Annotated in this window: 48 protein-coding genes (2 of these 48 running past the window's edge); 33 read left to right on the top strand and 15 right to left on the bottom strand. The window is 74.7% G+C overall.

Annotation, left to right across the window (positions count from 1 at the left end; genetic code table 11):
• The 9 genes from ABD353_RS05430 to ABD353_RS05390 all read left to right on the top strand — a co-directional run.
• Positions 1-2,073, top strand: partial view of a cation-translocating P-type ATPase gene (locus ABD353_RS05430; RefSeq protein WP_344622313.1) — the 3' portion only. It extends 489 nt beyond the left edge of the window; the window shows 2,073 of its 2,562 coding nt (coding positions 490-2,562); the start codon falls outside the window, past its left edge; it ends in the stop codon at positions 2,071-2,073.
• Positions 2,074-2,146: 73 nt separating this feature from the next.
• On the top strand, positions 2,147-3,430 hold the full coding sequence (locus tag ABD353_RS05425) for a DnaJ C-terminal domain-containing protein (protein WP_344622312.1): 1,284 nt from the start codon (positions 2,147-2,149) through the stop codon (positions 3,428-3,430).
• A gap of 272 nt (positions 3,431-3,702) precedes the next feature.
• Positions 3,703-4,164, top strand: a complete 462-nt coding sequence (locus tag ABD353_RS05420) for a universal stress protein (RefSeq protein ID WP_344622311.1) — start codon at positions 3,703-3,705, stop codon at positions 4,162-4,164.
• Complete coding sequence (locus ABD353_RS05415; protein WP_344622310.1) at positions 4,161-5,375, top strand: PP2C family protein-serine/threonine phosphatase; 1,215 nt, start codon at positions 4,161-4,163, stop codon at positions 5,373-5,375. The genes ABD353_RS05420 and ABD353_RS05415 overlap by 4 nt, the downstream gene beginning before the upstream one ends.
• 136 nt (positions 5,376-5,511) lie before the next feature.
• Positions 5,512-7,290: an acetate--CoA ligase gene (gene acsA / locus ABD353_RS05410; protein WP_344622309.1), complete on the top strand. Its 1,779-nt coding sequence runs from the start codon at positions 5,512-5,514 to the stop codon at positions 7,288-7,290.
• Positions 7,287-8,306: a pyruvate dehydrogenase (acetyl-transferring) E1 component subunit alpha gene (gene pdhA / locus ABD353_RS05405; protein ID WP_344622308.1), complete on the top strand. Its 1,020-nt coding sequence runs from the start codon at positions 7,287-7,289 to the stop codon at positions 8,304-8,306. The genes acsA and pdhA overlap by 4 nt, the downstream gene beginning before the upstream one ends.
• Positions 8,303-9,298 (top strand): alpha-ketoacid dehydrogenase subunit beta, encoded by a 996-nt coding sequence (locus tag ABD353_RS05400; protein WP_344622307.1) that lies wholly within the window; start codon positions 8,303-8,305, stop codon positions 9,296-9,298. Before pdhA ends, ABD353_RS05400 begins: the two co-directional genes overlap by 4 nt.
• Position 9,299: 1 nt before the next feature.
• Entirely contained in the window at positions 9,300-10,727 is a 1,428-nt protein-coding gene (locus ABD353_RS05395) for a 2-oxo acid dehydrogenase subunit E2 (RefSeq protein ID WP_344622306.1), read from the top strand.
• The gene (locus tag ABD353_RS05390) at positions 10,724-10,966 is read left to right on the top strand and encodes an acyl carrier protein (RefSeq protein WP_344622305.1); all 243 of its coding nucleotides are present in this window, start codon (positions 10,724-10,726) and stop codon (positions 10,964-10,966) included. Before ABD353_RS05395 ends, ABD353_RS05390 begins: the two co-directional genes overlap by 4 nt.
• Positions 10,967-11,063: 97 nt before the next feature.
• Here the strand turns inward: ABD353_RS05390 and ABD353_RS05385 are convergent, their stop codons facing one another.
• Together ABD353_RS05385 and ABD353_RS05380 are read right to left on the bottom strand one after the other, a co-directional pair.
• A complete protein-coding gene (locus tag ABD353_RS05385) occupies positions 11,064-11,600 on the bottom strand; it encodes a flavodoxin family protein (protein WP_344622304.1) in 537 nt (178 codons plus the stop codon).
• Between the two features lie 547 nt (positions 11,601-12,147).
• Positions 12,148-13,008 carry a universal stress protein gene (locus ABD353_RS05380; protein WP_344622303.1) on the bottom strand — a complete coding sequence of 287 codons (861 nt, stop codon included), beginning with the start codon at positions 13,006-13,008 and terminating at the stop codon, positions 12,148-12,150.
• A 480-nt stretch (positions 13,009-13,488) separates the two neighbouring features.
• On the opposite strand from ABD353_RS05380, the gene ABD353_RS05375 reads away from it, so the two are divergent.
• Positions 13,489-14,160, top strand: coding sequence for a DUF4389 domain-containing protein (locus ABD353_RS05375; RefSeq protein ID WP_344622302.1), 672 nt, complete (start codon positions 13,489-13,491; stop codon positions 14,158-14,160).
• A 213-nt stretch (positions 14,161-14,373) separates the two neighbouring features.
• Here the strand turns inward: ABD353_RS05375 and ABD353_RS05370 are convergent, their stop codons facing one another.
• Positions 14,374-15,024, bottom strand: a complete 651-nt coding sequence (locus tag ABD353_RS05370) for an Rv1733c family protein (RefSeq protein WP_344622301.1) — start codon at positions 15,022-15,024, stop codon at positions 14,374-14,376.
• A gap of 513 nt (positions 15,025-15,537) precedes the next feature.
• Here ABD353_RS05370 and ABD353_RS05365 point away from each other — a divergent pair.
• The 7 genes from ABD353_RS05365 (at position 15,538) to ABD353_RS05335 (ending at position 24,874) form a co-directional block, all read left to right on the top strand.
• Complete coding sequence (locus tag ABD353_RS05365; protein ID WP_425555079.1) at positions 15,538-16,965, top strand: APC family permease; 1,428 nt, start codon at positions 15,538-15,540, stop codon at positions 16,963-16,965.
• A 20-nt stretch (positions 16,966-16,985) separates the two neighbouring features.
• Complete coding sequence (locus ABD353_RS05360; RefSeq protein ID WP_344622299.1) at positions 16,986-18,209, top strand: arginine deiminase; 1,224 nt, start codon at positions 16,986-16,988, stop codon at positions 18,207-18,209.
• A gap of 23 nt (positions 18,210-18,232) precedes the next feature.
• Positions 18,233-19,237 (top strand): ornithine carbamoyltransferase, encoded by a 1,005-nt coding sequence (gene argF / locus ABD353_RS05355; RefSeq protein WP_344622298.1) that lies wholly within the window; start codon positions 18,233-18,235, stop codon positions 19,235-19,237.
• 2 nt (positions 19,238-19,239) lie between these two features.
• Entirely contained in the window at positions 19,240-20,235 is a 996-nt protein-coding gene (locus ABD353_RS05350) for a carbamate kinase (protein WP_344622297.1), read from the top strand.
• Positions 20,236-20,257: 22 nt separating this feature from the next.
• Positions 20,258-21,043 carry a ribosome hibernation promotion factor gene (locus ABD353_RS05345; RefSeq protein WP_344622296.1) on the top strand — a complete coding sequence of 262 codons (786 nt, stop codon included), beginning with the start codon at positions 20,258-20,260 and terminating at the stop codon, positions 21,041-21,043.
• Positions 21,044-21,466: 423 nt separating this feature from the next.
• Positions 21,467-23,851 (top strand): phosphoketolase family protein, encoded by a 2,385-nt coding sequence (locus tag ABD353_RS05340; protein WP_344622295.1) that lies wholly within the window; start codon positions 21,467-21,469, stop codon positions 23,849-23,851.
• A gap of 165 nt (positions 23,852-24,016) precedes the next feature.
• Positions 24,017-24,874: a universal stress protein gene (locus ABD353_RS05335; RefSeq protein ID WP_344622294.1), complete on the top strand. Its 858-nt coding sequence runs from the start codon at positions 24,017-24,019 to the stop codon at positions 24,872-24,874.
• A 173-nt stretch (positions 24,875-25,047) separates the two neighbouring features.
• Here ABD353_RS05335 and ABD353_RS05330 read toward each other — a convergent pair whose 3' ends face one another.
• Positions 25,048-25,287, bottom strand: a complete 240-nt coding sequence (locus ABD353_RS05330; RefSeq protein ID WP_344622293.1) for a DUF1918 domain-containing protein — start codon at positions 25,285-25,287, stop codon at positions 25,048-25,050.
• Between the two features lie 232 nt (positions 25,288-25,519).
• Here ABD353_RS05330 and ABD353_RS05325 point away from each other — a divergent pair, with 232 nt between their 5' ends.
• Positions 25,520-26,251, top strand: coding sequence for an ABC transporter ATP-binding protein (locus ABD353_RS05325; RefSeq protein WP_344622292.1), 732 nt, complete (start codon positions 25,520-25,522; stop codon positions 26,249-26,251).
• Positions 26,252-26,253: 2 nt separating this feature from the next.
• Positions 26,254-29,181: an ABC transporter permease gene (locus ABD353_RS05320; protein WP_344622291.1), complete on the top strand. Its 2,928-nt coding sequence runs from the start codon at positions 26,254-26,256 to the stop codon at positions 29,179-29,181.
• A 20-nt stretch (positions 29,182-29,201) separates the two neighbouring features.
• On the opposite strand, the gene ABD353_RS05315 is transcribed toward ABD353_RS05320, so the two are convergent.
• Positions 29,202-29,744, bottom strand: coding sequence for a flavodoxin domain-containing protein (locus tag ABD353_RS05315; RefSeq protein ID WP_344622290.1), 543 nt, complete (start codon positions 29,742-29,744; stop codon positions 29,202-29,204).
• 184 nt (positions 29,745-29,928) lie between these two features.
• Between ABD353_RS05315 and ABD353_RS05310 the strand changes: the two genes are divergently transcribed.
• The 3 genes from ABD353_RS05310 to ABD353_RS05300 all read left to right on the top strand — a co-directional run bounded on the left by ABD353_RS05310 (position 29,929) and on the right by ABD353_RS05300 (position 34,178).
• A complete protein-coding gene (locus tag ABD353_RS05310; RefSeq protein WP_344622289.1) occupies positions 29,929-30,450 on the top strand; it encodes a flavodoxin domain-containing protein in 522 nt (173 codons plus the stop codon).
• Positions 30,451-30,497: 47 nt separating this feature from the next.
• Positions 30,498-31,139: an Rv1733c family protein gene (locus tag ABD353_RS05305; protein WP_344622288.1), complete on the top strand. Its 642-nt coding sequence runs from the start codon at positions 30,498-30,500 to the stop codon at positions 31,137-31,139.
• A 267-nt stretch (positions 31,140-31,406) separates the two neighbouring features.
• Positions 31,407-34,178 (top strand): bifunctional acetate--CoA ligase family protein/GNAT family N-acetyltransferase, encoded by a 2,772-nt coding sequence (locus tag ABD353_RS05300; RefSeq protein WP_344622287.1) that lies wholly within the window; start codon positions 31,407-31,409, stop codon positions 34,176-34,178.
• A 16-nt stretch (positions 34,179-34,194) separates the two neighbouring features.
• Here ABD353_RS05300 and ABD353_RS05295 read toward each other — a convergent pair whose 3' ends face one another.
• From ABD353_RS05295 to ABD353_RS05280, 4 genes are all read right to left on the bottom strand, one after another.
• Positions 34,195-35,613: an MBL fold metallo-hydrolase RNA specificity domain-containing protein gene (locus tag ABD353_RS05295; RefSeq protein WP_344622286.1), complete on the bottom strand. Its 1,419-nt coding sequence runs from the start codon at positions 35,611-35,613 to the stop codon at positions 34,195-34,197.
• A gap of 8 nt (positions 35,614-35,621) precedes the next feature.
• Positions 35,622-37,997, bottom strand: a complete 2,376-nt coding sequence (gene ppsA / locus ABD353_RS05290; protein WP_344622285.1) for a phosphoenolpyruvate synthase — start codon at positions 37,995-37,997, stop codon at positions 35,622-35,624.
• Between the two features lie 239 nt (positions 37,998-38,236).
• Complete coding sequence (locus ABD353_RS05285) at positions 38,237-41,152, bottom strand: cation-translocating P-type ATPase (RefSeq protein ID WP_344622284.1); 2,916 nt, start codon at positions 41,150-41,152, stop codon at positions 38,237-38,239.
• A gap of 40 nt (positions 41,153-41,192) precedes the next feature.
• The gene (locus tag ABD353_RS05280; RefSeq protein WP_344622283.1) at positions 41,193-42,071 is read right to left on the bottom strand and encodes a universal stress protein; all 879 of its coding nucleotides are present in this window, start codon (positions 42,069-42,071) and stop codon (positions 41,193-41,195) included.
• 367 nt (positions 42,072-42,438) lie between these two features.
• On the opposite strand from ABD353_RS05280, the gene ABD353_RS05275 reads away from it, so the two are divergent.
• From ABD353_RS05275 to ABD353_RS05255, 5 genes are all read left to right on the top strand, one after another.
• Positions 42,439-43,056: an OsmC family protein gene (locus tag ABD353_RS05275; RefSeq protein WP_344622282.1), complete on the top strand. Its 618-nt coding sequence runs from the start codon at positions 42,439-42,441 to the stop codon at positions 43,054-43,056.
• On the top strand, positions 43,035-43,487 hold the full coding sequence (locus ABD353_RS05270) for a CBS domain-containing protein (protein WP_344622281.1): 453 nt from the start codon (positions 43,035-43,037) through the stop codon (positions 43,485-43,487). The genes ABD353_RS05275 and ABD353_RS05270 overlap by 22 nt, the downstream gene beginning before the upstream one ends.
• Positions 43,484-44,086 (top strand): CBS domain-containing protein, encoded by a 603-nt coding sequence (locus tag ABD353_RS05265; RefSeq protein ID WP_344622280.1) that lies wholly within the window; start codon positions 43,484-43,486, stop codon positions 44,084-44,086. Before ABD353_RS05270 ends, ABD353_RS05265 begins: the two co-directional genes overlap by 4 nt.
• 62 nt (positions 44,087-44,148) lie before the next feature.
• Positions 44,149-44,841, top strand: a complete 693-nt coding sequence (locus ABD353_RS05260) for a response regulator (RefSeq protein ID WP_344622279.1) — start codon at positions 44,149-44,151, stop codon at positions 44,839-44,841.
• 256 nt (positions 44,842-45,097) lie between these two features.
• A complete protein-coding gene (locus tag ABD353_RS05255; protein ID WP_344622278.1) occupies positions 45,098-46,093 on the top strand; it encodes an Acg family FMN-binding oxidoreductase in 996 nt (331 codons plus the stop codon).
• 2 nt (positions 46,094-46,095) lie between these two features.
• On the opposite strand, the gene ABD353_RS05250 is transcribed toward ABD353_RS05255, so the two are convergent.
• A complete protein-coding gene (locus ABD353_RS05250; RefSeq protein WP_344622277.1) occupies positions 46,096-47,814 on the bottom strand; it encodes a GAF domain-containing sensor histidine kinase in 1,719 nt (572 codons plus the stop codon).
• 192 nt (positions 47,815-48,006) lie between these two features.
• On the opposite strand from ABD353_RS05250, the gene ABD353_RS05245 reads away from it, so the two are divergent.
• The 3 genes from ABD353_RS05245 (at position 48,007) to ABD353_RS05235 (ending at position 50,609) form a co-directional block, all read left to right on the top strand.
• The gene (locus ABD353_RS05245) at positions 48,007-49,050 is read left to right on the top strand and encodes an alcohol dehydrogenase catalytic domain-containing protein (RefSeq protein ID WP_344622276.1); all 1,044 of its coding nucleotides are present in this window, start codon (positions 48,007-48,009) and stop codon (positions 49,048-49,050) included.
• 118 nt (positions 49,051-49,168) lie between these two features.
• On the top strand, positions 49,169-49,795 hold the full coding sequence (locus ABD353_RS05240) for a CBS domain-containing protein (protein WP_344622275.1): 627 nt from the start codon (positions 49,169-49,171) through the stop codon (positions 49,793-49,795).
• A 118-nt stretch (positions 49,796-49,913) separates the two neighbouring features.
• The gene (locus tag ABD353_RS05235) at positions 49,914-50,609 is read left to right on the top strand and encodes a CBS domain-containing protein (RefSeq protein WP_344622274.1); all 696 of its coding nucleotides are present in this window, start codon (positions 49,914-49,916) and stop codon (positions 50,607-50,609) included.
• A 145-nt stretch (positions 50,610-50,754) separates the two neighbouring features.
• On the opposite strand, the gene ABD353_RS05230 is transcribed toward ABD353_RS05235, so the two are convergent.
• From ABD353_RS05230 to ABD353_RS05215, 4 genes are all read right to left on the bottom strand, one after another.
• Positions 50,755-51,384: a helix-turn-helix domain-containing protein gene (locus tag ABD353_RS05230; RefSeq protein WP_344622273.1), complete on the bottom strand. Its 630-nt coding sequence runs from the start codon at positions 51,382-51,384 to the stop codon at positions 50,755-50,757.
• A gap of 411 nt (positions 51,385-51,795) precedes the next feature.
• Complete coding sequence (locus ABD353_RS05225; RefSeq protein WP_344622272.1) at positions 51,796-52,077, bottom strand: dsRBD fold-containing protein; 282 nt, start codon at positions 52,075-52,077, stop codon at positions 51,796-51,798.
• A 184-nt stretch (positions 52,078-52,261) separates the two neighbouring features.
• Complete coding sequence (locus ABD353_RS05220) at positions 52,262-52,828, bottom strand: rhodanese-like domain-containing protein (RefSeq protein ID WP_344622271.1); 567 nt, start codon at positions 52,826-52,828, stop codon at positions 52,262-52,264.
• A gap of 74 nt (positions 52,829-52,902) precedes the next feature.
• Positions 52,903-53,688 (bottom strand): sulfite exporter TauE/SafE family protein, encoded by a 786-nt coding sequence (locus ABD353_RS05215; protein WP_344622270.1) that lies wholly within the window; start codon positions 53,686-53,688, stop codon positions 52,903-52,905.
• 304 nt (positions 53,689-53,992) lie between these two features.
• On the opposite strand from ABD353_RS05215, the gene ABD353_RS05210 reads away from it, so the two are divergent.
• Positions 53,993-55,375: a rhodanese-like domain-containing protein gene (locus tag ABD353_RS05210; RefSeq protein WP_344622269.1), complete on the top strand. Its 1,383-nt coding sequence runs from the start codon at positions 53,993-53,995 to the stop codon at positions 55,373-55,375.
• 38 nt (positions 55,376-55,413) lie between these two features.
• On the opposite strand, the gene ABD353_RS05205 is transcribed toward ABD353_RS05210, so the two are convergent.
• Complete coding sequence (locus ABD353_RS05205; RefSeq protein ID WP_344622268.1) at positions 55,414-56,643, bottom strand: GNAT family N-acetyltransferase; 1,230 nt, start codon at positions 56,641-56,643, stop codon at positions 55,414-55,416.
• Positions 56,644-56,857: 214 nt separating this feature from the next.
• On the opposite strand from ABD353_RS05205, the gene ABD353_RS05200 reads away from it, so the two are divergent.
• Both ABD353_RS05200 and ABD353_RS05195 read left to right on the top strand, forming a co-directional pair.
• The gene (locus ABD353_RS05200) at positions 56,858-57,124 is read left to right on the top strand and encodes a metal-sensitive transcriptional regulator (protein ID WP_263107000.1); all 267 of its coding nucleotides are present in this window, start codon (positions 56,858-56,860) and stop codon (positions 57,122-57,124) included.
• A 76-nt stretch (positions 57,125-57,200) separates the two neighbouring features.
• Positions 57,201-57,671: the 5' portion of a hypothetical protein gene (locus tag ABD353_RS05195; RefSeq protein WP_344622267.1), read on the top strand. Its footprint extends 264 nt past the window's final position; only the first 471 of its 735 coding nucleotides appear in the window; its start codon is at positions 57,201-57,203; its stop codon lies off the right edge, out of view.

The raw sequence follows: 57,671 nt of genomic DNA, 5'->3' as shown, positions 1-57,671 counted from the left end.
GTGACACACGATCCCGGCCTCAGCGCCGGAACGGTGGTGGTCCGCGGCCGGGCCGTCGCCACCGTCACCGCCACCGGCGCGGACAGCACCCTCGGCCGGATCGCCGCCTCGCTGCATCCGCGTCCGCAGCGCACACCGCTGCAGCGCAGGCTGGCCGGGTTGGGCCGGGTGCTCGCGGCCGTGACACTGGTCCTCTGCGCCGTGGTGTTCGCGGTGGGCCTGGTGCGCGGCCAGGGCCTGGAGACGATGGCCGTCACCGCGATCAGCCTGGCGGTCGCCGCCGTTCCCGAATCGCTGCCGGCCGTCGTCACCCTGGCGCTGGCCATCGGCGCGCGCCGGATGGCCGCCCGGCACGCCGTCGTCCGCAGGCTTCCCGCCGTCGAGACCCTCGGCTCGGTCACCGTCCTCGCGACGGACAAGACCGGCACCCTGACGGAGGGCCGCATGGTCGTCGAGCGGTTGTGGGGCCCGGGATGGGCGGCGACGATCACCGGGACGGGCTACCGGCCCACGGGCGGGATCCGGGTGACCGGCCCCCGGGGCCAGGACAGGGCGGTGGCCCTGCTGAGAGCCGCCGCCCTGTGCAACGACGCCTCCCTGCAGGCGCCCGCCGACGGTGCCTCCGAGTGGACCGCCCTCGGCGACCCGACCGAGGCCGCCCTCCTGGCCGCGGCCACCAAGGCCGGACTCGACCTCGCGGAACTCGCGGTGGAGCGCCCCAGGATCGGCGAACTCCCCTTCGACAGCGTCCGCAAACGGATGACCACCGTCCACCGGGCGCCGGACGGCGGGGTGGAGGTGTGCCTGAAGGGCGCCCCCGAAGCCGTGTTGACACCCGACGTCCTCCTGGACGGCCCGGACCTCCTCGACCGGGCCCGCGGCGCGGCCGCCCGGCTTGCCGCCGACGGGTACCGGGTGCTCGCCGTGGCCGCCGCCACGCGCGAGGGCACGGAGACCGCCACCGAGGCGGGACTGCACCTGCTGGGGCTCGCCGCGCTCAGCGACCCGCCCAAGCCGGCCGCCGCCGCCACGATCAGGGCCTGCCGCCGGGCCGGCATCACCCCCGTACTCATCACCGGAGACCATCCGGCCACCGCCCGGGCGCTCGCCGCGCGCGTCGGACTGACCTCCCCCGAGCCGGGTGGCGCGGCGGACGTCGTCACCGGCGCCGACCTCGCCGCCGGTGTCCACCCCGACCTCACCGCGGTCCGCGTCTTCGCCCGCACCGACCCGCAGCAGAAGCTCGACATCGTCGACGCCTGGCGCGAGAACGGCGCCGTCACGGCGATGACCGGCGACGGCGTCAACGACGGCCCGGCCCTGCAACAGGCGGACATCGGCGTCGCCATGGGCCGCCGCGGCAGCGAGGTGGCACGGCAGGCCGCGGACCTGGTGCTGGCGGACGACGAACTGGCCACCGTGGTCTCCGCGATCGAGGAGGGCCGCCGGGTCTACGACAACATCCGCCGCTTCCTGCTGTTCGCGATGTCGGGCGGCGCGGCCGAGATCCTCGTCATGCTGCTCGGCCCCGCCGTGGGACTCCCGCTGCCGCTGCGGGCCGGCCAGATCCTCTGGATCAACCTGCTGACCCACGGCCTGACCGGTGTGGCCGTGGGCGCCGAGCCGGTCGCCGCGCGGACCATGAGCCGCCCGCCGAGGCCCCCGGGCGAGCACGTCCTGGGCGCCGGGCTGTGGCAGGGCGTGCTGCGCCTCGGCGTCCTGGTGACGGCGCTCAGCCTCGCGGTCGGGGTCTGGTCGCAGGACCACGGCGGTGCGTGGCAGAGCCTCCTCTTCCTGACCCTGCTCGCCGCGCAGCTCGGGGTGGTCCTCGGCCTGCGGGAGCGGCTGTTCACCCGGGCCAATCCCTTCCTGCCGCTGGCCGTCGCCGCCTCGGCCCTGCTCGGTCTCGCGGCCTTGTACCTGCCGGCCCTGCAGGACGTCCTGGGAACGGCGCCCGTCTCGTGGCCCGGCCTCGGTGCGGCCGCCGTCGCGGGCCTGGTGGCCTTCACCGCCGCCCGGTTCGATCCGACCACACGGCGGGGTAGCGGGGCGTCGGCGGCCCGCGCCCGGTGAGGGGGTCCGCCCGCCGGGCCGGATGGGCCGGTCGGCCCTCACGGCCCAACGACGGGGGAGCGAGGCTGGAACCATGGCGACGACCGGTGGCAGGGACTACTACGACATCCTCGGCGTGCCCCGCGATGCCGACCCGAAGACGCTGAAGCGGGCCTTCCGGGAGCTCGCCCGCCGCTACCACCCCGACCTCAGCACCGAACCGGGCGCGCAGGACCGGTTCAAGGAGGTCGCCGAGGCATACGGCGTGCTGTCGGACCCGGAGCGGCGGGCCGAGTACGACGAGCGGGGCGCGGCGCGGCCGACGACGGTGTCGGTCGAGGACCTGCTGGCGGGGCTCGACCTCGGCGACGTGTTCGGCGGTGACGTGTTCGGGGGCAGCGGCGGCGGCGGGGGCCGGGCCTTCGGCCGGGGCGGCGGCTTCTTCGGCAACCTGTTCGACGGCCCGTTCGGGGCGCCGCCGGGCGGCGCCGGACCTGCCCCCGAACGGGGCGCGGACATCGAACTCGAACTGACCGTGCCGCTCTCGGCCGTGATGACCGGATCCACCGGGGCGGTGACCGTCCGCCGTCCTGCCGCCTGCCCGGACTGTGGCGGGACGGGTGCCGCCGACGGTGTCCCGCAGCAGTGCCCCCGCTGCCGCGGCAGCGGTCAGCAGGCCACCGAGCGCCGCCGCGGCAGCACCGTCCTGCAGCAGGTGACGACCTGCCGGACGTGCGGCGGCCGCGGCACCGTGGTCCGGGACCCCTGCAGCAGCTGCGCCGGTTCCGGGAGGGCGGTCGTCGACGACCCGGTCAGCTTCCGGATCCCGGCCGGCATCGCGGAGGGCACGATCTTCCGGCTGCCCGGCAGGGGCATGCCGCCGCCGGGCCCGCGGGGGCGGCCGGGCGACGTGTACGTGACCGTGCGGACCGCAGCCGATCCGCGCTTCACCCGCCAGGGGGCGGACCTGTGGCACCGGCTGGAGATCCCCGTGTACCAGGCCGTTCTCGGCGCGACGCCGACCGTCCCCGGGCCGGACGGCCCCGTCCCGCTCACCGTTCCGCCCGGTACCCAGCCGGGGGCCGTGCTCGACCTGCCCGGCCTGGGCCTGCCGCGCGCCGACGGCCGGGGCCGCGGCAGCCTCCGGGTATCGGTCGCGGTCCGCATACCGGAACACCCCGGCGAGGAGGAGCAGGAGCTCTACCGCAGACTGGCCGCCCTCCACGCTCCGCACCCGCCCGCCACCCGTGGCGTGCCCTCGCAGACGGAGACCGGCACCCTGATTCCGGAGCCGCCCGGTGCGGACCGGACCGTCCGGCACCACTGGTGGCACCGGTGGTGGAGGCGACGGGGCGGTGGACCGCACGGCGGGACGTGAGGCGTTCTCGAACCGGTCGGCCGGATCGACCGCCCGCGCGGGTGGTGCTGCCGGGCCGCATGGTCCGGATGGCGGAGCCTCCGGCGAGGAGCGGGGCCGCCGGTGTGCGTAGCGTGGAAGACGGCCTGCGCCGCCGGACCGGCGGACGGTGGCGGTGCGGCCGGGAGGTGCGGCCCGCGTCCGGACCGCTCCGCCACCGGTGGAGCCCGACGGGCGACCTGGTGCGGCCCGCGGACGGCGGCCGCGAACACGGGTGAACACGGAGGTGCGGAGTGGACGACGGAACCGGCAGGGCGCCGCGGATCGTGGTCGGCGTGGACGGCTCGCCGGCCGCTGAGGAGGCCCTGCGCTGGGCCGTCCGCCAGGCCGGCCTGGTCGGCGGCACGGTCGACGCGCTGATCGCTTGGGACTATCCCACCAGCTACGGCTGGCCGTCGCCGATCCTGGAGGGCGTCGACCTGGAGGGCGATGCGCGTCGCTGCCTGGCCGAGGCCGTCGGCAAGGTCACCGGCGGCGACGGTCAGGTCCGACAGCTCGTCGTGCAGGGCCACCCCGCCGCCGCCCTGCTGAACGCCGCCGACGGAGCCGACCTCCTGGTCGTCGGCAACCGCGGCCACGGCGGCTTCGCCGAGGCGTTGCTGGGCTCCGTCGGTCAGCACTGCGTGCACCACGGCCGCTGCCCCGTGGTCGTCGTCCGCGATCCCTCCGACCGAGAGCCGGCGAAGGACAGGTGATCGACTACGCGGCGGTCTTCCGCGCCCTGCCGGGCATGGTCGCCCTGCTCACCCCGGACCTGGTGTACGCGGACGCGAACGAGGAGTTCCTTCAGCTCTCCGGGCGGACGCGAGACCAACTCGTCGGCCGGTACCTGTTCGACGTGTTCCCGGACAACCCGAACGACCCCGAGGCCAGCGGTGCCCGCAACCTGGGGGCGTCCCTGCGCAGGGTCCTGGAGACCGGCGAACGCGACAGCATGGCGATGCAGCGGTACGACGTCGAGAGCCTCGACCGGCCGGGCGAGTGGCAGGAACGCTACTGGAGCCCCGTCAACGCCCCGGTGCTCGGGCCCGACGGCAGGGTGGTGCTCCTGGTGCACCGGGTCGAGGAGATCACCGAGCTCATCGCGGCCCACGGCCTGCCCGAAGGGAGCCGTGCCCGCGTCCTCGAGGCCGAGCTCTACACGAGGGCGCGCGAACTGCAGGAGGTGAACGAGCGCCTGCGCGAGGCCCACGCCCGCGAACGCGAGGTCGCCCTCGCCCTGCAGGCGGCGATGCTGCCGGCTCCCGCACCGCTCGAACAGCTGCGAGCGGCCGTGCGGTACCGGCCGGCCGTCGGCACGTTGAACGTGTGCGGCGACTGGTACGACCTCGTTGCCCTGCCCCGGCACCGGACGGCGGTCGCCGTCGGCGACGTCGTCGGACACGGGCTCTCCGCGGCCGGTGTCATGGGCCAGCTCCGCAGCGCCCTCAGCGCCGCATCACGGGTCACCGAGGGCCCGGCCCAGTCGCTGGAGGTACTCGGCCTCTACTCCCGCTCCGTCGACGGCGCGGAGAACACCACGGCCGCCACCGCCTTCATCGACCACGACGTCGGAACGATCACCTACAGCAGCGCGGGCCACCTGCCGCCGGTGCTGCTGCACGCCGACGGCGCCTTCGAGTTCCTCGACCGGGCCACCGACCCGCCGCTCGGTGCCCGGCCGGAACACGTGTCGCGCCCCCAGGCCACCGTGGCCTTCGAGGAGGGCGACACCCTCGTCCTGTACACCGACGGTCTGGTCGAGCGGCGCCGCGAGGACATCGACGTCGGTCTCGACCGTCTCGCCCGCGCCCTGGCCGCCCGCGCGACGGACCCGCCCGACGCCCTGGCCGACAGCGTGCTGGCCGACCTGCTGCCACCCGGCGGCGCCACCGACGACACGGTGCTCGTCGTCGCCCGGCTGTGAACCGCTCCCGTGCGCGGGCCGCGAGTCCGTCGCGCGACGGCTGCCCGTTCATCGCACGATGGAAGTGCGGGTCCGGACACTACGTGGAGCCCCCGTCCGGACCGGACGGGGAGGGCCTTGGTCGGGAGGAGCGAACATGCACTCTGACGGCCCGGAACGGGCCACGGACGCAGCCGCTGCCGGCACCCCGGAGGTACGCGCGGACCACTGGCGCCGCGCCCGGGAGCGGCTCGACGGTCTGCCCGGCGGACGTGGACTGAACATCGCTCACGAGGCCGTCGACCGGCATGTCGCCGCCGGCCGGGGAGACAGGCCGGCACTGCGCTGCATCGCCGCCGACGGCACCGTCACCGAGATCACCTACGGCCGACTCGCCCGGCTCAGCAACCGGTTCGCCGGCGGACTGCAGGCACTCGGAGTCGGTCCCGGCGACCGGGTCGCCTCGCTGCTCCACCGCTGCCCCGAGCTGTACGCGTCGGTGCTCGGCACGCTGAAGAACACCTCGGTGTTCTGCCCGCTGTTCCCCGCCTTCGGGCCGGTGCCGGTCGAGGAGCGGCTGCGGCTGGGCGACGTGCGGGTGCTGGTCACCACCGGGGACCTCTACCGCCGCAAGGTGGCCGGCCGTCGGGAACACCTGCCGCGCCTCGAACACGTCCTGATCGTCGGCCCGACCACCGAGGCCTTCCCGGGCACCCTTCCCTTCGACGCGCTGACGGCCGACGCATCCGACGACTTCACCATCCCGGACACCGACCCGCAGGACATGGCGCTGCTCCACTTCACCAGCGGGACCACCGGCACGCCCAAGGGCGCCGTCCACGTCCACGAAGCCGTGGTCGCCCACCACGCCACGGCCGCGCTCGCCCTCGACCTCCGACCGGACGACGTGTTCTGGTGCACCGCCGACCCCGGGTGGGTCACCGGTACGTCCTACGGGATCATCGCCCCGCTCACCCACGGGGTCACCGCCGTCGTCGACGCCGGCGAGTACGAGGCCCGGCGCTGGTACGGCATCCTCTCCCGCGAGCGGGTGAACGTCTGGTACACCGCGCCCACGGCCATCCGGATGCTGATGCGGGTCTCACCCCGCGGAGCCCCGCCCGAACTCCCGCGCTCCTTCGACCTGTCGGCGCTGCGCTTCATCGCGAGCGTGGGCGAGCCGCTCAATCCCGAGGCCGTCCGCTGGGGAGAGGAGATCCTCGGCATGCCCATCCACGACAACTGGTGGCAGACCGAGACCGGCTGCATCATGATCGCCAACGTTGCGGGCGGCGAGGTACGGCCCGGGTCGATGGGACGGCCGCTCCCGGGCGTCGAGGCGGGGGTGCTGGAACGCGGGCCCGACGGCCGGGCGGTCGTACGGAACGGTCGGGTGACCGTCCTGCAGGAGCCGGGCGGCGAGGGCGAGCTCGCGCTGCGCCCCGGGTGGCCGTCGATGTTCCGCGGCTACCTGAACGCCGACGACCGCTACCGGGCCTGCTTCGCCGACGGCTGGTACCTCACCGGCGACGTGGCCCGGCGGGACAGCGACGGCTGGTACTGGTTCGTCGGCCGGGCCGACGACGTCATCAAGTCCGCGGGCCATCTCATCGGGCCCTTCGAGGTCGAGAGCACGCTGATGGAACACCCGGCCGTGGCCGAGGCCGGAGTGATCGGGCGCCCCGACCCGGTCGCGGGGGAGGTCGTGAAGGCCTTCGTCTCGCTCAAGCCGGGATTCGAGCCGGGAACCCCGCTCGTCCGCGACATCACGGCCTTCGCCCGGCGGCGGCTCGGCCCCGCCATCGCCCCGCGCGAGATCGCCTTCGACCAGCACCTGCCGAAGACCCGCAGCGGGAAGGTGATGCGTCGGCTCCTGCGGGCCCGTGAACTCGGCCTCCCGGAGGGCGACCTCTCCACCCTGGAGGAGACGCGATGACCGCCCGCAAACGCGCGCACGCCCGCCGCTCCGCGGATCACGCCGGTGAGCGGACCGGGCACCGGCACGAGCTGCTGCGCGAGATGGTGCGGATCCGCCGCTTCGAAGAGCTCTGCGTGGAGCTGTACAGCGCTGGGGAGATCCGCGGGTTCGTCCACCTGTGCATCGGCGAGGAGGCCGTCTCCGTCGGCGTCCTCGGCGCTCTGACGCAGGACGACGCCGTGGTGACCACCTACCGGGAGCACGGCCACGCCCTGGCGCGCGGCATTCCGGCCGAGGCCGTGCTCGCCGAGATGCTCGGCAGGATCACCGGGTGCAGCCGGGGGCGGGGCGGGTCGATGCACCTGTTCGACACCGGCCGGCGGTTCTACGGAGGCCACGGCATCGTCGCCGGCGGCCTGCCGGTGGCGGCCGGGCTGGCCCTCGCCGACCGGCTCCGCCACGACGGGCAACTGGCCTGCTGCCTCTTCGGAGACGGCGCCTTCGCCGAGGGCGAGTTCCACGAGACCGCCAACCTGGCCGCCCTGTGGGAGCTGCCCCTGCTGCTCGTCTGCGAGAACAACCTCTATGCCATGGGCACCCCGCTGGCCAGGGAACACGCCCAGATCGACCTCGCCGCCCGCGCCGCCTCCTACGGCATGGTCGCCTGGGCGGTGGACGGCATGGACGTCCTCGCCGTCGAGCGGGCGACGCGCCGGGCGGCCGCGCTCGTCCGCGAGGGCCACGGCCCCTGCTTCCTCGAACTGCGCACCTACCGCTTCCGCGCCCACTCGATGTACGACCCCGACCTCTACCGTGACAAGGCCGAGGTCGAACGGTGGAAGCACCGCGACCCGATCACCGCCCTCGTCCGCCGGATGCAGACCGAGGACGGCTACGACGACGACGCGCTCGCACTCCTCGAGAAAGGCGTCGCCGACGAACTCGACCGGGCCCTGGAAAAGGCCCGCGAAGGCGCCCCGGAACCGGTGGAGGACCTCCTGCGCTTCGTGCACAGCCACCGGGAGGCGCCGTGACACCGGCCGGGACCGCCGCCAAGGGCGTCACGTACCGTGAGGCGCTCCGCGAGGCCATGCGCGAGGCGCTGGCCGCCGACGACCGGGTCTTCCTCATGGGCGAGGACGTCGGACGCTACGGCGGCGCGTTCGGCGTGAGCCTGGGCCTGCTCGACGAGTTCGGACCGGACCGCATCCGGGACACGCCGCTGTCGGAGTCCGCGTTCGTCGGCGCGGGCATCGGCGCCGCCATCGCGGGGATGCGTCCGATCGTCGAGATCATGACCGTCAACTTCAGCCTGCTGGCTCTGGACCAGATCCTCAACAACGCCGCCACGCTGCTCCACATGTCCGGAGGCCAGGTGGCCGTGCCCCTGGTGATCCGCATGACCACCGGTGCCGGACGCCAGCTCGCCGCCCAGCACTCTCACAGCCTGGAGGGCTGGTACGCGCACATCCCCGGCATCCGCGTCCTCGCCCCCGCGACGGTCGCCGACGCCCGCCACATGCTGGCACCGGCACTGGCCGACCCCGACCCCGTGGTGATCTTCGAACACGGCTCGCTCTACAACGCCTCCGGCTCCCCGGATCCCGACGGCGGACCGGTTGACCTGGCAACGGCGGCCGTCCGGCGCCCCGGCACGGCCGTCAGCCTCGTCACGTACGGGGGTTCCCTCGGCAAGGCGCTGGATGCTGCCGAGCGGCTCGCCGAGGACGGGACGGACGCCGAGGTCGTCGACCTGCGCACGCTCCGGCCGCTGGACGACGACACCGTCATGGGCTCCGTCCGCCGGACGCACCGGGCCGTGGTCGTCGACGAGGGCTGGCGGACCGGCGGCCTCTCCGCCGAGATCGCGGCCAGGATCACCGAGCAGGCCTTCTACGACCTGGACGCACCGGTCGAGCGGGTCTGCGCGGCCGAGGTCCCGGTGCCCTACGCCCACCAGCTGGAGGAGGCGGCACTGCCCCAGACCGCGGACGTCATGGCGGCCGTCCGACGGGCGGTCGGCTGACATGGCCGAGTTCACCATGCCCTCCCTGGGGGCCGACATGACCGAGGGCACCCTCCTGGAATGGCTCGTCCGCCCCGGGGACAGGGTCGACCGCGGTGACATCGTGGCCGTGGTGGACACCGCCAAGGCCGCCATCGAAGTGGAGTGCTTCGAGACCGGCACCGTCGAAGAGCTCCTGGTCGAACCCGGGACCGTGGTGCCGGTCGGCGCGCCGCTGGCCGTCATCGCCGCGGACACCGGCACGGACTCGGGTACGGGCACGGGCACGGGTACGCCGGCCGGGGCGCCGTCCGCCGTGGCGGACGAGCGGCCGGCGGAACAGCACGCGCAGCCGGTCGCCACCCCGTTGGTCCGACGGCTGGCCGAGGCGGGCGGTGTCGACCTGGCCGACGTCCACGGGACGGGGCCCGGCGGGCGGATCACCAGGGCGGACGTGGAAGCCGCACCACACGCGTCCGCCGAGCACCCGGCAGAACCGGCGGCCGCAGGCCCGTCGAGAACCCGTTCCCGCGACCAAGGCCCGTCGGAGCCGGGCCCGCCCACCGCGGTGGAAGCGGCCGGTGCGCGGATCCGGGCCACACCGATGGCCCGGCGGATCGCCGAGGAGGCGGGGCTGGACCTGGCCCTGGTACGGGGGAGCGGTGCCGACGGAGCCGTCCGCGCGGCCGACGTCCGCGCCGCGCTGCGCCCGGCGGAGACGGAGGGAGCGCGGGCGGGCGCCGAATCGCCGCGGACGGCTCCCGAGTCGGCACGGACGGCCGGCGCACGGGCCGAGGCGATGCGGCAGGCCGTCGGCGCCCTGATGGACCGCTCCAAGCGGGAGATCCCCCACTACTACCTGTCGACCACGGTCGACCTCGCGGCCGCCGTGCGGTGGCTGCGCGAGCGGAACCGGCAACTGCCGGTCTCCGAACGGCTGGTGCCGGCCGCCCTGATGCTCAAGGCCGCGGCGCTCGCCGCCCGCGAGGTACCACAGCTCAACGGCTGGTGGACCGACGGATTCACCCCCGCACCCGCCGTCCACCTCGGCGTTGCCGTCGCCCTGCGCGGCGGCGGGCTGATCGCGCCCGCCATCCGCGACGCCGCCGATCTGCCGCTGCCCGAGCTCATGGCACGCCTGCGCGACCTGGTCGCACGCGCCAGGGCCGGCCGACTGCGCCGGTCCGAGACGTCCGACCCGTCGATCACCGTGACCAGCCTCGGTGATCAGGGGGTGGAGGCGGTGTTCGGGGTGATCTATCCGCCCCAGGTCGCCCTGGTCGGCCTGGGCAAGGTCGTCGAGCGCCCCTGGGCCGCGGACGGCATGCTCGGGGTCCGGCCCGTGGTCACCGCCACCCTGTCGGCCGACCACCGGGCCAGCGACGGCGCCACCGGCGCCCGCTACCTGTCGGCGCTCGACCGACTGCTCCAGCAACCGGAGGAACTGTGAACCAGGACCAGGCCGAGGAACTCGTCAAGGAGGTGCTCCTCGACATCGTGCCCGACGCCGACTTCACCGAGACGGACGCGCAGGCCGACCTCAGGCAGGAACTCGAACTCGACTCCATGGACTTCCTGACGCTGGTGGAACGGCTGTCCGCGCGAGCGGGCTGCCGGATCGACGAGGACGACTACCCGCGCATGGCCACGCTCGCCGGGAGCGCCGCCCTCCTGGCCGAACGCACCTGAACGGGCCTGCGGTGCTCGAAGTGGTGCGGTCGGGTGCCCGGACCGGGAAATCCCGGAGCGGCGGACGGTCGGGACGGAGCGCCCCCGGCGGGTGGGATCAGACCAGCCCGGCCCCCCAGGTCCTGGCCCGGTCGAGTTCCCCGGCCCGCAGCGGGCCTTCGGCGTCCTCGACGATGAACCCCTCGGGCTCGGCCAGCACGTCGTAGTGGTGGTGGGCCAGCCGCCGGGCGATCCCGTCCGCCGCGCCGCCGCTCATGCGGGAGTCGGCGCGGGTGTCGAACGCGGCGGCGTGCGTGCCGTTCTCGGTGTCCGGCAGGTGGTGGAACCAGGTCCGCAGGCCCGGGTTCTCGTCCGGCTCGTCGCCGGCCACCAGCGCCCCGCTCTCCCGTGCCGCCTTCTGCGCCTTCGTGCCGCGGGCCAGGCCGCGACTGAGACCGGAGGACATTCCGTGCATGTGGGTGGGGCCGCCGACCACCAGAAGGTCGGCCGACCGGGTGACGTCGGCGGTCGCCCCGCCGACCGGCAGGCAACTGACCTGCGCGTCCGGCGCGGCCTCGTGGACGCCCTCGGCGATGGCCTCGGCGATCTGCCGGGTGTTGCCGTACATGCTCTCGTAGACGATCACTGCCTGCATGGCTCGGTCACCTCGCTGTGCGTCCGGATGTGCGGAGCGCGGTGCCGCCCGGGTGCCGTCCGCAGTACTCATGAACACGGCGGCCTCCGGTGCGACAGGGCTTGACCACCCACCGCCATGCTCAACCCGGGAGCCGGCGGCCGGAAGGGCCGGCCGGACCTGATGCGGCGGGCCGGCCGGGTCGTCGTGGCCGGACGCGTGGGTCGACGGGCCGGACCGAGGGGAGCGGCCGTGTCCGTCACCGTGCCGACGGGCTCGCGCGGGTCGGCAGCCGTCCGCCCGTCCGCGCAGGGACGCACGACCCGCCGCGGACCGACGGAAGTCAGCCGCGGAGACCGGGCGACGTGGCGTCCGCGCCGTGCAGCCCTGCCCTGATCCATTCGTCGTCCGTCGCCCGACCCCCTCCGGCGCCGACCGGCCCCATCGTCCCGGCGCAGGCCCGGGGACGGGGAGATCGGCCCCTCGCCGGCGCGGAAGAACCATCGGCCGGTCCCGGACGTCGCATCCGCACGGACGTCGCGTCCGCCGGATCGGCCGGCGCCGGGGCTCATTCGGTGTCGGGAGCGGGCACGGTGGTGACCGGGCAGTGGGCGCGGTGCAGCAGGCCGTGGGGGACGGAGCCGAGCCGCATCCCGGTGAACCCGCCGCGGCCGCGCCGTCCGACGACGAGCGCCAGCGCCTTCTCGGAGGCCTCGGCCAGTTCTTCCACCGGATGGCCGCGTACGACCTGGCGGGTCACGGTGGTGTCCGGGAAGTTCTCCGCCTGCTCGGCCACCGCATCGTGAAGCAGCCGACGGCACTTCTGGAGCACGACGACTTCGTCCGTGGACTCCAGCAGCGACGGCTGCCACACCCAGAGCGTCCGCAGGTCCGCGCCGCGGGCCGCGGCGGCAGCGAAGGCGTACGCCAGAGCGGCGCGGGAGGCCGGGCTGCCGTCGACACCGGCGACGAGGTACGGCGGTTGTTCGGTGCTGTTCTCGGGCTCCAGCACCACGACCACCGGGCAGGCTGCCTGGGAACTGACCGGGACGGCGACCGAGTTCGTACTGAGGAACTCCTCCAGACGGCTCAGCCGCCGCGAGCCGAGGACGATCAGGCACGCGTCGTGCGACTCGTGGCACAGCACCTGGGCCGGGGGACCTTCGGCAAGCACGGTCACGAGGTCGAGGTCGGGGTGCCCGTCCGAGACGAGGGCGGCGGCCTCCTCGAGCACCCGACGCCCGGCCTTCCGGCGCCCCGAGCCAACGGCACGGTGCGGTCTGTGGTGGCTCGGTGCGGTGGCGTGCGCCAGCCGCAGCTGCACTCCGCGACGCTCGGCTTCGTCGGCCGCCCAGACCAGGGCCGGCTGAGCGCCGTCCCTGTGGTCCACGCCGACGACGACCGGGCGGGACTGCCGAGAGCCGGTCATTGCTCCTCCAACCCGAGTCGTTTCCCGCCCCATGGGAACCGTAAGGGCCGAGGTGCCGCCGTGGGCAGGGCCGAGCGGTCCCTGTCGGGTGGGCCGGGTGCATCCGACCACTCCGCCACGAGCCGGCCGGACCTGCGGCTCCGCTTCGGTCCCGCGGGCGATCCGGCAGGCGGGGCGGCGGGCCGTGGCGAGGTCGACGGGGCCGCATTCATTGCCGCACCGCGGCGGTGGCCGGCCGTTCACGACCGGACCGGGACGCTGTCGGGCTCCGGCAGAGACGGTGCGCGGCCACGCACCGCACCACGGACGGCGACGTCCCCCTGCGGGCCGATCCCGGCCCCGCGGCCCTCGGGTCGGGGCCGGTCGGCCCTGCCGCCGGCCGTCGCGGCCGTTCGACCATGGGGGTGTCCGGAGCGTGTCGCAGGTACGGCGGGTCCCGGCCGTACCGAAACGCCCGGCCTTGCGCCGACCTTCCAGGAGGTGATCGCCGTGACCGGCGTAAAGGCGACTCCCGTACGGCTCGAAGCCAGATTGGACCTACCGGTCTCACGCTGGCTCTGGCTGATCAAGTGGCTTCTGGCGATACCCCACTGGATCGTCCTCTGCTTCCTCTGGGCGGCCTTCTTCCTGCTGACGGTGGTCGTGTTCTTCGCGGTCCTCTTCACGGGCGCCTATCCGCGGTGGATCTTCGACTTCAACCTCGGGGTGCTGCGCTGGACATGGCGGGTCTCGTACTACTCCTACGGCGGCCTCGGCACCGACCGCTACCCGCCGTTCAGCCTCGGGGAGGAGCCCGACTACCCCGCCACACTCGCCGTCGCCCGCCCGGAACGGCTGTCCCGAGGGCTGGTGCTGGTCAAGTGGTGGCTGCTGGCGATCCCGCACTACGCCGTCCTCGGCTTCTTCCTCGGCGGCGCGGGGGACAGGGGCGGCGGCGGTCTGATCGGTCTGCTCGCCCTCTTCGCCGGTGTGTCGCTGGCCTTCACCGCCCGTTATCCGGCGGGCATCTTCGACCTGATCGTCGGGCTGAACCGCTGGGTCTTCCGCGTCGTCGCGTACGCGGCGCTGATGACCGACGTGTACCCGCCCTTCCGCCTCGACCAGGGCGCCACCGACCTGGTCGGCGAACCGATGCCTGCACCGGGTCGGTGACCCGACCCGCGAACCGCGCACGACGGCGGGTCGCGGACGGCGCTCGGTGACCCGGGCGGCACTGCCGGCCGCGGCTGACAAGCAGGGCACGACGATCCGGCCCGGGATGCGGCTGCGTGCTTCGCGGTCACGGGGGCGGACGCCCAGGATCGCCCTGTCCGGACGGCGCGCCGGGACGCGGGCATGGGCCCGAGCCTCCGGGGGCGGTCCGGTTCAGCCGCGGCGGGCCTCGCCGTTGCCGGGCTCGCGGGCGGCTCGTCCGCTCCAGACGGGTTCGAGCTCGGCCCACGAGCGCTGCCAGGCCGCGTCCGCCCGGCGGTTCAGACCGGTCAGGCGGAGACCGAGGACGCAGGCGGTGAGGAGGGACAGGCAGCCGAAGACGAACAGGCCGAGACTCACCGCGTCGGAGACGAGATCGGCGGTGCTGGGCGGCGCGGGGACGAACTGCCCGGAGTCGCCCACCCAGACGGTCGTCGTGGCGCCCGTCGGGGTCGGCCGGCCCAGCTGGACCGTGCCGGTGTTGTGCTGTCCGGCGGGGTAGGTCCAGGCCGCGGCGGCACGGTAGCGGCCGGCCACGGCATCGGCCGTGCCACCGGAGTTCCGGGTCGGCGTGAGCAGGACCGCGTCGATGCGGTGCAGGTGGGGCGTCGCCGCCTCGGCACGCCGTTCGGCCGAGCCGAGGTCGGCTCGGGCAGCCACGGCGCCGAGCAGTGCCGCCACGACGACCGCGAGCACGGCGAGGACGAGCGAGCGGCTGCGGGAGCGGTCCGCGGCCCGGGCCAGGGCGTTGTGCTCGGTGCCGAGAGCCCGGCGCAGGTGGCGCTGCCATGGGCGGGTGACGCGGGTGCCGTGGGTGCCGGCCATCGGGAACTCCTTTGCGGACGGGGGTGCACGGTCGGGAGCGGACCGCCGCCACCCGTCGCCTTCCGGCAGCCGGGTGGTGCAGGGCCGGGGGCTCCTGCGGGTCGCGTTCGAGAAGAACTCTGCGGGCGACGGTCCGGGCAGGAACAGGGACCGACCGGGCCGACCGGAGGGCCGGTGGTCCCTGACCGGCGACGGCTCCCGCGCGGGGGACGGCCTGTCCGGTCCGGCGACGAACCGTCAGCCCGACCGCCCCGGCCGGGACCATCGGGGCACGGGCGACGGGACTGCCGGCGAGGAGGACAGGGCCGTCGGTCCCTGGGAAGGCACCCGGCCCCTCTCCGAGGATCTTCACCGTGGGTCACGGGCACAGCAGTGTCCGCCCGCTTCCCCGAGCACACCGCAAAGGAGCGCGTGATGTCCCTACACGGCCGCGGAAAGGCCCTGCAGAGAAACCCGGATGACGGTCCGTCCGGCACGGCCGGCGGCTTCGGCCTGCCGGCGGCGACCGCACTGGTGGTCGGCAGCGTCATCGGCACCGGCGTCTTCGCGCTGCCGTCCGCACTCGCCCCGTACGGGCCGATCGCCCTGGTGGCGTTCGCCCTGGTGACGATCGGGGCCCTGGCCCTGGCGGTGACCTTCGGCCGGCTGTCGGAGCGGGTGCCGGGAAGCGGCGGACCGTACGTCTACGCCCGGGAGGCGTTCGGGGAGTTCGCCGGGTTCCTCACCGCGTGGTCGTACTGGATCACCGCCTGGGCGGGCAACGCGGCCATCGCGGTGGCCTGGGTCGGCTACGTCGAGGTGTTCGTCAACCGGGGACACCACACCGGTGGCTCGATCGCGATCGCGCTCGCGGGCCTGTGGGTGCCGGCCGTCGTCAACCTGACGGGCGTCCGGGCCGTCGGCGCGTTCCAGGTCGTCACCACGGTGCTGAAGTTCCTGCCGCTGGCCTTCATGGGCACGGTCGGCCTGCTGTTCGTGAAGTCCGGGAACTTCGGTGCCTTCAACGCCAGTGGGACGTCGGCGCTCGGGGCGGTGTCGGCGGCGGGGGCGATCGCCCTGTTCAGCTACATCGGCCTGGAGACCGCCTCGGTGGCCGCCGGACGGGTCCGCGATCCCAGGCGCAACGTCCCGCGTGCCACGGTGTACGGCACGCTGGCGTGCGCCGCGATCTACCTGCTGGGCACGCTGGCCGTCTTCGGGACCGTGCCGCACGCCCGACTCGGTTCCTCCACGGCGCCGTTCACGGACGCGGTGAACACCGTCGCGGGCGGCCACTGGGCCGGTGACCTGGTCGCGGCGGCGGCGATCGTCTCCGGCATCGGCGCACTCAACGGGTGGACGCTGATCTGCGCCGAGATGCCGATGGCCGCCGCCCGCGACGGACTCTTCCCGGCCGCCTTCACCAAGGTCCGAGGGCGCGCCGGCGTGCCGGCCTTCGGCATCGTCTCGGCGACCGTCCTCGCCTCGGTGCTCACCGTGGTCAGCTACACCCGCTTCACCCAGGTCTTCACCGGGATCGTGCTGCTGAGCGTGCTCACCGCAGCCGTCCCCTACCTGGTCGCGGCCGCGGCCCAGGTGCTCTGGCTGGTGCAGCACGGCCGTGAGGAGCTCGACCGGCGCCGCCTGCTCCGGGACACCACCGTCGCCGTCGCGGCCCTGGCGTTCTCCTACTGGTCCATCCAGGGCAGCGGCTACCAGACCGTCTACTACGGCCTGTTCACCATCCTGCTCGGCATTCCCGCGTACATCTGGCTGAAGCGCCCGCGCACCCGCACGGCCGGGACCGGTGTCCTCACCGAAGCCCCGTCCACCTGGACCGCGCAGGCCGGGTCCGCGCAGGCCGGGCGCGAGGAATCGCGGCCCGCGGCGGCCCGCGGCGCACGCCGTGCGGGCCTGCCCACCCTCCTCCGTCGCGCGCTGACGCCGCGCCACCAGCACTGACAACCAAGGAGCACACCGGCATGTCCACTCTGCGTGTCGACTCGGAAGCCGGCCGGCTGCGTCAGGTGATCCTGCACCGCCCCGGCCTGGAACTCTCCCGGCTCACCCCGCGCAACGTCGACGAGCTGCTCTTCGACGACATCCTGTGGGCCAAGCGGGCCCGCGAGGAGCACGACGCCTTCGCCCAGGTGCTGCGCGACCACGGCGTGCGCGTCCACCACTACGCCGACCTGCTCGCCGAGACCCTCGACCTGGCACCCGCCCGTGCCTGGCTGCTCGGCCAGGTCGTCACTCCGGCCGCCGTCGGCCCGGCCCTGGTGGAGCCGGTGCGGGAACTGTGCGAGCAGCTCGACGGCACGACGCTCGCCGAGTACCTGATCGGCGGCGTCCTCAAGAACGACCTGCCGATCCGCAGGCCCCACAGCCTGCTCTGGAACACGCTGGGCGAGCAGGACTTCGCCCTCCCACCCCTGCCCAACCACCTCTTCCCGCGCGACAACTCCTGTTGGATCGGCGCCCGCTACAGCCTCAATCCGATGGCCAGGCCCGCCCGCCGCCGGGAGACCCTGCACACGGCGGCGATCTACCGCTTCCACCCGCTGTTCGCCGAGACCGCGCCGCCGCTGCTGGACGGCACCGCGATCGGCCCCGGTCCGAGCCTGGAGGGAGGCGACGTGCACGTCCTCGCCCCCGGGGTGGTCATGGTCGGCATGGGTGAGCGCACCACCGCGCAGGCGGTCGAACTGCTGGCCCAGAACCTCTTCCTGTTCGGCGCCGCCCACCGGGTGATCGCCGTGCGGCTGCCGGAGAGCCGGGCGTTCATGCACCTCGACACCGTTCTGACGATGATCGACCGGGACACCTTCGCGGTCCACCCCGGCCTGGCCGACCGGCTGCGCTCGTGGACCCTCACCCCCGCCCCCGAACGGCCCAGCGGCCTCGAGGTCACCCCGGACGCCGACCTGGCGGCCTCCCTCGCCGAGTCGCTCGGCGTGGACAAGGTCCGCCTCCTCTCCGCCGAGCAGGACGCCCGGGCCGCCGAGCGCGAGCAGTGGGACGACGGCAGCAACTTCCTCGCCCTCGAGCCCGGCGTCGTCGTCGGCTACGAGCGCAACACCACCACCAACACCCACCTGCGCAGGCAGGGCATCGAGATCGTCACCATCGCCGGTTCCGAGCTCGGCCGCGGCCGCGGCGGCCCCCGCTGCATGAGCTGCCCGATCCAGCGCGATCCCGTCGACTGACCCACACGGAGGACGAACCCGCCATGACCGTCAACCTGAACGGCCGCCACTACCTGACCGACTTCGACTTCACCGCGGCCGAGATCCACCACCTGCTCGACCTCGCCGCCGAGCTGAAGGCCGCCAAGCGGGCCGGCACGGAGGTCCCGCGGCTGACCGGCCGCCGTCTCGCGCTGATCTTCGAGAAGAGCTCCACCCGGACCCGCTGCGCCTTCGAGGTGGCCGCGGCCGACCAGGGCGCCACCACCACCTACCTCGGCCCCGACAGCGCGCACATCGGCCACAAGGAATCCGTCGCCGACACCGCCCGCGTGCTCGGCCGGATGTACGACGGCATCGAGTACCGCGGCTACGCCCAGGCCACCGTGACCGAACTCGCCGAGCACGCCGGCGTCCCCGTCTACAACGGCCTGACCGACGAGCGCCACCCCACCCAGAGCCTGTGCGACGTCTTCACCATGCGTGAGCACAGCGGCAGGCCGCTGGAGCAGATCTCCTTCTGCTACCTGGGCGATGCCCGCAACAACACCGCCAACTCGCTGATGGCGATGGGCAGCCTGCTCGGCATGGACGTCCGCGTCGCGGCACCGCGCGAGCTGTGGCCGGACCCGTCCCTGGTGCAGGAGTGCCTGCTGCGCGGCGGGGACAGCGGCGCCCGGCTCACCCTCACCGAAGAGGTCGGCGAGGCCGTGAGCGGCGCGGACTACCTGTACACCGACGTCTGGGTCTCGATGGGCGAGGACCACAGCCGGTGGAAGGAGCGCATCGACCTGCTGCTGCCGTACCAGGTCAACGCAGGGGTCATGGCCGCGACCGGAAACCCCGGCACCGCGTTCCTGCACTGCCTGCCCGCCCTGCACGACCGCCGCACCGAACTCGGCGCCGAACTCGCCGAGCAGCACGGACTCGACGGCCTCGAAGTCACCGACGAGGTGTTCGAGTCGCCCGCGTCACTGGTCTTCGAGCAGGCCGAGAACCGCATGCACACCATCAAGGCGATCCTCGTCGCCACCCTCGGGAGGGACTGACCATGCGCATCGTCGTCGCCGTCGGCGGCAACGCCCTGCTCCGGCGCGGGGAGCACCCGGACGCCGCCGTCCAGCAACACCACGTCCACGACGCCGCCCGATCACTCGCCGAACTCGTCCTCGCCGGGCACGAGGTGGTGATCACCCACGGTAACGGTCCGCAGGTCGGCCTGCTCGCCGCCGAGAGCGAGACCGACCCGGCACTGACCGTGTCCTACCCGCTGGACGTCGTCGGCGCCGAGACCCAGGGCATGATCGGTACGCTGCTCGTCCGCGAGCTGACGGCCCGCCTGCCGGGGCGGAGCGTGACCGCACTGGTCACCCACACCGAGGTCGATCCGCAGGACCCGGCGTTCCGCCGGCCGAGCAAGTTCATCGGCGGTCAGCTGACCGACCGCCAGGCCAGGCTGATGGGAGCCGAACGCGGCTGGACCACCGCCCGCGACGGTGCCCGGCTGCGCCGCACCGTTCCCTCGCCCCGACCCGGGGCGATCACGGAACTGCCCGCGATCCGTGCCCTGCTGGCCGCCGGAACCGTGGTCGTCGCCGCCGGAGGCGGCGGTGTCCCGGTCGTCCGCGACCCCGACACCGGGCGCGTCCGCGGCGTCGAGGCCGTGGTCGACAAGGACCTCACCGCCGCCCTGCTCGCCGAGCAGCTCGACGCGGACGCCCTGCTGATCCTCACCGACGTCACCCATGTGTTCACCCGCTTCGGCGCTTCCCGCCCCGGCCCGCTCACCACGGCCACCCCCGGTGAACTGCGCGCACTCGACCTGCCCGAGGGCTCCATGCGTCCCAAGGCCGAGGCCGCGGCCGCCTTCGCCGAACGGACCGGCCACCTCGCCGTCATCGGCCCGCTGGACGACGCCCTCGGCGCGCTCCTCGGCACCACCGGCACCACCGTCCGCGCGCTGTCGCCGGCCGGGGACACGGGACGGAGGTCCGCGCCGACGGGACCTTCGGCCCTCGGCCCGGCAGTGTCCCGCACGGCTGTCTGAACCCACCCGGAAAGGAACTCTGATGAACCGTCTGCAGACCCGGCCCGCCCCCGGCGTCCTGGTGGAGACCCGCGGCGAGGTCACCCTGGCCGCGCCCGACTACGCGCGTACGAAGCTGCTCGCCGTGCTGGAGCGGCTCGACGAGCCCGTCCTCGCCGCCCGGGTGAAGCTCACCCAGGAGCCCAACCACGCGGTCTCCGAGCCCTCCCTCGCCCAGGCCGTGGTCGACCTCAACGGCAGGCCCGTACGGGCCCACGTGGCGGCCGCCACCATGCAGGAGGCGATCGACCTGCTCCAGGACCGGCTGAACGCGCGGATCGCCCGCGTGCGCAGGCACCACGACCACCACCGCCGGCACGGGACGGCCCCGGACGCCGGGGGCGACGGCAGCGGCCACGGGCACCGCCCGCAGCGGTCCGCCCGGGGCACCGGGGACCGCCGGATCGTGCGGCACAGGTCCTACAGCCCGGCACGGCAGACCGCCTGGGAGGCGGTGCTCGAACTGGAGGCGATGGACTACGACTTCCACCTGTTCACGGACACGGCGGGCGGTGGCGACAGCGTGGTGCACCGGGACGCCGACGACGGCGGGTACCGGCTGGCCACGAGCGGTCCCCGGGCCGAGCAGGTCCCGGGCCTGCCGGTGAGCACCGTCGGCGCGCCGGAACTCACCGTCGCCGACGCGGTCGAGCGCCTCGACCTGAGCGGTCTGCCCTTCGTGTTCTTCACCGACGCCGAGACCGGTCGCGGCAATGTGCTCCACCACCGGCACGACGGCCACTACGGCCTGATCACTCCCGTGTCGTAGCGACACGGAGCCGACCCGGCGGGCGTGGGGGCCGGCCGGGAACGGAACGCGGAACCGGGGGCGGCGTGGGGGCCGGCCCCGGCTCCTGCACGCCGCCGCGGTGCGGTCCCGGCCGGGCCGCTCCCGCGCAGCCACCGCCGCGGAGCTCGCCGCCGACCGAACGGGCCTTCCGGAAGGGACTTCGCGTCCACCGTCGATGACGCCCCCTCCCGGTCGTCGTCGGGTCGGCCCGCGGCCTTCGGCAGGTACCTGCAGGCGCCCGGATCGTGCCGTGCAGCAGCCGGGCTCCCCGGGGCCACAGGTCCCGGCCCGGATCCGGTTCCGGGGACCGATCGGCCCTGTGCCCGGGCGGTCGCAGCGGGTGACGATGGCCCGGGCCGCCGCGCGGCGGCCGTCCGGACCGATGCCGAGGAGGCAGCCGACATGCCCGCTACCCCAAGCACGCAGCCCGGCACCCCGTCCGAGGAGGAGCTGCGGTCGCTCGACGCCCACTGGCGGGCCGCCAACTACCTCGCGGTGGGACAGATCTACCTGATGGCCAATCCGCTGCTGCGCGAGCCGCTGCGCCCCGAGCACATCAAGCCGCGGCTGCTGGGGCACTGGGGCACCTCGCCGGGACTGAACCTCGTGCACACCCACCTCAACCGGGTCGTCAGGAACCGCGGCCTGGACGCGATCTGCGTCTGGGGCCCCGGACACGGCGGCCCGGCCGTGCTGGCGAACTCGTGGCTGGACGGCAGCTACTCGGAGACGTACCCGGACGTGAGCCGGGACGAGGCGGGCATGGCCCGGTTGTTCCGTCAGTTCTCCTTCCCCGGCGGAGTGCCGAGCCACGTCGCGCCGGAGACCCCGGGCTCGATCCACGAGGGCGGCGAGCTCGGCTACGCGCTCTCGCACGCGTACGGCGCGGCCTTCGACAACCCCGGTCTGCTGGTCGCCTGCGTGATCGGCGACGGAGAGGCCGAGACCGGCCCGCTGGCCGCCTCCTGGCACGGCAACAAGTTCCTCGACCCGGTGCACGACGGCGCGGTGCTGCCGATCCTGCACCTGAACGGGTACAAGATCGCCAACCCGACGGTGCTGTCACGCCTGCCCGAGGGCGAACTCGACGCCCTGCTGCGCGGCTACGGCCACCTCCCGCTGTACGTCACCGGCGCCGACCCGGCGGCCGTCCACCGGGCGATGGCGGAGGCCATGGACACCGCCCTGGACCGGATCGCCGCGATCCAGTACGAGGCCCGCACCGACGGGTCCACCCGGCGCCCGCACTGGCCGCTGCTCGTGCTGCGCACCCCGAAGGGATGGACCGGCCCGGCCGAGGTCGACGGCCTGCCGGTGGAGGGCACCTGGCGGGCCCACCAGGTGCCGCTCGACCACGTCCGGGACGACCCCGGGCACCTCGCCCAGCTGGAGGCCTGGCTGCGCTCCTACCGTCCCCGGGAACTCTTCGACGAGCACGGCGGGCCCGCGGCCGACGTGCTGGCGTGCATACCCGACGGCATCCGCCGGCTCGGGGCCAACCCGCACGCCAACGGCGGCCTGCTGCTGCGCGACCTGCCGCTGCCGGACCTGGACCGTTACGCGGTTCCGGTGGACAAGCCGGGCACCACCCGGCACGAACCGACCCAGGTCCTGGGCGGTCTGCTCGCCGACCTGATGGCCGCCACCGCCGACCGCCGGGACTTCCGCCTGGTCGGCCCGGACGAGACCGCCTCCAACCGGCTCCAGGCCGTCTACGCCGCCACCGGCAAGGCCTGGCAGGCCGACACGCTGCCCGTCGACGAACACCTCGCCCGGGACGGCCGGGTCATGGAGATCCTCTCCGAACACACCTGCCAGGGCTGGCTGGAGGGCTACCTGCTCACCGGGCGCCACGGCCTGTTCTCCTGCTACGAGGCGTTCGTCCACATCGTCGACTCGATGGTGAACCAGCACATCAAGTGGCTGCGCACCACGCGCGCCCTGCCCTGGCGGGCACCGATCGCCTCGCTCAACTACCTGCTCACCTCGCACGTCTGGCGCCAGGACCACAACGGCTTCTCCCACCAGGACCCGGGCTTCGTCGACCACGTCCTCAACAAGAGCCCCGAGGCCGTCCGGGTCTACTTCCCGCCGGACGCCAACACCCTGCTCGCCACCGCCGACCACGTGCTGCGCAGCCGCGACTACGTCAACGTCGTCGTCGCCGGAAAGCAGCCCTGCTCCGACTGGCTCACGCTGGACGAGGCCCGCACCCACTGCGCCCGGGGCGCCGGAATCTGGGAGTGGGCGGGCACGGACGACGGCGGCCGCGAACCCGACGTGGTCCTGGCCTGTGCCGGCGACGTCCCCACCCAGGAGGTCCTGGCCGCGGCCGACCTGCTGCGCCGCCACCTGCCCGACCTGGCCGTACGGGTGGTCAACGTGGTCGACCTGGCCCGGCTGATGCCCGCCGAGGAGCACCCGCACGGCATGCCGGACGCCGAGTTCGACGCCCTGTTCACCCGCGACAAGCCGGTGCTCTTCGCGTACCACGGCTACCCCTGGCTGATCCACCGCCTCGCCTACCGCCGGGCCGTCCACCCGCACCTGCACGTGCGCGGATACAAGGAGTCCGGCACCACCACCACGCCCTTCGACATGGTCGTCCGCAACGACCTCGACCGCTACCGGCTGGTCATGGACGTCATCGACCGCGTCCCCGGCCTCGCCGTCCGCGCCGCCGCCGTGCGACAGGAGATGGCCGACCGGCGAACCCGCCACCACGACTGGATCCGCGAACACGGCACCGACCTGCCCGAGGTCGCCGACTGGAGCTGGAGCGGCTGACCCGCGACATCAACACCCTCGGCGCCGCCCTGGACCGGGACCTTCGGGCCCGGTCCAGGCCTGCCCGGCCCCTGTCTCCGGCGGGCGCGCGCCGAGAACCTGTCCTGCAGGGACGAGGTTGCGCGCACCGGTGCCGCGCGACACCGAACGAAGGAGGATGTGACCATGACTCAGTCCGTGGTGGTGGGGGTCGACGGCTCCGCCGAGAGCACGGCGGCGGCCGAGTGGGCGGCCGGGCAGGCCCGGCGCAGCGGCCGGACGCTGCGGATGGTCCACGCCGGGGGACCGCAGGCCCCGCTGTCGGAGCAGCCCGGCGACCCGGCCGAGCCGCTGCCGGAGGAGGTGCGCGCGCTCCGCAACCGTCTCGTGGACGCACTGCCCGATCTGGAGATCCACTGCGAGCACGTGCCCGGGAACCCGGCCCACGCGCTCGCCGCCGCAGGGGAGCGGGAGGGGATGCTGGTGCTCGGTTCGCGCGGGCGGGGCGGGGCCGCGGGGCTGGTCCTCGGGTCGGTGGCGCTGCAGGCGGCGGCGCACGCCGCGTGCCCGGTGGTCCTGGTCCGGTCGGGCGCGGACGACGGCGGTACGGGCGGTGACGTGGTGGTCGGTGTGGAGGGCAGCAGGCCCTGCGACGAGGTCCTGGCCTTCGCCTTCGCGCGGGCGGCCGAGTACGGCACCGGTCTGCGGGCGCTGGAGAGCGTGACCCTGCCCGCCGGGCCCTACGTGACGGACGCTCCGATGGCCCGGCCGGAGATCAGGGAGTCGATGGCCGCGTCCGAGACGGTGCGGCTCCAGGACGCGCTCGCGCGCTGGCGGGAGAAGTACCCCGAGGTCAGGGCCGAGGCCGAGGTCACCGGGTGGCCGGCCGGGCGTGCCCTGGTCGAGGCGTCACGCTCGGCCGCCCTGGTGGTGCTGGGCCGCCGGACACCCCGGCTGCTCCCCACGGCCCCGCGGCTCGGCGGTACCGCGTACACGGTGCTGCACCACGCCCACGGCCCGGTCGCCGTCGTGCCGCACGAGTGAGCACGCCCGTACGCCTGTCTCCGGTGGCCCTGCATCTGTCTCCCGTGGCCCGGACCCCGGCGGTCCGGGCCGCGTCCGCGGGGCGCAGCGCAGGTGGGCCCTGGAGTCGGGGCCGCGCACGGCCGCGCTCACCGGAAGCGCCCGCCGGCCGCGCACCCGACGCGGCGCAGGCCTCAGTCGGCGAAGGTGTGGAGCACACCGGCCGGCCGCAGGTCCTGCCCCGGGTGCTCGAAGTGGTGCACCTGGGTGTCCGGACCGGGGAAGAACATCGACACCCGGTCGGTCTCAGACCACCGCACGTCCCACGGCGGGCTGCCGTCCGGGTGGTGCAGTGCCACGACCTCCCCGTCACGGCGCGCGGCGCCGGGCCGGGTGGCGTTCACGATGACCCGGTCTCCGATGTCGGCCTTCATGGCGGTCCTCCGTCCTCGAACCGTCCCGGGCGCTCCGGGCCTCCCCCCGGCTCCAGACCAGCAGGAGCCCGCCCGTGACGCCAGGGCCGGGCGGGCCCCGTGCCCGGGCCGAACGGCCTTGCCGGGCGGCGGGCCCGTCCGACCCGGGCATCGGGGCCGGTCGGCACTTGGGGCCGGCCGGCCCGCCGGACGAGGCTGAGAGTCGGGGACCGCCCGCACCGAGGAGACGGCCATGTCCACCCCGACGAGCGACGCACCGCGGCCGCTGCTGGCCGCCACCGGCGTCCGCAAGGTCTACCGGACCGGCACCGTCGAGGTGACCGCGCTGCGGGACCTCGACCTCACCGTCCTGCCCGGTGAGCTCGTCGGCGTGATGGGCCCGTCGGGATCGGGCAAGACCACCCTGCTCAACTGCCTGTCCGGGCTGGACGACATCGACGCGGGACGGGTCGAGGTCGAGGGCCGCGACCTGTTCGCCATGTCGGACGCCGAACGCACCGAGCACCGCGCCCGCGCGATGGGCTTCGTCTTCCAGGCCTTCAACCTGATCCCGGTCTTCTCCGCCGCCGAGAACGTCGAACTCCCGCTGCTGCTCACCGGCACCGCACCGCGCGAGGCCCGTGCCCGGGCCGAAGCCATGCTGGAACGCGTCGGCCTCGGCCACCGGACGACCCACCGGCCCAACGAACTCTCCGGCGGCGAACAGCAACGCGTGACCATCGCCCGTGCCCTGGTCGCCCGGCCCGCCGTGGTCTGGGCGGACGAACCCACCGGCAACCTGGACAGCACCATGGCCGCCCAGGTGATGGACCTGCTGCACACCCTCAACCGCGACGAGGGCCAGACCATCGTGCTGGTCACCCACGACGAGACCATCGGCGCCCGGCTGCCCCGCGTCATCCGGATGCGCGACGGGCGGCTCGTCTCCGACACCCGCCAACCCGAGCTGCAGACGGCGGGCTGACCATGTACCCGAACCTCCTCCTCCCGCTCCTCGGGGTCCTCGGGGCCGCCCTGCTGACGCTGCTGCTCGTCGCCGTCCGCAAGCCCGTGGTGCGGCGCCTGGCGCTGCGGCAGGTCGCCCGGCGCCGGACGGAGGCGGCCCTGGTCGTCACCGGCTCCGTCCTCGGTACCGCGATCATCGTCGGTGCCCTCGTCGTCGGGGACACCCTGAACTTCTCGGTCCGCCAGGAGGCCTACCGCACCCTCGGCCCGGTGGACGAACGGATCGTCAGCACCGACCCGGCGGCGGGGCGCGCGATCGCCGACCGGCTGCAGCCACTGGCCGCCGATCCCCACGTCGACGGTGTGCTCACCGCCGAGGTCGCGCAGGCCGCAGCGGTCAACACCCACGCCGCACAGCCCGTTGCCGAACCCCGGGTGCTCGCCTGGCAGCTCGACTTCGACGCCGCCGGACGGTTCGGCGCCGCCGGCGGACCCTCCGGGCTCGCCGGACCGGCACCGGCCCCCGGCCAGGTCGTCCTCAACGAACCCCTCGCCCGCTCGCTGAAGACCGGCCCCGGCCGTCCCGTCACGCTGTACCTGAGCGGGCACGCCGTCGAGTTCACGGTGGCCCGGGTCGTCCCGCAGCAGGGCCTCGCGGGCGCCGGACTCGGCGGTCGGGTCAACCGCAACGCCTTCCTGCCGCCCGGCACGCTGGACGCGCCCGGTGCCGGCCGGACGTACTCGGTGACCCTGGTGTCCAACCGCGGCGGCGTCGAGACGGGCGAGAGGCTCACCGGCCCCGTCACCGCCGAGATCCGCAGTGCGCTCGGTCCGGACGCCGGCCGGGCCGCCGTCGACACCCCCAAGCACACCGTCCTCGACCAGGCCGCCGCGACGGGCGACGCCCTGGGCGCGCTCTTCCTGATGATCGGCAGCTTCAGCATCATCGCCGGCGCCCTGCTGCTCGTGAACATCTTCGTGATGCTCGCCGAGGAGCGGAAGACCCAGCTGGGCATGCTCCGCGCGGTCGGACTCAAACGGGCTCACCTGATCGGCTCGTTCAGCATCGAAGGGGCCCTCTACGCACTGGCCGCCGCGCTGCCCGGCGTGGCCATCGGCATCGCCGTCGGCTGGGGCGTCGCCGTGGCCGCCGCCCAGATCTTCCGCAGCTGGTCGGTGGACGGCAGCGGCCTCGACATCGCCTTCGCCGTCACCCCGACCAGCCTGGTCAACGGCGCAGCCCTCGGCCTGGTGATCGCCCTGGCCGCGATCGTCGCCACCAGTGCACGGATCAGCCGCTTCAACGTCATCGCCGCCGTGCGGGACCTGCCGGTCGAGTCCGGCCGCCGGCCGCGCCGCCGCCGGGTCGCCGTCTCCACCGCCCTGAGCCTGCTCTGCGCACTGGCCGCCGTCCCGGCCCTCGCCCGGAGCCAGGCCGAACAGACCTACCTGCTGCCCGCGCTGGCCGTCGCGTTCGCGGTGCCCGCCGCGTCCAGGGTGATGCCGCGCCGGGCGGCCACCAGCATCGCGGCCGCGCTCGTCCTGCTGTGGACGCTGGCGGCGAGCGTGATCCGCCCCCGCGTCTTCGACACCCCGTCGATGGCCGTCTACGTCATCCTCGGCACCCTGGCCGCCTTCTCCGCCGTCGTCCTGGTCAGCGAGAACCAGCACGCCGTGCTGCGACCGCTGCGGCGCCTGATGAACCGCCCCACCCAACAGGGCATCGCCACCCGGCTCGCCGCCGCGTACCCGCTGGCCAAACGGTTCCGCACCGGATCGACCATGGTGATGTACACCCTGATCGTGCTCGTCCTGGTGCTGCTCACCGAGATCAGCGGCATCATGAACGCCAGCATCGACCAGGCCGCCGCCGACGCCACCGCCGGCTACACCCTCCGCGTGGACTACAACCCGCAGGCCGGAGGACCGAGCCCGCTGACCGGCCTGCGCACCGGACCGCTCGCCCGGCAGATCGAGGCCGTCGCCCCGCTGCTGCAGGCCCGCGGACAGGCCACCGACCCCGGCCACCGCACCACCGAGTCGCTCGAAACCGCCGTCGTCGGGGTGCCCGACGGCGCGACCAGCGGCATCGCCTTCCGCGACCGCCTGCCCGGCCTGCCCGACGACAAGGCCGTCTGGGACGCCCTCGCCACCCACCCCGACTACGTCGTCCTGGACAACTTCTTCGGCCACACCGGCGGCCCCAGCGGTCGGTTCTACGCCCCCGGCGACACCCTCACCCTCACCGACCCGGTCACCGGCCGAGCCGAGCCGAAGACCATCGCCGGCGTCCTGAACAGCGGCCTCGCCTTCTACCCCGGCACCGGGAGCAGCGCCACCGTCTACCCGCTGGTGATGGGTGAGCAGGCCGTCCGGACCCAGTTCGGCCCGCAGGCACAGACCGCCGCCGCCCTGATCCGCACCACCCCCGGCACCTCCCCGGAGGACCTGGCCGGCCAATTGCAGGGCAGCCACCTCTCCGCGAGCCTGGTCGCCACGCCGATCGCCGCCGACGTGCACCGGCTGTTCGCCGCCAACACCGCCTTCTTCCGGCTCATGCAGGGCTTCCTCGCCCTCGGCCTGCTGATCGGCATCACCGGGCTCGGCGTCGTCATGGTCCGCGCCGTCCGCGAACGCCGCCGCACCATCGGCGTGCTGCGCGCCCTCGGCTGCCAGGCCCGCACCGTCGAACGGTCCTTCCTGTGGGAGAGCGGACTCGTCGCCCTCGAAGGCACCCTGCTCGGCGCGGCCCTCGGCGTCCTCACCACCTGGCTGATGTACCAGAAGAGCTCCGCCTTCACCGGTCTCGACGGCGGCTTCCCCGTCGAATGGGCGCAGATCGCGGTCCTCGCCGCCCTCACCCTCGCCGCCTCCTTGCTCGCCGCCGCGGGCCCGGCCCGGCGCGCCGCACGGATCAGGCCCGCCCTGGCCGTCCGCCTCCCGGACTGACCGCCCTCAGCCGCCCGCCCTCAGCCGCCCGCCGGGCCCCGGAGCTCCGCTGCGACGGCCGCCGCCCACGCGTCCACCTCGTCCCAGTCCGTGTGCTCGCCGTACCGGCCGCCCATCAGCCGGAAGACCAGCCGACCGGTCGCCGGCCAGTGCTCCGGCGCGACCGCGCCCGCGAAGTCGTGCCGGCCGCCGGGTGCGACCGCGGCCAGGAGAGCAGCGGGCAACTCCGGGTCGGAGCGCGACTTGAGCCGCCGCAGGCACCGCGCCACGACCGGCGGGAAGGCACTGCTCCGCTGCCCGACCAGGCTCACACCGAACAGCCGGAGAGGCCGCTCGGCGAGCGCATCGGCATTCCGCCGGACGAACCCGACGGCCTCCGGCAGCCACCTGCCGTCGTGGACGGCGCTGCCCAGGACGGCGGCGTCGCAGTCCGGCAGGTCCGAGGACCGGTCCAGCGCGCGGAGGACCGTGCCGTGGCCGCAGGCCTGCAACCGGCCGGCGATCCGCTCGGCCACCCGCCGCGTCGAACCGTGCGCACTCGCGTAACCGATGAAGACCTGCACGACACCCTCCTGCTCCCGTGGACCCCGGTCCCTCCATCGCACACCCCGGCCTCCCCTGCAGGCAGGGACCGTTCGGCCCTGGGAACGGGACACGCGGCCCTGTCGCCGCGGACCGGACCGGGACGAAACTGGAAGCACAAGCCCGGCCGGCCCCTCAGGGGACCGATTCCGCGGGAGGCACACCATGACGAAGCAGCGGGTCCTCGTGGCGTACGGCACCAAGCACGGCGCCACGGCCGGCATCGCCGAGGAGATCGGGCGGGTCCTGGACGAGGAGGGCTTCGCGACCGAGGTCGTCCCCGCCGCCGAGGTCACCACCGTGGCGGACTTCGACGCCGTCGTCCTCGGCAGCGCGCTCTACATGAACCACTGGCAGCACGATGCGCTCCGCTGCGCCCACCGCCACGCCGACGAACTGGCACGGCGGCCCGTCTGGCTGTTCAGCAGCGGGCCGGTCGACAGCTCTGCCGAACAGCACGAGATCCCGCCGGTCGCCCAGGTGGCCGAGGAGTTGGAGCACCTCCACGCGCGGGGGCACGTCACCTTCGGCGGCAGTGTGACCGCCGAAACGCCGGGCTTCGTCGCGCGGAGCATGGTCAGGCACGGCAAGGGCGGCGACTTCCGGAGCCCCGAGCACATCCGGCGCTGGGCACAGGAGATCGGCGCCGAACTCCGCGCGGACGAAGCCGGCCCGGCCAAGGACTGACGGATCGTCACGACACTGCCCCGGCAGCAGACCCGAGGAGGCGTGCCATGCCCGCCGCATCCACTTCGCCCCGCCCGTCCGAGGCGGGCCGTCCGGTCCTCCGCCACCTGCGCCGGGCCGCCGGCCTCGACCGCAACCCGCTCTGCCGCACGGCGGACCGCGCCCGCAGCCGACTGCTCGTCGGCGCCGTGCTGCTCGCCGTCCTCTCGGTCGCCGCCGCCCTGGTGACCGCCCAGGTCCTGCTGCACGACATGTGGGCCGACGCCCGGCGGACGGCCGAGCACCGCCACCCGGCGACGGCCACCACCCTCGCCGCGGCCGTCGGCACCCCGGGCCGACCGCTCGACGCGGCCGGTGCCCCGGCGACCTGGGCCGTCGCCGGCGCGGAGCGGACCGGCACCGTCGCGGTGCCGAGCGGCACGCCCCCGGGCACGAAGGTGCCGATCTGGGTCGACGACACCGGAGCGCTCGCCGAACCCGCCCCGCCCGACAGCCAGTTGGCGGTGTCGGCGGCCAGCTACGGCCTGATGGCGCTGGCCGCCGCGGCCACCGTGTCCACGGCCGTCGTCGTCGCGCGCCGCAGCGTGCTCGACCACCGGGCCGCCGACGCCTGGGAGGACGACTGGAAGCTCGTCGAACCGCGCTGGTCCGGCCGCACCGACCACCCCGGCACGGGCGGCGAGCGCTAGGAAGGGCGCGTGGGTGGCCACCGTACGGACCAGGGGTGAGCCGGATTCGTCAGGAGCACCACTCCCGGACTGCGCAGTTCCCCCGGCCCGGCGGCCGGGAGGTGCCCCCACGCGCCCCTTGATGTGCCCACTCGGGCGCCCTGTGCAGGACCGGCCGTGCGGGCTGCGGGCCCATCTGCCTGGCCGGGCCTCCCGGGTGGGAGGACGGTGGAGGGAGCAGCGCCCGGGGCCGCACGAGCGGTGCAGGGCCGGACGGAGGGAGTCGCCATGTCCTTCACCGAGCCGCCGGTGTCCCCGGCGGAGGCACTGCTCGCCGACGGGACGACCGTCCTCGTCCGGCCCGTCGCTGCCGGCGACCGCGATGCCGTCCTGGACCTGCACGAACGCGGGATGTCCGAGGAGAGCCGCCGGATGCGGTTCCTCGGGACGAGCCGGCGGGCCCCCGGCGCCGTCGCCGACCGGCTGTGCGGCCCCGGCCGCGCCGAGGTCCTGGCGCTCGGAGCCTGGGCCGACGGCGACCTGGTGGGGGAGGCGGACTGCCAGGCCACCGAGCCGGGCGGCCGGAGTGCCGAGCTGGCGATGGCGGTCGCCGACGCCTGGCACCACCGCGGCGTCGGCACCCTGCTCGTCGAGCACCTCGTCCACGCCGCCCGCAAACGCGGCATCCACGAGTTCGTCGCCGACACGCTGGCCGGCAACCGGGCCGTGCACAAGGTCTTCTCCGACCTCGGGCTGCCCGTCCACCGGCACCTCGACCACGGCGAGATCCGGGTGCGCGTCCCGCTCGACGAGGACGACGAGGGGTACCTGCGCGCCGTCGAGGAACGCGGCCGGACGGCCGATCTGGCCAGCCTCGCCGCCCTGCTCCGCCCGCGGTCGGTCGCGGTCGTCGGCGCGTCCCGCCGCGCCGGATCGGTGGGCCGCACGGTGCTGCTGAAGCTCCGCCGCGGCGGCTTCACCGGGCCGGTGTGGGCCGTGAACCCGCACACCGGGGTGATCGCGGGCGAGCCCGCGTACCCGGGGATCGCCGTCCTGCCCGGGGCGCCGGAGCTCGCCGTGCTGGCCGTGCCGGCGGCGGCCGTGCCGGGCGCGGCCGAGGAGTGCGGCCGCGCCGGTACGAAGGCCCTCGTGGTGCTCGCCTCCGGCGTGGACGCGGCGCAGACACGGCAGTTGGTGGACAGCTGCCGGCGGCACAGCATGCGGCTGGTGGGGCCGAACAGCCTCGGCATCGTCCAGACCGACCCGGGGGTCCGGCTGGACGCCGAGTTCGGCGGGGCGTTCCCGCTGCCCGGCACCGCCGGGGTCGCCGTGCAGTCCGGAGGCGTAGGCATCGCCCTGCTGGAACGCCTCGCCTGGCTGGGCATCGGCGTCTCCACCTTCGTCTCGCTCGGCGACAAGTGCGACGTCAGCGGCAACGACATGCTGCAGTGGTGGGAGAGCGACGGCCGGACGGACCTGGCCCTGCTGCACCTGGAGTCCTTCGGCAGCCCGCGCGCCTTCGCCAGGACGGCCCGGCGGGTCACCCGGACCCTCCCCGTGCTCACCGTCGACGCCGGGCGTTCCGACGCGGGCCGGCGCGGCGCCGCCTCGCACACGGCCGCCGCCGCGACGCCGACCGTCACCCGGGAGACGCTCTTCCGCCTGGCCGGGATCACCGCCGCGCACAGCATCGCCGAACTCGTCGGGGCCGCAGCCCTGCTGCACGCCCAGCCGCTGCCCGACGGCCGCGGACGCGTGGCGGTGGTCTCGAACGCCGGCGGGATCGGCATCCTCGCCGCGGACGCCTGCGCCGAGGCCGGGCTCGAACTGCCGGCGCTGCCCGCGGACACCGTCGCCGAGCTGCGCGGCCTGCTGCCCGCCGGGGCGGGGACGGCGAACCCGGTCGACACCACGGCGGACGTCGACCCGGCCGTACTCAGGGCCTGCCTCGACGCGCTCGCGCGGGCCGACACCGTCGACGCCCTGCTGGTCTGCCTCGTGCCGACCGCGCTCGTCCAGCACGACGCCGACCGGCCGCTGCACGCCCTGCTGGACGGCCCGGGCCGACGGCAGCTGCCGGTCGCGGCCGTCCTGCTGGACCAGGAGGTGCCCGTCCGGTACCGGACCTGCGCGGACGGCGGACTTCTGCCCTCCTACACGGACCCGGCCGCCGCCGCGCGGGCCCTCGCCCACGCCCGGGACCGGGCGCGGTGGCTGGCCGAACCGCCCTCCGCCCCGGCCGCCCCGCCGGCCGCGGACACCGTCGGCGCCCGGGGCCTGGTCGACGCGTACCTGGCCGCCCGGCCCGACGGCGGATGGCTCGACCCGGAGACCACCGCCGACCTGCTCGGCCGCTACCGGCTGCCGCTCGCCACCGCCGTCCTGGCACGGAACGAGGACGAGGCCGCCGAAGCCGCCCGGCAGTTGGGCCCGCTCGGCCACGAGGGCCGCCTCGCGGCCAAGGCGTACTGGCCGGACCAGGTGCACAAGAGCGCCGAGGGCGCCGTCCGCCTCGGCATCGTCGGCGAGACCCGGGCACGGGAGTGCTACCGGGAGTTCCAGGACCGCTTCGGCGACCGGACGGCCGGCGTGGTGTTCCAGCCCATGGCCGCACCCGGCCTCGAACTGCTGGTCGGCGCGGTGCAGGACGAGGTGTTCGGGCCGCTGGTCCTGCTCGGCCTCGGCGGCACCGCGACCGACGTCCTCGGCGACCGCAGCACCCGCTTCGCCCCGCTGACCGAACGCGATCTGGAGACCATGCCCGCGGACCTCAGGGCGGCGCCCCTGCTGCTCGGCCGGCCCGGAGCGCCCGGCGTGGACCCGGCGGGCCTGCGCGGGGTGCTCACCGCGGTCTCCGCCCTGGCCTGCGACCTGCCGCAGGTCGTCGAGGTGGACCTCAACCCGCTGATCGCCCGGCCCGACGGGGTCCTCTGCGTCGACGCCCGGGTCCGGGTCGAGCCCAGGCCGTCCTTCGACCCGTACCTGCGCCGGCTGCGAGGGCCGGCCCGGGCAGGAGAGGCCGGAGAGACGGGCGGCGCGGGGGAGACGGGTGGGCCGTGAGGCGAACCGTCCCGCGTCAGCCGACCACGACGCGCTCGCCCGAGCGCGGCACCACGGCCGTCCAGCCGAGTTCGCGGTCGATCCGGTCGCGGAGGGCCTGCGCACCTTCGGGCTCGCCGTGCACCAGGTACGTGGCGCTCGGCGGCGGGGCGGCCCGCAGCCACTCGACGACCTCCGCCGCGTCGGCGTGGGCCGAGAAGGCCGGAACGTTCACCACCTCGGCGCGGACGGGCACGTAGGTGCCGTACATCTTCAGCACCCTGGCCCCGTCGACGAGTCGGCGGGCGCGGGTGCCCTCGGCCGCGTAGCCGACCACGACGACGGTGTTCCGCGGGTCGGGCAGCAGGCGCCGCAGGTGGTGCACGACGCGGCCGCCGGTGGCCATTCCGGAGGCGGAGACCAGCACGGACGGCACGGCGGAGCGTTCGAGGGCCAGCGACTCCTGGAGCGAGTGGACCAGCTCGAACGGCTCCGGGTCGAGGGCCGTCGTGTCGTCCAGCACGTCGGGCCGCAGTTCGGGCGAGCGGCGGGCGAAGGCGTCGCGGTACACCTGCAGCGCGGCCAGCGCCATCGGGCTGTCCACGTACACCGGGGCGCCGGCCGGCAACCGTCCGCTGCGGCGCAGTTCGGCGAGTTCGTGCAGGACGACCTCGGTGCGGTCGACCGCGAAGGAGGGGACGACGACCGTGCCGCCGCGGGCGAGGGTCCGCTCGACTGCGCGCGCGAACCACTCGCGGGCGGCGGTCTCCTCGTGGTGCCGGTTCCCGTAGGTCGACTCCACCAGCAGCACGTCCGCACCGGTGAACGGTTCGGGCCGGCGGAGCAGGGGGTGCACCGGGCGGCCCAGGTCGCCGCTGACGGCAAGGGTGTGCCCGTCCTCCAGGGTGAGGTGCGCCCAGGCGGAGCCGAGGATGTGCCCGGCCCGGTTGAGGCGCAGGACCGTCCCCGCCTCGATCTCGACGTCCGCGTCGAGCGGGACGGGGTCGAACATCCGCAGGGTGTTCTCGACGTCCTCGTCGTCGTACAGCGGCTCGGCGGGGCGGTGCTTGGACCAGCCGTGCTCGTTCGCGTGGTCGGCTTCCTCACGGAGCAGGTGCGCGCTGTCGCGGAGGATCAGTTCGGCGAGCCGGGCGGTGTCCGGGGTGGTCAGGACGGGGCCGCGGAACCCGTCGCGGACGAGCCTGGGCAGGTAGCCGCAGTGGTCCAGGTGGGCGTGGGTCAGGACGACGGCGTCGACGTCGGCCGGGTCGAGCGGCAGCGGACGGCGGTTGCGGCGGCGGAGTTCGGCGAGGCCCTGGAAGAGCCCGCAGTCGACCATGAGCCGCGCGTGGTCGGTCTCGACCAGGAACTTGCTGCCGGTGACGGTGCCGACGCCGCCGAGGAAGGTGAGCAGGCCGGGGCGTGGGGCCGGGGACGGGGGTGCGGTGGTGTTCACAGCGGTCCTCAGTCCGTGCGGTGCCGGGCGTGCTCCGCCGCCGCGACCTGCTGCTTGACGGCGGCGAAGCTGTCCGGGGTGACGGAGATCGAATCGATCCCGGCGTCGACCAGGAAGCGGGTGAACGCGGGGTCGTTGCTGGGGCGTTGGCCGCAGAGGCCGACGTGGCGGCCGGCCGCGTGGGCGGTGGCGATCAGTGTCTCGATGCTGCGGGTGACCGCCGGGTTGCTCTCGTCGAAGAGGTGGGCGAGCAGGTCGGAGTCGCGGTCGACGCCGAGGGTGAGCTGGGTGAGGTCGTTGCTGCCGACGGAGAAGCCGTCGAACCGCTGCGCGAACTCCTCCGCGAGCAGGACGTTCGCCGGGATCTCGGCCATCACGAAGACCCGGAGCCCGTTGCGGCCCCGGGCGAGGCCGTTCTCCGCCATGACCGCGAGCACGCGGTCGGCCTCCTCCGGTGTGCGGCAGAAGGGGATCATGACCACCAGGTTGGTGAGCCCCATCTCGTCACGGACCCGGCGCAGCGCCCGGCATTCGAGGGCGAAGCCCTCGCGGTAGCGGTCGTCGTAGTACCGGCTCGCGCCGCGCCACCCGATCATCGGGTTCGCCTCGACGGGCTCGAACGGGGCACCGCCGACCAGCCGGGCGTACTCGTTGGTCTTGAAGTCGCTGGTGCGCACCACCACCGGGTCGGGCCAGCGGGAGGCGGCGATCCGTGCGACGCCCTGGGCCAGCCGGTCGACGAAGTACTCGGTGCGGTCGGGGTGGCCGTCGCTCAGCGCGTCCACCAGCCGCCGGTCCTCGGGGGAGAGCCGGTCGGGGTGGAGCAGCGCCAGGGGATGCACCCGGACCTGGTGGGCCACGACGAACTCCGTCCGCGCGAGCCCCACGCCGTCCGCGGGCAGGCGCCACCAGCGGAACGCCGCGGCCGGGTCCGCCAGGTTCAGCATCACCTTGGTCCGGGTGGCCGGCAGCGAGCCGAGGTCGGTCTCCGACTCCTCGAAGTCGACGCGGCCGCGGTAGACGTGGCCATCGGCGCCCTCCGCGCAGGAGACGGTGACCTCCTGTCCGTCGTCGAGGACCTCGGTCGCCCGGCCGGTGCCGACCACGGCCGGTACGCCGAGTTCGCGGCTGACGATCGCCGCGTGCGAGGTGCGTCCCCCGTGGTCGGTGACGATCGCCGAGGCCCTCTTCATCAGCGGTTCCCAGTCGGGGTCGGTGATCGCGGTGACCAGGACCGCGCCGGCGGGGAAGCGGCCGATCTCGACCGGGCTGCTCAGCTTGCTGACCGGGCCTGCGCCGACGGCCTCCCCGACGGCGATGCCGTCCACCAGCCGCTCGCCGGTGCCGGTCAGCCGGTAGCGCCGCAGGACGGCCCCGCGGCGCCGCGACTGCACCGTCTCCGGCCGCGCCTGGACGACGAACAGCTGTCCGCTGCGGCCGTCCTTCGCCCATTCCAGGTCCATCGGGCAGCCGTAGTGCTCCTCGACGGCGACCGCCCACTCGGCCAGCCGCCGGACCTCGCCGTGGTCCAGCACCAGGGCGCCGCGCTCCTCCGCCGAGGTCTCGACGATCCGGGTGAGGCCCTCGTCGCCGTACACCGACTTGTGCCGCTTGGGGCCGCAGACCGCCTGCAGCACCGGATCGAGTCCCGGGTCCTTCAGCAGCGGCTTGAACACCAGGTACTCGTCGGGGTCGACCTGGCCGCTGACCACCGTCTCGCCGAGCCCCCATGCCGCACTCACCACGACGGCCTCCGGGAACCCGCTCTCCGGGTCCAGGGTGAACATCACGCCCGATCCTCCGAGGTCCGAGCGGACCATCAGCTGCACGCCGACCGACAGCGCCACCGCGAGGTGGTCGAACCCCAGCCGCTCGCGGTAGTCGATCGCCCGGTCGGTGAACAGCGACGCGAAGCACCGCCGGCAGGCGTCCAACAGGGCCTCGGGCCCGCGGACGTTGAGGTAGGTCTCCTGCTGCCCGGCGAAGCTCGCCTCCGGCAGGTCCTCGGCAGTGGCGCTGCTGCGCACGGCCACGTCGGGGTCCGTCCGGCCCGCCTCCCGGCCCAGCCGCGCGTACCCGTCCGTGAGTTCCCCGGCCAGCGCCTCGGGCAGAGGCGTCGCCAGGACGGCGGCCCGGACGGCGGCGCCGACGTCGGCGAGCGGGGCGCCCTCGCGCAGCCGGTCGAACTGCGCGGCGACCTCGTCCCGCAGACCGCCCCGGGCCAGGAACTCGCGGAAGGCGTCGGCCGTCGTGGCGAAGCCGTCTGGCACGCGGACACCGGCCGGCCCGAGGTGCCCGACCAGCTCTCCCAGGGAGGCGTTCTTGCCCCCGACCAAGCCGACGTCGCCCCGTTCGAGGTCGGCGAACCGGATCACTCGGCGCATGGCTCCTCCCGGACGGTTCAGTAGGGCAGTGGGCGGCCCGACGGCGTACGCAGGTCGAGCGGCGGGAGCCGACGTGGCCGGGGGCCGGGCCGCCCGGCGATCCTGATCCGCAGCATTGCTGCCACCTCCTCGGCGGGCCCTTCGACGGTTGCCGGTGGTTCCACCTTCCGTCCGGCTGCTGTCAGGCTTCCAGGGCCCCGTGGCCCGGACCGGTGGGCCGGACGGCCCACCGCCGCCGGTCACCCGGGGTGACGCGTGCCGTCCTGCGGAGGGCGGCCGTGTCCCGCGGCGATGCGCTGCGCGTGCGCCACGATGTCGGCCGCCGCGTGCTCCCCGACACCCAGGGCGTGGATCAGCCGATGGGCGCTCCAGCCGTGCCGGGCGAGCAACACCGGCAACGGGTGGTGGCCGGTCTCCTCGCCGGCCGGTGCGGGCGCCGAGGGTCGTACGGCCGCCGGAACGGCCGCCGCGCCGGCCCTGCGGCGGACGACGGCCCTGCGGAGCTCGTCCGCACCCCAGACCACCAGCGGGAAGGGCAGCAGCACGGCCAGCTGCGCCGGGCCGAGGGCAGCCGTGCCGAACAGGCCGTGCAGGGCGGGGACGTAGACGATCGTGGCCGCGAACGCCAGCGAGAAGACGATGCCGCCGAGCAACTGGCGGTTGCTGAACACCCCGATCGACCGCAGGGAGGCCCGGTCGGTACGGGCGGCGAACGCCGTGCCGATCTGGCAGGCCACGATGCCCAGCCAGGCGACGGTGGTGGCCTGCCGGTACAGCTCGTGCAGGGGGGCGCCGGGGCCGGTGGGGTCGCCGGGGTGCCAGCCACCCGCGGTCAGGGTGAGGAAGTAGCCGCCCATGACGAGCGCGGCGGAGATCAGACCGAGGAATCCCCAGGCCCTGGCCAGCATGGCGGGCCGGATCACCTTCTCCGTGCGCGGCCGTGGCGGACGGTCCATCAGGCCCGGTTCGGCGCGCTCCCGGCCGAGGGCGAGTGCGGGCAGGGTGTCGGTGCCGAGGTCGACGGCGAGGATCTGCATCACCGTCAGCGGCAGCGGGACGGCACCCCCGGCCAGGGCGAAGACCAGGAAGGGCACCACCTCGGGCACCGCGTGCGCGAAGATGTAGACGATGAACTTGCGGATGTTGTCGTAGGTGCGGCGGCCCTCCTCGACCGCGGCCACGATGGTGGCGAAGTCGTCGTCGGTGAGCACCATGGTGGCCGATTCGCGGGCGACCTCGGTGCCGGAGCGGCCCATGGCGATGCCGATGTCGGCGCGGCGCAGCGCGGGCGCGTCGTTGACCCCGTCCCCGGTCATGGCCACGGTGTTGCCCTCCGCCCGCAGGGCGTCGGCGATCCGCAGCTTGGACTCGGGCGAGGTCCGGGCGAAGATCACCTCCTCGCCGCGGGCGAGCAGGGCGTCCAGGTGGTCGTCGCTGAGGGAGTCCAGTTCGGTGCCGGTGACGATCCGCATGCCGCGGTGGCCGATGCCGACCTGTTCGGCGACGGCCGCGGCGGTCAGCCCGTTGTCGCCGGTGACCACGTGCACGGTGATGCCGGCGCGGTGGGCACGGGAGATGGCGTCGGCGACCTCGGGCCTGGGCGGGTCGGCCATGGCGACCAGGCCGAGCAGACACAGGTCGTGTTCGGCGTCCTCGCGGCGCCGCGGCGCCGGCACCCCGGGGCGGAGCGGCCGCACGGCGACCGCGAGCACTCTCAGGCCGCGCGCCGCCAGCCGGCCGATCTCGTGCACCACGGCCGTGCGGTCCGCGGCGGTCAGAGCCCGTTCCGCTCCCCGGTCGTGCAGCGTGGCGGCGTGCGCGAGCACCTCCTCCGGCGCTCCCTTGGTGTGGATCACGGTCCCACCGCGGCCCCGGTCGGCCGTGGTCATCAGCTTCAGACGGGGATCGAACCGGAACACCGCCAGTCGGTTGCCGTCCCGGTCCCCGACCCGGCAGGGCACGCCGAAGCGGTGGGCGAGGTCGAGCAGTGCCAGCTCGGTCGGGTCGCCGTGTGCGGTGGCCGGGTCGGCGGTGGTGCAGGCCGCGGCCGCTGCGGCGAGCTCGCGCAGCTGGGCGTCGCCGGGTGCGGTGCCGTCGGCCGGGGCTTCGCCGGCCGGCGTCCACACGGTGGTGACCCGCATGCGGTTCTCCGTCAGGGTGCCGGTCTTGTCGGTGCAGACGACGGTGGTCGAACCGAGGGTCTCCACCGCGGACAGCCGTTTGACGACCGCCCCGCGCCGGGCCAGGTCCCGCACACCGGAGGCGAGGGCGAGCGTGATGGTCGGCAGCAGGCCCTCGGGCACGTTGGCGACCAGCAGGCCGACGGCGAAGGTCACCGCGGCGGTCAGCGACAGGCCGGCGGCCAGACCCATCGGCAGGAAGGCCAGCCCGACGCCCACCGCGATCACCGCGATCAGCCGGGCCACCCGTTTGACCTGGTGCTCCAGCGGGCTCTCCTCGCGGCGGGTGCGCTGGCTCAGGGCGGCGATCCGCCCGAGTTCGGTGTGCATTCCGGTGGCCGTCACCACGGCCAGCGCCTGGCCGCCGGTGCAGGCCGAGCCGGAGAACACCAGGTCGCGGGCGTCCAGCAGGGGACCTGCGACGTCTGTCGTCTCGGCGGAGCGGAAGACCGGGACGGACTCGCCGGTCAGCGCCGACAGGTCGACCTCCACGCCGCCGGACAGCAGCCGGGCATCGGCGGACACCCGGTCGCCCTCCTCGACCACCAGGATGTCGCCCGGCACCAGCGCCGTGGCCGGGACCTCCCTGCGGACGCCGCCGCGGACCACGGTGGCGTGCTCCGGCAGGAAGTCGGCCAGTGCCTCCACGGCCTGCTCGGCCTGACGCTCCTGCACGAAGGCGAGCAGGGCGTTCAGCACGATGACCGCGGCGATCGCCACCGCCAGCGCCGGTGCGCCGCTCACCAGGGCGAGCACGGCCGCCAGCGCGAGCAGCACGGCCAGCGGGTGGGTGAACTGCTGCACCAGCTCGCCGGGCCAGCGCCGTCCGCCCCGACGGGCCAGCGTGTTCGGCCCGTGGACGGTCAGTCTCCGGCCCGCCTCCCGCTCGGCCAGGCCGTCCGGAGAAGTCCGCAGGTCACGGAAGAGCAGCGTGACCGGCTCGCGCGGGTCCGGGCCTTCCGGCCCGGTCCCCACCGGGGGTGACCGGAGGGTGCCGGCCCGTTCGCCGGACATGTCAGCGGCGGTGGTCGGCGGGCGGCGGGACGGTGACGACCGGGCAGTGCGCGTGGTGCAGCAGCCCGTGCGGGACGGAGCCCAGACGCATGCCGGTGAACCCGCCGTGGCCGCGCCGGCCGACCACCACGGCCAGGGCGTGCGCCGACGCCGCGGCCAACTGCTCGACCGGGTGCCCCACCAGCACCTCGTGGGTCAGCCGGACGTCAGGGTACGACTCGCCCCGCCCGGCCGCGGTCTCGGACAGCTGCCGCCGGAGGGTCAGCACGGCGGTGCGCTCGTCGATCGGCAGGATCAGCGGACGGTGCCACGCCCACACGGCCCGCAGCTCCGCGCCGCGCCGCGCTGCCAGGCCGAAGGCGAAGTCCACGGCGGCGGCCGACGAACGGCTGCCGTCCACCCCCACCACCACGTACGGCGGCTGCTCGGTCGAGTGCTCCGGTGCACCGACCACGACGACCGGGCAGTGCGCCTGGGCGCTCAGCGGGACGGTGACCGAGGATGCGCTCAGCCACTCCTCGGCACGGCTGAGCCGCCGCGACCCGACGACCACCAGGTCGGCGCGCCGGGACTCCTCGCACAGGACCTGGTCCGTGACACCCTCGACGGTGGCGGTCGTGATCTCCAGGGCCGGGTGGCGTTCACGGGCCAGAACGGCTGCCTTGTCGAGGACGACGCCACCCTCGCGGTGCTGCTCCTTCAGGCTGCCGACCCACTCGGCGCCGGTGAAGCCGTAGGGCGCCGGAGACACGGCATGGACCAGCCGCAGCGGCCGGCCCCACCGGTCGGCCTCGTCCGCGGCCCAGGCCACCGCTGTCGGGCTCGGAGACGGGCCGTCGACGCCCAGCACGATCGGACGGTGTGCAGCAGCGGATCCCATGGCTTCCTCCACCCGTGAGCGGCCAGTGTCTCGCTGCCACGCTACGGTCGGCCCCGGCCGGCACGGGAGGGCCGACCGGCCCCGCCCGCCGGGCCGGTGTGCACTCCCGGTGGGCTCGTCCACGGCGGCCGGGCAGCCCCGCGGCGCCCGTGGCCGGCAGTCCGCCCGTGTTCCTCCGCAGGAAGGGCCCTTCCGTCGGCGTTCCACCGCGTGCCGGAAGGTTGGAGGGCCGAACGGCCCCGTCCACGGGGTACCCACGGGCCCGCCGGGGCACAACCGGCCGGCCCTGGCCGCCACCCGGCCGATGCGCTGTCCTGGGAGCAGAAGCCCGCGTCCCCGCGGGCGGCCCGGAGCACGGAGGACCGCCATGGCGCCCCCGACCCACCCGACGACCACCGCGGCCGGACGGTCGATCCTCGTCACCCGTGCCGACACCGCCGCCGCCGGCCGCACGGTGGTGCTCGACCTCGGGGGTTCCGGGCGGGCCGTGCTGACGTGTGCCGAGGCCAGGCAGGTGGCCGCGGGCCTGGTCCGCGAGGCGGCCGACGGGGACCCGCGCGGTGCGGGGCGCACCGAGGCGGTCCACCTGCGCGACGACCAGTACGCCGTTTCCGTCCGCGGTCATGTGCTCACCGTCGACCAGCCGGTAGCCGCCGGCGGCGCCGACACGGCACCGACACCGCTCGAACTGTTCACCGCCTCCCTCGCCGGCTGCGTCGCCCACTACGCGGGTCGTTACCTGGCCCGGCACGGCATCGACCGCGAAGGGCTGCGGGTGACCGTGGACCACCGGATGGCGACCGACCGGCCGGCGAGGATCGCCTCGGTGGAGGTCCGGATCGTCGCCCCCGGGCTGCCGGGGGAGCGGACCGCCGGGCTGCTCGCCGTGGCGTCGCACTGCACCGTCCACAACACGCTGACCCACCCGCCCGAGGTCACCTTCGCGGTGAAGGAGGCCGAGCCGTGCGCGTCGCGGACCTCATGATCTCACCCCCGGTGACCGTCCCGCCCGACAGCACCGCCGCCGAGGCGGCACGGCTGATGGCGGACCGGGCGATCGGCTGCGTCCTGGTGGCGGACAGCCGTGCCCTGCTGGGCGTCCTCACCGACCGCGACCTCGTCGTCCGTGTGCTGGCCGGAGACACGGACGCCAACACCTCGGTCGCCAGGCTGATGTCGGCCCCGCCCCTGACCGTCGACGCCGACGACGAGCTCACCGCCGCCTACCGGACGTTCCGCCGCACCGGGGTGCGCCGCCTGCCCGTCCTGCGCGACGGCGTGCCCGTCGGCGTCATCACCGTCGACGACCTCTTCCTCGACGTCCTGCAGCACTTCGCCGACCTGCTCGGCCCGGTCTCCCGCAGCACCCTGCACGACGAGGCCGCCGTGCCACCCCCGGAAAGGACCATGCCATGAACGACACCTGGAGCACCGTCGGCGACGTGATGACCCATGCGGTCGTCGCCGTGGGACGGGACGCGGACTTCCGGGAGATCGCCGACACCCTGCAGCAGTGGCAGGTGAGCGCCGTACCCGTGCTGACCGGCGACGGGCGGGTGATCGGCGTTGTCTCCGAGGCCGACCTGCTGACCGCCCAGGACCGCGAACCCGAGACCTACCAGGGCATGACCGCCGGCGGCATGATGACCGCGCCGGCCGTGACCGTCCACCCGGACAGCCCCATCGCCGAGGCCGGCCGGTCCATGGCCCGGATGCACCTCAAGCGCCTGCCGGTCGTCGACGCCGAAGACTGCCTGGTCGGCATCGTCAGCCGGGGCGACCTGCTCAAGGTCCACCTGCGCGAGGACAAGGAACTGGCCGGACAGGTCCGCTTCGAGCTGATCGCGGCCCTTCACCCGGCGGACGCCTCCGGCCTCGACGTGCAGGCCGAGGACGGGCGGATCACACTGTCCGGCACGCTCCCCGACACGGCGACGGCCGCGCTGCTGGAACACCTGGTGAAGGGCGTGCCGGGCGTCGTCGACGCCGAAGTCCGGCTGGGCGTCCCGGCCTGAGCGGTACGGGGAGCGGACGCGCAGAATCGGGGAAGAGACGACACAGGTGCAGGGAGGCCGCCATGGACCCGATCCGGGACGGCGACACCGGACAGCCCGTACGGGTGTTCCTGCTGGACGACCACGAGATCGTCCGGCGTGGCGTGAAGGACCTGCTGGACGCCGAACCCGACATCGAGGTCGTCGGCGAGGCGGGCACCTGTGCCCAGGCACTGGCACGGGTGCCCGCGCTCAAGCCCCGGGTGGCCGTGCTCGACGTGCGGCTCCCCGACGGCGACGGGGTCACCGTCTGCCGTGAACTGCGGGACCGGATGCCCGACCTGGTCTGCCTGATGCTCACGTCCTTCGACGACGACGACGCGCTGCTGGACGCGATCATGGCCGGGGCGGCCGGATACGTCCTCAAGCAGGTCAAGAGCGCGGACCTGGTCAGCGCCGTGCGCACGGTGGCGGCGGGCGAGTCGATGCTCGACCCGGCCACCACCCGCAAGCTGATGGAGAGCCTGCGCCACCACGACGAGACCGACACCGAGGCCCTGCTCGACCAGCTGACACCGCGCGAACGCGAGATCCTCGCCCTGGTGGGCGAGGGCAAGACCAACCGGCAGATCGGCAAGGAGCTGTACCTCGCCGAGAAGACCGTCAAGAACCACGTGTCGCGGCTGCTCGCCAAACTCGGGGTCGAGCGGCGCCTCCAGGCCGCCGTCCTGGCCGCGCAGGTCGACACGGAGCACCGTTCGCCGCGTGCGCACTGAGCCGGCCGGCCCGGCGGATCGGGCCGCTCGGCCCATGCGCACCCCGGCGCCGCGGGCGGACGGTGGGAGTGAGGGCATCAGCCCCCGACCCTGCTGGCCCAGGAGCCCGCGATCATGCGCTGGATCGACTGCGGCGCGAACGGGCGGGGCATCGCTGTCACGCGCCCCATCACCCGGCTCATCCGCAAGTGCTCGGAGGCCCCGCAGGATGCGTATCGGCCGGTCCCCGGCTGACCGAACACCCGGAGGAGCCGTCATGTCCACCGTCGCCCTCGACGCCGCCGCGCTGGAGACCCTGGTCTCCGCCGCGGTCGCCGCACCGTCCATCCATAACAGCCAGCCGTGGCACTTCAAGCTGCGCCCCGAGACCTCCACCCTCGAGGTGCGTGCCGTCGGCGAGCGGAAGCTGCCCCAGACCGACCCGCGGGGCCAGGCCCTGTACGTCTCGGTCGGAGCCGCGGTCTTCAACCTGCGCGTCGCGGCCCGCCACCTGGGCTGGGCGCCCGAGGTCCGGATGCTGCCCGACCCGGCCGAACCCGACCTGCTGGCAGCCGTCGAACTCGACCGGCCGGCCCTCGTCACCCTGCCCAGCACCGCCGAACTGTACGGAGCGATCTGGCACCGGCACACCATCCGCACCCCGTTCACCGGCCCGCCCGTCCCAGCCGTCGTCCTCGCCGACCTCGTCGCCGCCGCCCGGGCGGAGGAGACGACGCTCGACATCCCCGGCCCCGAGGAGACCGAACGGCTCCTCCACCTGACCGCCGAGGCGGAACGGACCAACACCACCGACATCGGGCGCCGGATCGAGAGCCGCGCCTGGATCCAGGAACCCGGCGGACCGCCGCTGGGCATACCGCGCCGCGCCCTCGGACCGCAGGACGCCGCCGGCCACCTGCCGATGCGGGACTTCTCCGCCATCGACCCGGCCGACCACCTGCCGCCCGCCGCCTTCGAGACCCACCCGTGCATCGCCGTCCTGGCCACCCACCAGGACCGCCCCGTGGACTGGCTGCGCGCAGGGCTGGCCCTGCAGCACGTCCTCCTGGTCGCCACCGTCCACCAGGTCCGCGCGTCCATGTTGCACCAGGCCCTCGAATGGCCCCACGAGCGGTGGGCGACCCGCGACCCGTCCCAGGGGCCCGGATGCGTGCAGATGATCCTCAGGCTCGGCTACGGGCCCGAAGGCGCCCCCACGCCGAGGCTCCCGCTGACCGACAGCATCGACGAGGACGAGACCGAGCACCTGTGAGCTCAGGCGGCCGGCAACGGAACCCGCCAGACCAGCTCCGTGCCGCCCCCGGCGCGGACCCGGGCGTCGAACCCGCCGCCCATGGCGGCCGCCCGCTCGGCCAGGTTGGCCAGGCCGCTGCGCCGGCCGCCCTCCGGCAGGCCGATGCCGTTGTCCGTGATCGTGAGCACCAGGTCGGCGCCGGCGGCGAGCTCCACCTCCACGGAGGTGGCCCCGGAGTGCCGGGCGGCGTTGGACAGCGCCTCCTGCAGGACGGCCAGCGCCTCCTCCGCCGCCTCGGGCGGGGCGGTGACGTCGATCAGACCGGTCATCCGCAGTGCCGGGGTGAACCCGAGGACGGCGGCCGCCCGGTCCACGGTCTCCACGACCCGTGCCCGCAGCCCCTTGCCGGCCGGTCCCGACCGCTTGGCCCGCAGACCGAAGATGGTCGACCGGATGGTCTTCGCGGTCTCGTCGAGGTCGTCGATGGCCCGGAGCACGCGCTCGGAGGCCTCCGGGTGCTCGATGAACCGGATGGCGCCCTGCAGGGTCATCCCGGTGGCGAAGAGCCGCTGGATGGCCAGGTCGTGGAGATCCCGGGCGATCCGGTCGCGTTCCTTGAGCAGGGCGACCTGTTCGGAGTCGCGGCGCCGCTCAGCGAGCTCCATCGCCACGGCCGCCTGTGCGCCGAAGCCCTTCAGCGGGGCGGACTCGTCCGCGTCGAAGAGCGGTGCGCCCTCGGCGCGGGCGAGCATGAGCACGCCGCGGATCCCGCCCTCGGCGGTGCCGATCGGTACGGCGAGCGCGGGCCCCAGGCCCTCCCAGCGCGGCGGTCCGGCGGTGATCCGCGGATCCTTGCGGACGTCCGCGCTGACGGCGAGGTCGGCCGACTGCACGGCCGCGCCCATGAAGGAGCCGGAGACCGGCAGCACCAGGCCCCGGTGGTCGGAGCCGCGCAGGCCGACCGCGATCCGGACCTCGAGCTCGTCCGTCTGCGGGAGGCAGAAGGCCACGACCGCGAGGTCCGCACCCGCGATCTGGGACGCGCGGGTGACCAGCAGGTCGAGCACCGCCTGCTCCGGCTCGCCGGACAGCAGGCTGCTGGTGACCTCGGCACCCGCAGCGAGCCAGCGTTCCCGCAGCCGTGCCTGGCTGTAGAGGCGGGCGTTGTCGATCGTCACGCCCGCGGCCACCGCCAGCGTGGCGAGCACCGCCTCGTCCTCGGCGTCGAACCCGCCGCCGCCGCGCTTCTCCGTCAGGTAGAGGTTGCCGAAGACCTTGTCCCGTACACGGATCGGCACGCCCAGGAAGCTGTGCATGGGGGGATGGTCGGCCGGGAAACCGACCGACGACGGATGGTCCGCGATCTCGCCCAGCCGCAGCGGCACCGGGTGGCGGATCAGCTCACCCAGCAGCCCGCGCCCGGACGGCAGCGGACCGATCCGGGCCCGCTGCTCGTCGCTCACGCCCACCGGGATGAACTGGGACAGGGTTCGGTCCTCCCCGATCACCCCCAGGGCGCCGTACTCGGCGTCCACCAGCGTCACCGCCGCCTCGACGACGTGATGCAGGGCCTGGGTGAGATCCAGGTCCCGGCCGACGTCCAGCACCGCCTCCAGCAGGCTGTGCACCCGGTCGCGGGCGCTGCGGGCGGCGTCCAACCGGGTCTGGAGCTCGTCGAGCAGGTCGTCCAGACGGAGCTGCGGCAGCGGGGACGTGTCGTCCTCACGGACTGTTCCCATGCGCTCCTCCCCTCCGGTCGGGTGGCCGGCTTCCAGCCTAGGAGGCGGTGGCCCCGGGTGTCGTGGCGGTGGGGCCGCTCGACCCGCCCGGCGGGCCGTCCGACCCATGGCGCGCCGGTCGGGACGGCACCACGCTGGAAGGAGGCCCGGCAGCGCGCGACGGCGCCGGGACGTCCGAGGGAGTGACCGGACATGAAGGCTCTGACGTACCGCGGACCGGGCCGCCGTCTGTGGGCCGAGGTCCCCGACCCGGCCCCCACCGATCCCGAGGACGCGATCGTCCGCGTGGACGCGGCAACGATCTGCGGCACCGACCTGCACATCCTCCACGGCGACGTGCCGGAGGTAGCAGAAGGGCGGATCCTCGGGCACGAGGCCGTCGGAACGGTCGTCGAGACCGGACCGGGCGTGCGCACCGTCGCGGCCGGCGACCGCGTCCTGGTCTCCTGCATCTCCGCCTGCGGCCGCTGCGCCTCGTGCCGCGAGGCCGCGTACGGCCAGTGCACGGGAGGAGGGGGATGGATCCTCGGCCACCTCGTCGACGGAACCCAGGCCGAGTTCGTCCGTACGCCGTTCGCCGACAACTCGCTGCACAGGCTGCCGGCCGGAATCACCGACGAGGCGGCGCTGATGCTCGCGGACATCCTGCCCACCTCGTTCGAGGTCGGGGTCCGCAACGGCCGGGTCGGCCCGGGGGACACCGTCGTGGTCGTCGGCGCCGGACCCGTCGGGCTCGCGACGATCGCGACGGCCCGCCTCTACAGTCCCGCCCGGATCATCGCGGTCGACCTCGCGGAGAGCCGGCGGAAGGCCGCCGGCCGGGCGGGCGCCGACAGCGCCCTGAGCCCCGACGACGTGGAGAGGGCGGCCGCGGACGGGCTCGGCAGGGACGGCCGCGGTGCCGATGTCGCGATCGAGGCGGTCGGCCTCCCCGAGACCTTCGAACTCTGCACCCGCCTGGTGCGGCCGGGCGGCCGGGTGGCGAACGTCGGCGTCCACGGCAGGAGCGCAACTCTCCACCTCGAGGACCTGTGGATCCGGAACCTCACCATCACCACCGGTCTGGTGGACACCAGCAGCACCCCTCTGCTGCTCGACATGCTGGCCGCCGGCCGGCTGTCCACCGGTGATCTCGTGACCCACCGGTTCGGGCTCGACGAGATGCAGGACGGCTACGACGTGTTCGCCGACCCGGCCCGCACGGGCGCGCTCAAGGTCGCGTTCTTCCGCACGTGAGGACCGCAGGCCGTGAACACGGACAGCCCGACGTCCGCCGTCCACGGACCCTGACCGGCCCGTCGTACGGCCGGCCGGGGACGGAGAGGGAACCGCGCACGAGGTAAGGAGACCGACCGTGAGACACCGACAGGTGGCCGACGTCATGACCCGGGAGGTGGTCCGCGTCCCGCCGGACACCGGGTTCCGCGAGATCGCAGCCACGCTCGCGGTGCACCGCATCAGCGCCGTACCGGTGGTCGACGGGGCGGACCGTCCGGTCGGGGTGGTCTCCGAGGCGGACCTGCTGCACACCCAGGCCGCCCAGGACGATCCCGACGAGATGCGTGCCGTACCCCGCCGGGAGGGTGACCGGGCCACGGCGGCCGGCCTGATGTCCGCCCCGCCGGTGTGCATCACCGCCGACGCCAGCGTGGTCGCCGCCGCCCGGCAGATGGAGAGGCACGGCGTGAAGCGGCTGCCCGTCGTGGACGCGGACGGCCGGCTGGTCGGCATGGTCAGCAGGGCCGACCTGGTGAAGGTCTTCCTCCGGGACGACCGGGCCATCGCCAAGCAGATCGCCGACGAGGTGCTCGGCGCGATCGACGGCATCGACCCGGCTGCCGTGGACCTCCGGGTCGACCAGGGCCGGGTCACGCTCAGCGGCACGATCGACCCGCCCTACCTGGCGGCGGTCGTCGACAGGCTCTGCCGGTCGATCGACGGCGTCGTCTCGGTCACCGACCGTACGGGGTCCCGCGGCTGACGCGCGCCGGGCCGTCCGAGGCAGGTCGGCCCGGCGAGCAGGACCGAACGGCCCTGCACCGGCCGCGACCGCCGACGCACAGTGGAGGGGCAGACCCGACGAGGGAGGAGCAAGGACCATGCAGCACCGGAGCGTTCACGACGTCATGACCCAGGAAGTGGTGACCGCGAGGCCTGACACGCCGTTCAAGGCGGTCGTGGGCCTGTTCCACCGCAACGACATCACGGCCGTCCCGGTCCTCGACGACCAGGACCGGCCGATCGGCATGGTCTCCGAGGCGGACCTGATCCGCAAGGAGGCGGTGCTGCCCGACCCGGAGGGCCGGACGCCGGGCCGCTGGCTGCCGCCGAAGGACCGTGCCCGCGCCGAGGCCGAGACGGCCGGAGGACTGATGACCTCGCCGGCGGTGACCGCCCGGCCCACCTGGTCGGTGCCGGAGGCCGCCCGGCAGATGGACAGGCACAAGGTCAAGCGGCTGCCCGTGGTGGACGAGGCGGGCCGGCTCGTCGGCATCGTCAGCCGGCGCGACCTGCTCCAGGTGTTCCTGCGGAACGACGCGGCGATCCGTGAGGAGATCGTGCACGACGTCTTCGGGCAGATCCTCTGGACCCCCGCGGAGACCGTCCGGGTCACCGTCCACGACGGCGTCGTGACCGTCGCCGGCCGTCTCCCGCGCCGCAGCCTGATCCCGATCGCCGAGCAGCTGTGCCGGGCCGTCGACGGAGTCGTGGCGGTCCATCAGTCCCTCGACTGGGTCGAGGACGACACCGACGTCCGCCTCGAACACCCGCAGGCCTACCGCGCAGGCGGCTGACCGGGTGCGCCCGACGGATCCGGGCCGCCGTCGCCGTGACGGCGGTCCGCCGCACCGTGACCGGTGCCGCCCGCCGTTCGCGGGCGGGAACGGTCACGGTGCGGGGGGGCCCCGGCACGGCGGCGGGGGGCCCCGCCCCACGGTGTCAACGGGAGGCGGCGGATCCGCCGCGCCGGTTCCGCCGACCGGTCACCCGCGACGTCCGGATCCGGACCCAGACGTCCCGCCCCCCACCGACCCACGGGTCGGGCCGGCCGCGGTGTTCCAGATGCTCGACGACCTCCGGCTCGTCCAGCCGTACGGCGGTGCCCCTCACCAGAACGCTCCAGCCCGAACTCAGCGCGTCGTCGATGCGGTCCGCCTCGAACGCGAGCCGTGCGCCGACCTCCGGACACACGCTGCTCCCCTCCGCGGTGCGGTAGACGACCGTACCGTCCATCACCCGGAAGTTGACGGGCAGTGCGACCGGACCGTCCCCGGTGGACAGCACCACCCTGCCGACCCCGCCGGGGGCGAGCTTCGCCCAGCAGGCCGCCGGTGCGAGCTCCTCGACCACCGGCTGCGCGGCCGCTGCCGTCCGCCCGGGCGGCACCTCCGTGCCGGCGCCGAGCAGCTCGCCGACGGAGGTGCCCAGGACGCCGGCGAGCCTGGTGAGGGGTGCCGAGTCGGGTACCGCGGCGGACGACTCCAGGTACTCCAGGTACTCCAGGGCCATGCCGGCGCGCTCCGCCACCTCCTGGCGGCTGAGCCCCAGCCGTTCCCTGCGCAGCGTCACACGCCGTGCGATGTCACCCCGTTGCCCGGCCGGGGCTCCTGCCGTTCCGCTGCCGGTCGGCGGTCTGGACATGGTTCGCTCCTCTCCCTCGACGGCACGGTCGCGGCACGTCTTGCGCGCGATCCGGACCGGGTACACAGCACGCCGTGCGCAGCGCTGTCCCACCGAACCGAGCAGGGCACCGGCGAACCCGCCGGTGCTCCGGCTCCCCACGACCGGGAGGACCACGTCCTCCTTCCCGTGAACGGCGGCTCCCGGGCGCCGGCCGCCCGCGTCGTGTCGCCGGTCGGCCCGGATCGCCGGACCGCTCGGCGCAGGGCGCGCCGGGACCGTTCCGAGCCGTCCACGCCGACGGCGATCGCCCGTCCTGTCCGGTCGCCGGTCATCGCTCCTCCTCCGGCGCCCCGCCGCTCAGCTGCCGGCCGCGGGCGTGTTGGCGGCGGCGTCGTGCATGCCCGCGACCAGGAGCTGGTGCCCCAGCTCCATCAGGGCGCGCCCGGCCGCGTACTCGTCGCCGATCTCGGGCACGGCGGCATCCTGCGGGTTGCGACGGGAGCTGCTCCGGCTCTGCAGGACGTTGTCGCCGGTGTCGAGCACGCCGTGCGCGGTGGTCGTGTCCCCCGCCTCGAACAGGTCGAGCTTGAGGGTCCAGGTCTTGGTGTGCATCGGCGTGTGGGCCGGTTCTCCGGTCATCGCTCCGTCGCCTCCTCCGGCATGCGGCCGGGTGGGGCGCGTGACCCGCCGTGCGGGTCGCTGCGCCTGCGCCCGTACCACCAGCGTCGGCCGGGGAACCGGGCCGGCGCTGGGGCCGTTCGACCCTGATCCCCTGGACGGACGGGCACGGGACGCCCGTCCCCGGGACCCGGTCCCCGCGGGGTCAGCCGCGGAGGCCGGCCAGGGTCGTGGCCAGATCGGTGCCGGCCGAGCGGGCGCGGTTGTGGGGCAGCCTGCCGAGCAGGTTGCCCATGGCGCAGGTGTTGGTGACGGCGGAGAACGCGAGCCCGGCGCCGACCGCGGCCGAGATCCAGCGGGCGCCGGGCAGCACGAGGTCCGCCAGCACACCGGCGAGGACGAGGCCGCCGGCGACCAGGCGGACCTGCCGGTCCATGGCCCACACGGCGCGTGCGCCGGCGACCCGGTCGAGCGGGTGGCCGTCGCCGGCCCAGGCCGAGGTGCCGCCGGTCAGCGTGAGCGCGGTGATCCCCTCGGCGGCGAGCCGCTCGCAGGCGGTCCGGGAGCGGTTGCCGGAGGCGCACACCACGGCGACCCCGCCCCGCCCGGCCACGGCGCGCAGCGTGGGCATGGCCTCGTCGAGCCGGTCGAGCGGGACGTTGTGGGCTCCGGGGATGTGGCCCGCGGCGTACTCGCCGGGGGAGCGGACGTCGACGACGGTGAACTCGGCGAGGCGGGGGTGCAGCTGGGCGACGGTCACGGGGGTGGTCATGGTGCGGGGGAGTCCTTCCGGAACAGCGGGGCGGGCCGCCCGGGCGGGGGCGCCGGGCGGAGCACGGGGATTCGTCAGCGCAGGGCGTCGACGAGCATGAGGGCGGCGACGGCGAGCAGCGCGACGGCGAAGGCCGTCTGCAGGGCGCGGCCGCTGAAGCGGTCGGCCAGCCGCTTGCCGTCCCAGGCGCCGAGCACGGCGGCGGCGGTGAACGGGGCGATGACCGCCCAGTCGAGGGAGCCGGCCGCTCCGACCCGTGGGACGAGTGCGGCCAGCGAGTTGGCGGAGATGACCAGCAGGCTGGTGCCGACGGCCTCGGCCATGGTGAAGGCGAGGACGGAGACCAGCGCGGGGACGGCGAGGAAGCCGCCGCCCACCCCCAGCAGGCCGGTGACGGCGCCGAGGCCGGCTCCCGCGGTGGCCGGGCGGGCCGGCCCGCTCTCGGCCGGGCGGTCGTCCGGCATCTCCTCCGGGCGGTGCCGTGCGGCGTCCTTCGGTTTGCGGGCGGAGGCGAGCATGCGCCAGGCGGCGGTGCCCGCGAGTGCCGCGAACGCGACGGTGAGCAGGGTGGCGGGCAGGTGCGAGGACAGTGCCCCCGCGGCCGCCGCGACCGGGAGGCCGGCCGCGGCGAACAGCAGGCCGGTGCGCCAGCGGACCCGCCCGGCCCTGGCGTGGGCGAGCAGGCCGGGCAGCGAGGTGCCGGCGACGGTCAGGAGGCTGGCGGTGCCGGCCTGTGCGGGGGTGAAGCCGAGCAGGTAGATCAGGGCGGGGACGGCGAGCATGCTGCCGCCTCCGCCGAGGCCGCCCAGCGCCAGGCCGACGACGGCGCCGGCGGGCAGGCCGAGCAGGAGCGCACTCACGCGACCCGCCCCTGCGGGCCGTCCGCCGTGGCGGCGGGGGGCCCGGCCTCGTCCGAGGTCGTCGGCTGCGGTGCGCGGGGCTGGTGGGACAGGAGCATGGCGTGCCTCCGTGGTCGTGCTGCAGGGCGGGTGGGCCGTGGCGCTCCGGTGCCGGGAACGGCGCCGGGCCTGGCGGGGGAAGGGGGGGCGGGCCGCGTGACGACGGCGGCCGATGAGCGCCGCCCCTTGCCTCCGATAATACCCATGGGGGTATCTTGGAGAGCAAGGGATACCCCCACCCGTATTTTTGTCAGGAGAGATCGACGTGTTCTTCGCCCAGTACTACCTGGACTGCCTCTCCCAGGCGTCCTACCTGGTCGCCGACGAGACCACCGGCCGCGCCGTCGTGGTCGACCCGCGCCGGGACATCGACGAGTACCTCGCGGACGCCGAGGCCCACGGCTTCACCGTCGAGGCCGTCGTGAACACCCACTTCCACGCCGACTTCCTGGCCGGACACCTGGAGCTGGCCGCCCGCACCGGCGCCTGGATCGGCTACGGGCGGCGCGCGGAGACCGAGTACCCGATCCGCAAGCTCGCCGACGGCGAGCGGATCAGCCTCGGCGACGTCACCCTGCAGGTCATGGAGACCCCCGGGCACACCCCCGAGTCCATCAGCCTGCTGGTCTTCGAGCGCGCGGCGGACACCGTCCCCTACGGCGTGCTGACCGGCGACGCACTGTTCATCGGCGACGTCGGCCGCCCCGACCTGCTGGCCTCCGCCGGCACCGGCGCCGACGAACTCGGCCGGATGCTCTACGACAGCGTCCAGCACAGGCTGATGGCCCTGCCCGACGAGGTCCGGGTCTTCCCCGCCCACGGCGCCGGGTCGTCCTGCGGCAAGAACCTCTCCACCGAGCGGCAGTCCACCATCGGCGCCCAGCGCGCCACCAACTACGCCTGCACACCGATGAGCGAGGAACGGTTCGTCGCCATCGTCACCGCCGGCCAGTCCGCGGCACCCGGCTACTTCGGCCACGACGCCGTGCTCAACCGCCAGGAGCGCGCCCTGTTCGACACCGCCAGCGCCCACCGGCCGCTCACCGTCGACGAGTTCGGCACCCGCCGCGCCGCGGGTGCGGTCGTGGTCGACGCCCGCACCCCGCAGGAGTTCGCCGCCGGACACCTGCGCGGCGCGATCAACGTCCCCGTCGACGGCCGCTTCGCCGAACAGGCCGGCACCGTCCTGTCGCCCGACGCCGAGATCCTGGTCGTCGCACCCGACGGCCGCGAGGACGAGGTGGTGACCCGCCTCGCGCGCATCGGCTTCGACCGCACCGCCGGCCACCTCGACGAGCCCGAGAGCACCCTCGCCGCGTTCGCCGACGACCTCACCCCCGCCAGCCGGCTCACCGTCGACCAGCTGCGCACCGCCCTCGCCGCCGAGCACCCGCCGCTCGTCGTCGACGTCCGCAGCTGCGGCGAGCGCGCCGAGGGGGCGGTGGACGGCTCGCTGCACATCGCCCTGAACGAACTGCCCGGCCGCCTCGCCGAGATCCCGGCCGACCGGCCCCTCGTCCTGCACTGCGCCGGCGGCCACCGCTCCTCCATCGCCGCCAGCCTGCTGCGCCACTACGGCTTCGCCGACGTGTCGGACCTGCTCGGCGGCTACGGCGCCTGGCAGGCCGCCGGGCGGGCCGCGGTCTGAGCCGGCGCGGGCGTCACCGGCGGGCGACCGTACGGGGGTCAGAACCAGTGCAGGCAGTGCGGGGAGCGCTCGGCCCGGAAGAGGGCGTCGGCGAGCAGGGCCGCACCCGGGCGGTGGGCCCGGACGTGTCCGGCGCGCACCAGCGTGCTCGGGGTGGTGCCGCCGAGGTAGATCGACCCCAGGTCGCTCACGTCCAGGGACAGGTCGGGCTCCCGGTCCGTCGGGACGCAGTCGGCCCTGCCGCCCCGGACGGTCAGCAGGTGGCGGCCGCGCTCGCCGAGGAACGGGTCGTCGACGTCGAGGACGAGCTCGCCGTCCGAGCACCAGCCGCGTGCGGTGAGCGCCCGGGGGACGTCCAGCAGCCGGACCCAGAGCCAGTCGGTGTCGCCGGTCACCTCGGCGGCGCGGAAGTCCTCGAACTGCCAGCGCAGCGGATGCCCGGTCGGGACGTGCTTGAACACGACCCGGTCGGCCAGGTCGTGGTCGAGCAGGAACCGGGCCAGGGCGGTGGTGACGGCGTCCCCGGTGGTGACGATCTCGTCGACGGTCAGGGTCCCGGCCTCGAACGAGTAGCTCGCGTAGCCGTCCGGGACGCCGTCGGCGTCCCGGTGGACGGCGACGTACCGCGGCGCCGGGGCGATCGGCGGCTGTCCCGCGCCGGAGGACCACCAGCGGTGCGGCCGGGACAGCGCGCCGGGCTGCGCGCGGCGGTAGCGGTCGTAGACCCCTTCGAGGAGCTCGCCGCAGTCGGTGCGCTTCACCACCTCGATCGAGTCGGTCGCCGAGTCGCTCGCAGTGGCCTCGGCCGCTTCGGGGGCCCGTCGGTCCGCGAGGGCCGAACGGTGCCGCGGCACCGTCACCCGGGCCGTGTAGGTCGCCGGCCCGTAGCCGAACCGGCGGTAGATCACGGCCTCGGAGGCCAGCAGCACGGAGAGGAACTCCCCGCGGTCGCGCAGGTCGGTGAGCTGATGCCGCATCATCGCCGTGAGCACGCCCCGCCGCCGGTGCGAGGGCAGGACGCCGACGGCGGTGACCCCGGCGGCCGGGGCCAGGACCCCGCCGGGCAGGGTCAGCTCGAAGGAGTACGCGCCGGCGGTGCCGACGGGCCGCCCGTCAGGCGCCAGGGCCATGAGGTTGCGGTCCATCTCCAGCGCAGCCCACCAGACCCCGCCGCCGTCGACGGGGGTCTCCGGGAACCGCCCGAACGCGGCGTGGAGCGTGTCGACGAAGACGTCCAGGTCCTGGTCGTCGGTGGGACGGATGTCCATGGCTGGCGCTGCCTCCCCGGCTACCGGCACCACGGCGGTGTGGTGCCCCGCCACAGTGCAGCCGCACGGCGGTCCGTGGTCAACCGGATTTCCGGCAGGGGCGGACGGCCCCGGACCCGGCCGTCGGGCGGGGCCGCCCCCCGGCGGGCGACTCCGGACGTATACCCCACGGGGTACACTGGGCTTTTCGAATCGAAGCAGTGGAGGTGCAGCAGTGCAGGTCGACGACGATTCGGTCGGTGCGGTCCTCAACCGCCTCCGCCGGGCCCAGGGCCAGCTCGCCGGAGTCATCGCGATGATCGAGGCCGGGCGCGACTGCAAGGACGTCGTGACCCAGCTCGCCGCGGTCTCCCGCGCGCTCGACCGGGCCGGGTTCAAGATCGTGGCCAGTGGCATGCGCCAGTGCATGGCCGCGGCCGACGGCGACACCCCGCCGATGACCGAGGCCGAACTCGAGAAGCTCTTCCTCGCCCTCGCCTGACCGGCGCTGCCGCGGGGAGGCCGTCGCGGAGGGTGCCCGGCAGGCCGTCCGTCGGGCGGCGCGCGACGATGGGGGCATGGACGGGAGCGTTTCGCCCGGCCCGGGCCGCCCATCGCCCGCGCTGCTCGACACGATGGCGAACCTGGCGCGGTTCCACCGTGAGCACGAGGAGTTCTACGCCTCGGCGCCCCGGGAGCAGGCCGTGCTGCTGCAGCGCGACGCGAGGACCCTGTTGGCCCTGGCCGACCGCTGGTCCGCGGTCCGGCCGGCAACGCCCTCGCCGCTGAACCCGTTCGAAGGCGCCGAGGACCTCACCTCACCGGTGGGCATCCAGCTCCGCGGTGTCCTCTTCATGGAGGGCGAGGACGAGCCGGTCGAACTCGCCCTTCTCAAGCGGGATCTCGTGCGGACCGCGGACGACCTGGGGTCGGGTGCCCGCTGGCTCGCCGAGGCGATGCAGGCATCGTGGGACGGTGCGCGGGCGCTGCTCGACCTCCCCGGCTTCGCGGACCTGCTGGGCGAGCGGCACCGCATCATCGCCAACGAC

The sequence above is a fragment of the Kitasatospora arboriphila genome, from assembly GCF_039528095.1.
GTDB lineage: Bacteria > Actinomycetota > Actinomycetes > Streptomycetales > Streptomycetaceae > Kitasatospora > Kitasatospora arboriphila.
The sequence above is the reverse complement of the archived record's forward strand: the minus strand, read 5'-3'. Positions and strand labels throughout refer to the sequence as shown.

What these genes read in the sequence shown, in the direction of transcription:
- ABD353_RS05425 (WP_344622312.1), top strand. Translation starts at nt 2,147, where the DNA reads ATGGCGACGACCGGTGGCAGGGACTACTACGACATCCTCGGCGTGCCC.
- acsA (WP_344622309.1), top strand. Translation starts at nt 5,512, where the DNA reads ATGCACTCTGACGGCCCGGAACGGGCCACGGACGCAGCCGCTGCCGGC.
- pdhA (WP_344622308.1), top strand. Translation starts at nt 7,287, where the DNA reads ATGACCGCCCGCAAACGCGCGCACGCCCGCCGCTCCGCGGATCACGCC.
- ABD353_RS05395 (WP_344622306.1), top strand. Translation starts at nt 9,300, where the DNA reads ATGGCCGAGTTCACCATGCCCTCCCTGGGGGCCGACATGACCGAGGGC.
- ABD353_RS05385 (WP_344622304.1), bottom strand. Translation starts at nt 11,600, where the DNA reads ATGCAGGCAGTGATCGTCTACGAGAGCATGTACGGCAACACCCGGCAG.
- ABD353_RS05380 (WP_344622303.1), bottom strand. Translation starts at nt 13,008, where the DNA reads ATGACCGGCTCTCGGCAGTCCCGCCCGGTCGTCGTCGGCGTGGACCAC.
- ABD353_RS05370 (WP_344622301.1), bottom strand. Translation starts at nt 15,024, where the DNA reads ATGGCCGGCACCCACGGCACCCGCGTCACCCGCCCATGGCAGCGCCAC.
- ABD353_RS05360 (WP_344622299.1), top strand. Translation starts at nt 16,986, where the DNA reads ATGTCCACTCTGCGTGTCGACTCGGAAGCCGGCCGGCTGCGTCAGGTG.
- argF (WP_344622298.1), top strand. Translation starts at nt 18,233, where the DNA reads ATGACCGTCAACCTGAACGGCCGCCACTACCTGACCGACTTCGACTTC.
- ABD353_RS05350 (WP_344622297.1), top strand. Translation starts at nt 19,240, where the DNA reads ATGCGCATCGTCGTCGCCGTCGGCGGCAACGCCCTGCTCCGGCGCGGG.
- ABD353_RS05345 (WP_344622296.1), top strand. Translation starts at nt 20,258, where the DNA reads ATGAACCGTCTGCAGACCCGGCCCGCCCCCGGCGTCCTGGTGGAGACC.
- ABD353_RS05340 (WP_344622295.1), top strand. Translation starts at nt 21,467, where the DNA reads ATGCCCGCTACCCCAAGCACGCAGCCCGGCACCCCGTCCGAGGAGGAG.
- ABD353_RS05335 (WP_344622294.1), top strand. Translation starts at nt 24,017, where the DNA reads ATGACTCAGTCCGTGGTGGTGGGGGTCGACGGCTCCGCCGAGAGCACG.
- ABD353_RS05330 (WP_344622293.1), bottom strand. Translation starts at nt 25,287, where the DNA reads ATGAAGGCCGACATCGGAGACCGGGTCATCGTGAACGCCACCCGGCCC.
- ABD353_RS05325 (WP_344622292.1), top strand. Translation starts at nt 25,520, where the DNA reads ATGTCCACCCCGACGAGCGACGCACCGCGGCCGCTGCTGGCCGCCACC.
- ABD353_RS05320 (WP_344622291.1), top strand. Translation starts at nt 26,254, where the DNA reads ATGTACCCGAACCTCCTCCTCCCGCTCCTCGGGGTCCTCGGGGCCGCC.
- ABD353_RS05310 (WP_344622289.1), top strand. Translation starts at nt 29,929, where the DNA reads ATGACGAAGCAGCGGGTCCTCGTGGCGTACGGCACCAAGCACGGCGCC.
- ABD353_RS05305 (WP_344622288.1), top strand. Translation starts at nt 30,498, where the DNA reads ATGCCCGCCGCATCCACTTCGCCCCGCCCGTCCGAGGCGGGCCGTCCG.
- ABD353_RS05300 (WP_344622287.1), top strand. Translation starts at nt 31,407, where the DNA reads ATGTCCTTCACCGAGCCGCCGGTGTCCCCGGCGGAGGCACTGCTCGCC.
- ppsA (WP_344622285.1), bottom strand. Translation starts at nt 37,997, where the DNA reads ATGCGCCGAGTGATCCGGTTCGCCGACCTCGAACGGGGCGACGTCGGC.
- ABD353_RS05280 (WP_344622283.1), bottom strand. Translation starts at nt 42,071, where the DNA reads ATGGGATCCGCTGCTGCACACCGTCCGATCGTGCTGGGCGTCGACGGC.
- ABD353_RS05275 (WP_344622282.1), top strand. Translation starts at nt 42,439, where the DNA reads ATGGCGCCCCCGACCCACCCGACGACCACCGCGGCCGGACGGTCGATC.
- ABD353_RS05265 (WP_344622280.1), top strand. Translation starts at nt 43,484, where the DNA reads ATGAACGACACCTGGAGCACCGTCGGCGACGTGATGACCCATGCGGTC.
- ABD353_RS05260 (WP_344622279.1), top strand. Translation starts at nt 44,149, where the DNA reads ATGGACCCGATCCGGGACGGCGACACCGGACAGCCCGTACGGGTGTTC.
- ABD353_RS05255 (WP_344622278.1), top strand. Translation starts at nt 45,098, where the DNA reads ATGTCCACCGTCGCCCTCGACGCCGCCGCGCTGGAGACCCTGGTCTCC.
- ABD353_RS05250 (WP_344622277.1), bottom strand. Translation starts at nt 47,814, where the DNA reads ATGGGAACAGTCCGTGAGGACGACACGTCCCCGCTGCCGCAGCTCCGT.
- ABD353_RS05245 (WP_344622276.1), top strand. Translation starts at nt 48,007, where the DNA reads ATGAAGGCTCTGACGTACCGCGGACCGGGCCGCCGTCTGTGGGCCGAG.
- ABD353_RS05235 (WP_344622274.1), top strand. Translation starts at nt 49,914, where the DNA reads ATGCAGCACCGGAGCGTTCACGACGTCATGACCCAGGAAGTGGTGACC.
- ABD353_RS05225 (WP_344622272.1), bottom strand. Translation starts at nt 52,077, where the DNA reads ATGACCGGAGAACCGGCCCACACGCCGATGCACACCAAGACCTGGACC.
- ABD353_RS05220 (WP_344622271.1), bottom strand. Translation starts at nt 52,828, where the DNA reads ATGACCACCCCCGTGACCGTCGCCCAGCTGCACCCCCGCCTCGCCGAG.
- ABD353_RS05205 (WP_344622268.1), bottom strand. Translation starts at nt 56,643, where the DNA reads ATGGACATCCGTCCCACCGACGACCAGGACCTGGACGTCTTCGTCGAC.